The sequence below is a fragment of the Thalassospira permensis NBRC 106175 genome (genome assembly GCF_000714555.1).
GTDB lineage: Bacteria > Pseudomonadota > Alphaproteobacteria > Rhodospirillales > Thalassospiraceae > Thalassospira > Thalassospira xiamenensis.
Genome location: NZ_AUNC01000008.1, coordinates 1 through 57,671, shown reverse-complemented (window position 1 = coordinate 57,671; position 57,671 = coordinate 1). Strand labels below are relative to the sequence as shown.

50 protein-coding genes (1 of these 50 running past the window's edge) are annotated in these 57,671 nt (G+C 55.2%); 25 read left to right on the top strand and 25 right to left on the bottom strand.

Going from position 1 to position 57,671, the window contains the following annotated elements; genetic code table 11:
• The 3 genes from purH to SMB34_RS05725 form a co-directional block, all read right to left on the bottom strand.
• Positions 1–1,019: the 5' portion of a bifunctional phosphoribosylaminoimidazolecarboxamide formyltransferase/IMP cyclohydrolase gene (gene purH, locus SMB34_RS05735; RefSeq protein WP_051682148.1), read on the bottom strand. It extends 559 nt beyond the left edge of the window; the window shows 1,019 of its 1,578 coding nt (coding positions 1–1,019); the start codon lies at positions 1,017–1,019; its stop codon lies off the left edge, out of view.
• 279 nt (positions 1,020–1,298) lie between these two features.
• Complete coding sequence (locus tag SMB34_RS05730) at positions 1,299–3,257, bottom strand: polysaccharide biosynthesis protein (protein ID WP_037988358.1); 1,959 nt, start codon at positions 3,255–3,257, stop codon at positions 1,299–1,301.
• A gap of 117 nt (positions 3,258–3,374) precedes the next feature.
• Complete coding sequence (locus tag SMB34_RS05725) at positions 3,375–4,394, bottom strand: MraY family glycosyltransferase (protein ID WP_037988355.1); 1,020 nt, start codon at positions 4,392–4,394, stop codon at positions 3,375–3,377.
• A gap of 189 nt (positions 4,395–4,583) precedes the next feature.
• Between SMB34_RS05725 and SMB34_RS05720 the strand changes: the two genes are divergently transcribed.
• Both SMB34_RS05720 and rpe read left to right on the top strand, forming a co-directional pair.
• Positions 4,584–5,933, top strand: coding sequence for an RsmB/NOP family class I SAM-dependent RNA methyltransferase (locus SMB34_RS05720; protein WP_037988352.1), 1,350 nt, complete (start codon positions 4,584–4,586; stop codon positions 5,931–5,933).
• 126 nt (positions 5,934–6,059) lie between these two features.
• Positions 6,060–6,728 (top strand): ribulose-phosphate 3-epimerase, encoded by a 669-nt coding sequence (gene rpe / locus SMB34_RS05715; RefSeq protein ID WP_037988427.1) that lies wholly within the window; start codon positions 6,060–6,062, stop codon positions 6,726–6,728.
• Between the two features lie 113 nt (positions 6,729–6,841).
• Here the strand turns inward: rpe and SMB34_RS21440 are convergent, their stop codons facing one another.
• The gene (locus SMB34_RS21440) at positions 6,842–7,102 is read right to left on the bottom strand and encodes a DUF1674 domain-containing protein (protein WP_007088679.1); all 261 of its coding nucleotides are present in this window, start codon (positions 7,100–7,102) and stop codon (positions 6,842–6,844) included.
• A 76-nt stretch (positions 7,103–7,178) separates the two neighbouring features.
• Positions 7,179–7,352, bottom strand: coding sequence for a hypothetical protein (locus SMB34_RS21010; protein ID WP_156962645.1), 174 nt, complete (start codon positions 7,350–7,352; stop codon positions 7,179–7,181).
• Between SMB34_RS21010 and SMB34_RS05705 the strand changes: the two genes are divergently transcribed.
• The 4 genes from SMB34_RS05705 (at position 7,351) to SMB34_RS05685 (ending at position 12,166) form a co-directional block, all read left to right on the top strand.
• On the top strand, positions 7,351–9,729 hold the full coding sequence (locus tag SMB34_RS05705) for a Tex family protein (RefSeq protein WP_037988350.1): 2,379 nt from the start codon (positions 7,351–7,353) through the stop codon (positions 9,727–9,729). The two genes, SMB34_RS21010 and SMB34_RS05705, sit on opposite strands and share 2 nt — an antisense overlap.
• A 187-nt stretch (positions 9,730–9,916) precedes the next feature.
• Complete coding sequence (locus tag SMB34_RS05700) at positions 9,917–10,222, top strand: hypothetical protein (protein WP_051682147.1); 306 nt, start codon at positions 9,917–9,919, stop codon at positions 10,220–10,222.
• 383 nt (positions 10,223–10,605) lie between these two features.
• Entirely contained in the window at positions 10,606–11,211 is a 606-nt protein-coding gene (locus SMB34_RS05690; protein WP_007088675.1) for a superoxide dismutase, read from the top strand.
• A 121-nt stretch (positions 11,212–11,332) separates the two neighbouring features.
• The gene (locus SMB34_RS05685) at positions 11,333–12,166 is read left to right on the top strand and encodes a putative phage abortive infection protein (protein WP_167332737.1); all 834 of its coding nucleotides are present in this window, start codon (positions 11,333–11,335) and stop codon (positions 12,164–12,166) included.
• Between the two features lie 156 nt (positions 12,167–12,322).
• Here SMB34_RS05685 and SMB34_RS05680 read toward each other — a convergent pair whose 3' ends face one another.
• The 6 genes from SMB34_RS05680 to SMB34_RS05655 all read right to left on the bottom strand — a co-directional run bounded on the left by SMB34_RS05680 (position 12,323) and on the right by SMB34_RS05655 (position 18,242).
• On the bottom strand, positions 12,323–12,607 hold the full coding sequence (locus SMB34_RS05680) for a type II toxin-antitoxin system RelE/ParE family toxin (protein WP_037988345.1): 285 nt from the start codon (positions 12,605–12,607) through the stop codon (positions 12,323–12,325).
• The gene (locus SMB34_RS05675; RefSeq protein ID WP_156962644.1) at positions 12,604–12,861 is read right to left on the bottom strand and encodes a CopG family ribbon-helix-helix protein; all 258 of its coding nucleotides are present in this window, start codon (positions 12,859–12,861) and stop codon (positions 12,604–12,606) included. Before SMB34_RS05675 ends, SMB34_RS05680 begins: the two co-directional genes overlap by 4 nt.
• Positions 12,862–12,975: 114 nt before the next feature.
• The gene (gene amaB / locus SMB34_RS05670; RefSeq protein WP_037988340.1) at positions 12,976–14,475 is read right to left on the bottom strand and encodes an L-piperidine-6-carboxylate dehydrogenase; all 1,500 of its coding nucleotides are present in this window, start codon (positions 14,473–14,475) and stop codon (positions 12,976–12,978) included.
• 34 nt (positions 14,476–14,509) lie between these two features.
• Positions 14,510–15,853, bottom strand: a complete 1,344-nt coding sequence (locus SMB34_RS05665; protein ID WP_084716498.1) for an aspartate aminotransferase family protein — start codon at positions 15,851–15,853, stop codon at positions 14,510–14,512.
• A 62-nt stretch (positions 15,854–15,915) separates the two neighbouring features.
• Positions 15,916–17,103, bottom strand: a complete 1,188-nt coding sequence (locus tag SMB34_RS05660) for an NAD(P)/FAD-dependent oxidoreductase (protein WP_037988337.1) — start codon at positions 17,101–17,103, stop codon at positions 15,916–15,918.
• 77 nt (positions 17,104–17,180) lie between these two features.
• Entirely contained in the window at positions 17,181–18,242 is a 1,062-nt protein-coding gene (locus tag SMB34_RS05655; protein WP_037988419.1) for a DUF1338 domain-containing protein, read from the bottom strand.
• 179 nt (positions 18,243–18,421) lie between these two features.
• Here SMB34_RS05655 and gcvA point away from each other — a divergent pair, with 179 nt between their 5' ends.
• Together gcvA and SMB34_RS05645 are read left to right on the top strand one after the other, a co-directional pair.
• On the top strand, positions 18,422–19,339 hold the full coding sequence (gene gcvA / locus SMB34_RS05650; RefSeq protein ID WP_037988334.1) for a transcriptional regulator GcvA: 918 nt from the start codon (positions 18,422–18,424) through the stop codon (positions 19,337–19,339).
• A 179-nt stretch (positions 19,340–19,518) separates the two neighbouring features.
• The gene (locus tag SMB34_RS05645) at positions 19,519–21,234 is read left to right on the top strand and encodes a methyl-accepting chemotaxis protein (RefSeq protein WP_167332736.1); all 1,716 of its coding nucleotides are present in this window, start codon (positions 19,519–19,521) and stop codon (positions 21,232–21,234) included.
• A 35-nt stretch (positions 21,235–21,269) separates the two neighbouring features.
• On the opposite strand, the gene SMB34_RS05640 is transcribed toward SMB34_RS05645, so the two are convergent.
• Together SMB34_RS05640 and SMB34_RS05635 are read right to left on the bottom strand one after the other, a co-directional pair.
• Positions 21,270–22,544: a CynX/NimT family MFS transporter gene (locus tag SMB34_RS05640; RefSeq protein WP_037988332.1), complete on the bottom strand. Its 1,275-nt coding sequence runs from the start codon at positions 22,542–22,544 to the stop codon at positions 21,270–21,272.
• A 71-nt stretch (positions 22,545–22,615) separates the two neighbouring features.
• Positions 22,616–23,248, bottom strand: coding sequence for a LysE family translocator (locus SMB34_RS05635; RefSeq protein ID WP_037988330.1), 633 nt, complete (start codon positions 23,246–23,248; stop codon positions 22,616–22,618).
• 296 nt (positions 23,249–23,544) lie between these two features.
• Between SMB34_RS05635 and SMB34_RS05630 the strand changes: the two genes are divergently transcribed.
• From SMB34_RS05630 to SMB34_RS05570, 13 genes are all read left to right on the top strand, one after another.
• The gene (locus SMB34_RS05630; RefSeq protein ID WP_037988326.1) at positions 23,545–23,778 is read left to right on the top strand and encodes a glycine zipper domain-containing protein; all 234 of its coding nucleotides are present in this window, start codon (positions 23,545–23,547) and stop codon (positions 23,776–23,778) included.
• Positions 23,775–24,383 carry an RT0821/Lpp0805 family surface protein gene (locus SMB34_RS05625; protein ID WP_037988325.1) on the top strand — a complete coding sequence of 203 codons (609 nt, stop codon included), beginning with the start codon at positions 23,775–23,777 and terminating at the stop codon, positions 24,381–24,383. The genes SMB34_RS05630 and SMB34_RS05625 overlap by 4 nt, the downstream gene beginning before the upstream one ends.
• A gap of 232 nt (positions 24,384–24,615) precedes the next feature.
• Entirely contained in the window at positions 24,616–24,912 is a 297-nt protein-coding gene (locus tag SMB34_RS05620) for an SCP2 sterol-binding domain-containing protein (RefSeq protein WP_037988323.1), read from the top strand.
• Positions 24,913–24,935: 23 nt separating this feature from the next.
• Complete coding sequence (locus SMB34_RS05615) at positions 24,936–25,607, top strand: DUF6134 family protein (RefSeq protein ID WP_037988322.1); 672 nt, start codon at positions 24,936–24,938, stop codon at positions 25,605–25,607.
• 54 nt (positions 25,608–25,661) lie between these two features.
• On the top strand, positions 25,662–26,969 hold the full coding sequence (locus SMB34_RS05610; protein WP_037988320.1) for an OmpP1/FadL family transporter: 1,308 nt from the start codon (positions 25,662–25,664) through the stop codon (positions 26,967–26,969).
• A gap of 98 nt (positions 26,970–27,067) precedes the next feature.
• On the top strand, positions 27,068–28,759 hold the full coding sequence (locus SMB34_RS05605) for a long-chain-fatty-acid--CoA ligase (RefSeq protein ID WP_037988414.1): 1,692 nt from the start codon (positions 27,068–27,070) through the stop codon (positions 28,757–28,759).
• A gap of 104 nt (positions 28,760–28,863) precedes the next feature.
• Complete coding sequence (locus SMB34_RS05600; RefSeq protein WP_037988319.1) at positions 28,864–29,268, top strand: MerR family transcriptional regulator; 405 nt, start codon at positions 28,864–28,866, stop codon at positions 29,266–29,268.
• 47 nt (positions 29,269–29,315) lie between these two features.
• On the top strand, positions 29,316–30,452 hold the full coding sequence (locus SMB34_RS05595) for a thiolase family protein (protein ID WP_037988318.1): 1,137 nt from the start codon (positions 29,316–29,318) through the stop codon (positions 30,450–30,452).
• On the top strand, positions 30,452–32,776 hold the full coding sequence (locus tag SMB34_RS05590; protein ID WP_037988316.1) for a 3-hydroxyacyl-CoA dehydrogenase/enoyl-CoA hydratase family protein: 2,325 nt from the start codon (positions 30,452–30,454) through the stop codon (positions 32,774–32,776). Before SMB34_RS05595 ends, SMB34_RS05590 begins: the two co-directional genes overlap by 1 nt.
• Before the next feature lie 18 nt (positions 32,777–32,794).
• Positions 32,795–34,579 carry an acyl-CoA dehydrogenase C-terminal domain-containing protein gene (locus tag SMB34_RS05585; protein ID WP_037988314.1) on the top strand — a complete coding sequence of 595 codons (1,785 nt, stop codon included), beginning with the start codon at positions 32,795–32,797 and terminating at the stop codon, positions 34,577–34,579.
• Between the two features lie 55 nt (positions 34,580–34,634).
• A complete protein-coding gene (locus SMB34_RS05580; protein ID WP_007088653.1) occupies positions 34,635–35,165 on the top strand; it encodes a thioesterase family protein in 531 nt (176 codons plus the stop codon).
• Between the two features lie 38 nt (positions 35,166–35,203).
• Positions 35,204–36,010 carry an enoyl-CoA hydratase gene (locus SMB34_RS05575; RefSeq protein WP_037988311.1) on the top strand — a complete coding sequence of 269 codons (807 nt, stop codon included), beginning with the start codon at positions 35,204–35,206 and terminating at the stop codon, positions 36,008–36,010.
• Positions 36,011–36,035: 25 nt separating this feature from the next.
• Positions 36,036–36,929, top strand: coding sequence for an SDR family oxidoreductase (locus tag SMB34_RS05570; RefSeq protein WP_037988309.1), 894 nt, complete (start codon positions 36,036–36,038; stop codon positions 36,927–36,929).
• Between the two features lie 225 nt (positions 36,930–37,154).
• Here the strand turns inward: SMB34_RS05570 and SMB34_RS05565 are convergent, their stop codons facing one another.
• The 7 genes from SMB34_RS05565 to SMB34_RS05535 form a co-directional block, all read right to left on the bottom strand.
• Entirely contained in the window at positions 37,155–37,637 is a 483-nt protein-coding gene (locus SMB34_RS05565; protein ID WP_007088650.1) for a hypothetical protein, read from the bottom strand.
• A gap of 139 nt (positions 37,638–37,776) precedes the next feature.
• Entirely contained in the window at positions 37,777–39,870 is a 2,094-nt protein-coding gene (gene mdoH / locus SMB34_RS05560) for a glucans biosynthesis glucosyltransferase MdoH (protein WP_240478755.1), read from the bottom strand.
• A 112-nt stretch (positions 39,871–39,982) separates the two neighbouring features.
• Positions 39,983–41,749, bottom strand: a complete 1,767-nt coding sequence (locus tag SMB34_RS05555; RefSeq protein WP_240478754.1) for an OpgD/OpgG family glucan biosynthesis protein — start codon at positions 41,747–41,749, stop codon at positions 39,983–39,985.
• A gap of 340 nt (positions 41,750–42,089) precedes the next feature.
• The gene (locus tag SMB34_RS05550) at positions 42,090–43,688 is read right to left on the bottom strand and encodes a gamma-glutamyltransferase family protein (RefSeq protein ID WP_037988303.1); all 1,599 of its coding nucleotides are present in this window, start codon (positions 43,686–43,688) and stop codon (positions 42,090–42,092) included.
• An 18-nt stretch (positions 43,689–43,706) separates the two neighbouring features.
• The gene (locus tag SMB34_RS05545; RefSeq protein ID WP_007088644.1) at positions 43,707–45,227 is read right to left on the bottom strand and encodes a tripartite tricarboxylate transporter permease; all 1,521 of its coding nucleotides are present in this window, start codon (positions 45,225–45,227) and stop codon (positions 43,707–43,709) included.
• Between the two features lie 17 nt (positions 45,228–45,244).
• Complete coding sequence (locus SMB34_RS05540) at positions 45,245–45,784, bottom strand: tripartite tricarboxylate transporter TctB family protein (protein ID WP_240478753.1); 540 nt, start codon at positions 45,782–45,784, stop codon at positions 45,245–45,247.
• Between the two features lie 8 nt (positions 45,785–45,792).
• Positions 45,793–46,737 carry a tripartite tricarboxylate transporter substrate binding protein gene (locus SMB34_RS05535; RefSeq protein ID WP_051682140.1) on the bottom strand — a complete coding sequence of 315 codons (945 nt, stop codon included), beginning with the start codon at positions 46,735–46,737 and terminating at the stop codon, positions 45,793–45,795.
• Between the two features lie 238 nt (positions 46,738–46,975).
• Here SMB34_RS05535 and SMB34_RS05530 point away from each other — a divergent pair, with 238 nt between their 5' ends.
• Positions 46,976–47,809 carry a sulfite exporter TauE/SafE family protein gene (locus tag SMB34_RS05530; protein WP_037988410.1) on the top strand — a complete coding sequence of 278 codons (834 nt, stop codon included), beginning with the start codon at positions 46,976–46,978 and terminating at the stop codon, positions 47,807–47,809.
• A gap of 113 nt (positions 47,810–47,922) precedes the next feature.
• Positions 47,923–48,594 carry a FadR/GntR family transcriptional regulator gene (locus tag SMB34_RS05525; RefSeq protein ID WP_007088640.1) on the top strand — a complete coding sequence of 224 codons (672 nt, stop codon included), beginning with the start codon at positions 47,923–47,925 and terminating at the stop codon, positions 48,592–48,594.
• A 19-nt stretch (positions 48,595–48,613) separates the two neighbouring features.
• On the opposite strand, the gene SMB34_RS05520 is transcribed toward SMB34_RS05525, so the two are convergent.
• The 5 genes from SMB34_RS05520 to SMB34_RS05500 form a co-directional block, all read right to left on the bottom strand.
• Positions 48,614–49,369 carry an aspartate/glutamate racemase family protein gene (locus SMB34_RS05520; RefSeq protein WP_037988300.1) on the bottom strand — a complete coding sequence of 252 codons (756 nt, stop codon included), beginning with the start codon at positions 49,367–49,369 and terminating at the stop codon, positions 48,614–48,616.
• A complete protein-coding gene (locus tag SMB34_RS05515) occupies positions 49,366–50,193 on the bottom strand; it encodes an ABC transporter permease (protein ID WP_037988298.1) in 828 nt (275 codons plus the stop codon). The genes SMB34_RS05520 and SMB34_RS05515 overlap by 4 nt, the downstream gene beginning before the upstream one ends.
• 1 nt (position 50,194) lies before the next feature.
• Positions 50,195–51,040, bottom strand: coding sequence for an ABC transporter permease (locus SMB34_RS05510; RefSeq protein WP_223304904.1), 846 nt, complete (start codon positions 51,038–51,040; stop codon positions 50,195–50,197).
• 98 nt (positions 51,041–51,138) lie between these two features.
• Entirely contained in the window at positions 51,139–52,455 is a 1,317-nt protein-coding gene (locus SMB34_RS05505) for an ABC transporter substrate-binding protein (RefSeq protein ID WP_037988295.1), read from the bottom strand.
• Positions 52,456–52,482: 27 nt separating this feature from the next.
• Positions 52,483–53,568, bottom strand: a complete 1,086-nt coding sequence (locus tag SMB34_RS05500; protein ID WP_037988293.1) for an ABC transporter ATP-binding protein — start codon at positions 53,566–53,568, stop codon at positions 52,483–52,485.
• A gap of 315 nt (positions 53,569–53,883) precedes the next feature.
• On the opposite strand from SMB34_RS05500, the gene SMB34_RS05490 reads away from it, so the two are divergent.
• Both SMB34_RS05490 and SMB34_RS05485 read left to right on the top strand, forming a co-directional pair.
• Positions 53,884–54,615: a GntR family transcriptional regulator gene (locus SMB34_RS05490; RefSeq protein WP_037988289.1), complete on the top strand. Its 732-nt coding sequence runs from the start codon at positions 53,884–53,886 to the stop codon at positions 54,613–54,615.
• Between the two features lie 609 nt (positions 54,616–55,224).
• Complete coding sequence (locus tag SMB34_RS05485; RefSeq protein WP_037988288.1) at positions 55,225–56,802, top strand: aldehyde dehydrogenase (NADP(+)); 1,578 nt, start codon at positions 55,225–55,227, stop codon at positions 56,800–56,802.
• Positions 56,803–57,671: the final 869 nt, after the last annotated feature.

Genomic DNA, 57,671 nt, shown 5'->3' with positions numbered 1-57,671 from the left:
GCCGCGTCATCGGCATCCGGGCAGATCACGACTTCGGCAAACAGTTTGGCAATTTCTTCGGCAGTGGCTTTATCAAGGGTGCGGTTAACCGCGATGATGCCGCCAAAGGCCGAAACCGGATCACAAGACAGGGCCTTGTTATAGGCTTCAATCAGAGTTGCCCCCTCGGCAACGCCACACGGATTGGCGTGCTTGATGATGGCAACAGCCGGTTTTTCATCAAACTCGGACACCAGTTCGAACGCCGCATCCGTGTCATTCAGGTTATTGAATGACAATTCCTTACCCTGAAGCTGGGTCGCGGTGGCAACGCCCGGACGGTTTTTACCGTTGGTATAGAATGCTGCCTGCTGATGCGGGTTTTCGCCGTAACGCAGGGTCTGTTTCAGTTCGGCAGAAACATTCAGGCGCTGCGGGAACGTTTCGCCAAGCTCGCCAGCAAACCAGCTTGAAATGGCCGAGTCATAAGCACCCGTGCGGGCAAAAGCCTTGGCCGCCAGAACACGACGGGTTTCTGCCGTCGTGGCACCGGCATTGTCTTTCATCTCGGCAACAATGCGGTCGTAGTCAGAAGGATCGACAACCACAGTCACCGACTCATGGTTCTTCGCCGCCGAGCGGATCATGCTGGGCCCACCAATATCGATATTTTCGATGCAGGTGTCGAAATCGGCACCTTTGGCAACGGTTTCTTCGAACGGATAAAGGTTCACACAGACCAGATCGATCGGCGAAATGTCGTTATCCTTCATCGCCTGCATATGGCTGGAAAGAGAACGGCGGCCAAGAAGGCCGCCGTGAATCTTCGGATGAAGAGTCTTGACGCGACCGTCCATGATTTCGGGAAAACCGGTATGATCGGCAACTTCCTTCACAGGGATACCGGCCGCTTCGATGGCCTTGGCAGAACCACCAGTCGACAGGATTTCAACACCCTGTTCATGAAGGGATTTGGCAAATTCGACCAGACCGGTCTTGTCGGAAACAGAGATCAGCGCGCGCGCAATACGAGCAGTCATCGGGTTCGCTTTCAAAAGATCGTCAGTGATGAAGGCACCGGACCCATTGATGATATATCGGCCCACAAAAGAAACCGTTCCGTATGGCTGCGCGTGGGCAAGACTGGCCTTCTGATGAATGAAAACCGATGGTTTTCATTCTGGCCGACACATGATCAATGAGTCCGAACCATGTTTCGCGCGGAGCTTTATCACGCAGACGATAAAATGTGGACCCCGAAATGTTGCATGGCCGCAGACCAGACTGCGCAGACGTACCGTCTTTAAACAGATATCAGGTTATTGACCACTAACCGCCTGATCGAGTTTTCCCGGATCGCTATCTGCAAAGAAGGATTTAACCCCAATCTCGGGCGGCTGAAATTCGGGGACAAGACGCCCCATCAGTTCCAGCGTTTTGTGGGTATCACGATTGACTGCGCTCTGCCCAAGTTCATCAAACACCTGCTTGATCAACGCATAATCAACGACCCGCGGTGCGGCCAGCATGACACCATCCGTTTCAGTCGGCTCTGGCGGCTCACCATCGTGGAACAATTCTTCGTAAAGCTTCTCGCCGGGACGTAATCCCGTTACCTTGATATCGATATCCTTGCCCGGACGCAGGCCCGACAGCAGGATCATCTGACGCGCCAGATCGATGATCTTGACCGGGCGCCCCATATCAAGAACGAATATCTTGCCACCATCGGTGACACCATGTTTGCCAAGTTCGGCGGCCTGCAAAACAAGTTCCACCGCTTCGGCAATCGTCATGAAGTACCGCGTGATGCCTTCGTGCGTCACCGTCAACGGACCACCGGCCTCCAGCTGGCGGCGGAACAGGGGCACGACGGATCCGGTTGAGCCCAGCACATTGCCAAACCGAACCGTCACAAACCGCGTCGGGCCACGCTGATCCGCGGGCAGCGTCTCAAGCGCCTGACAATAACATTCCGCCAAACGTTTTGACGCCCCCATGACATTCGCCGGATTTACGGCCTTGTCCGTTGAAATCAGAACCATGGTGCCAACCCCGGCCGCACGACATGCCTCGGCAACGTTGCGGGTGCCCAACGTATTGGTCAGAATACCTTCATTGGGATTGTGTTCAACCAGCGGCACATGTTTATAAGCTGCGGCATGAAAAACAATCTCCGGCTTTTGCTTTGCAAAAACCTGATCGATCCGGGTTCGATCACGAACATCGCCTAAAATACTCTCACGCGGAAGATCTGGATATTTTTCCGCCATCTCCATATCGATGGCATAAAGATTGTATTCCCCCGCATCCAGCAAGGTCAGACTTTCCGGACCATAAGCAGCAATCTGCCGCACCAGTTCCGACCCGATTGATCCACCGGCACCGGTCACAAGCACCCGATGCCCGGCAATCATTTGACGAACCTTGTCTCGATCAAGGCGCGCCTGCGGACGGCCCAGCAAATCCTCGATCGCTACGGGGCGGATTTGCAGTGGGTCGGCAAGACCTTCCCGCAGATCATTCAACTTTGGCAGGCGCGCAAGGGTAATGCCCCTTTGATCAGCAACCTCGACCCATTTCGTTATATCTTCGTGACGCAGTGCGTCACCGGTCAGAACCAACCGGCGCGGCAGCCCACGCTTGCTATTGGCGAGCTTGCCAAGGATCTCCTCAAGACGGTCTACGGTCGCAAGAACGTTAACGCCGTGCATGTTTCGCCCAACGCGGCTATCGGTCAGCGAAACAATCCCGACAACATCAAACGGTGTATTTGCTGAACGACGCGTTTCACGAATGAAGGCTTCCGCCTCGTCGCCTGCACCAATCAACAGAACCGGCAAACGATGCGTCCCCTGCCGCAGCATTTCACGGGCAGAGGTTTTGTCCTTGGTGATCCGATAAATCAGCCGGGATCCCCCCAGCAGCGCCATTAAAAGGAACCACTGAATAATCGGTGTTGATCGCGGCAACCAGTCAAGCCGCGCGGTCAGGAACAACACAAGAAACAATACGCCAATGGCAACTGTTACCGCCTTGGCAATTCGCGTCAGATCGTTCAAAGACGCATAACGCCAAATCCCGCGATAAAGGCCAAAAAACCAGAAAGAGACTGCGGCGATAACGGTAAAGACTGATGCTGAAAACAGAATGTTCTGCGGATTATAAAAAACCACACCATCGCCCACGCGCAGATAAAGTGCTGCGGGCAATGAAACAGCTGCCATTGTCACATCATGGACAAAGGCAATCTGGCTACGTTGGAATAAACGCGACATTCGGTTCCTTACCGGAATACTGGTGTGGTTCATACTAGCCGCAAGCCTTTGGCAGGGACACGGTTTTTCTTTTCGCGTTCGGCCTGTGACAAGTCAAGCTATCCGAACGAGCGGCAATCAGGGCGAATGCGTTTTGACAGTCTTAACCGGCAAAAATTTCATTCCCGCAATCAGCAACACGACAATTATCGCAGCTATTGCCAACCGCTCAGATACGTCCGCATCTGTCGGCAAAAACACCACAACGATCAGTGCCAGATTGGCAAGCATTATCAGCAATGAAACCCCAGCGTGGCTCATCCCACGCTGGGTCGCCTGCTGATAAAAATGCTCACGATGGGCATGCCAGACCTTTTCCCCCCGAAGCCCGCGCTTCATCAATGTAAAGGTTGCATCGACCAGATAGTATAATGGCAGGATCAAAGCTGGCATCCACGCACCACGTGCCGCCAGTTCAAGCAGCAACCAACCCAGAACAAACCCCAGCGGCACCGATCCGACATCCCCCAGAAACAGCTTCGCCGGATGCCAGTTCCAGATCAGAAATCCGGCCATGATCGCCAGAATACCAAGCCCGATATAACCAAGATCAATGAATTCAGGCAACGGCATCAAAAGCGCCAAAACAAAAACGCCCGCGCCAATGGATCCCGCTTCGACGCCGGTAATGCCGTCAATCCCATCCATGAAATTGAAAAGATTAAGGAACCAGACCCAGGCAAGAACCACCAGAACACGATCCAGCCACATTGGCACCAGCCCTTGCAGGACAGGACTGTCAATCGCGAACACACCGACGATCACGGCAACGAACTGACAGGCAAAACGAATAGCAGGCGACAGATCATGTCGATCATCAAACCAGCTTAACATGCCAAGCGCCGCAGCCGCGGCGAGCATGACCCATTGAGGCAGATCAGCATTCCCCGACCATAAAAAAACCGCTCCGACCATGAACACCAAAAGCGGCGTCACGGCCAATCCGCCACCGCGCGGGGTTGGCACCGCGTGACTGGAACGATGATTGGGCATATCAAGAATCGCCTTGCGCCGCAGATAAAGCAACACCGCCCAGGTCAGCAGCATAGAGCCGATCAGAAAGCAGCCGGAAAAAATCGCAAGTGCGGCAAAAGACATCTGTATCGCCCGTTCCGTTCAAATCATCCGTCTGGATTACCGGGCACTCGTCCCCATCGCAAGGCTTTTAAGTAGCCGACAAACCATATCCAGCAGGCCAGCCATGCCAGAAATCGCGCGGCTAAGTGCTTTACAGCCCCCCAAAGGGCGCTTACTTACAAGCCACAACCCGAAACCGGAGATATTCCTTTGACAGAACGCCGCGCCCGTCCGGACAACCGCCACGCGCCACACCATAGCCAACCGGCCGATCTTCCCGATCCCCGGATGCTGGCGCTCAAAACCCTGCAGGAACTGCGCGGGGGGGAAGTCACACTGGACGAGCTTCTGTCAAAACATGGGTATGGTCTGCCATCACTGGATCGCAATTTTTTGCGTCAATTGCTTGGCACCACATTGCGCCATCTGGGTGAAATTGATGCCATGCTCGCCCCGCGCTATCACCCGCCACAAGATCGCACCGCCGCACGACTGACCAATATCCTGCGTCTGGGTGTCGCCCAGCTGTTTTTCATGGATACAGCCGATCACGGTGCAGTTGACAGCACGGTTAATCTGGCGCGCGATGCAGGACTTCATCGGTACACCAAACTGATCAATGCCGTCTTGCGCGGTTTGCAGCGCGACGGCTTTGAATGGCCTGAAAATGTCGAAGACTGGCAATTGAACGTTCCGGCATGGCTGCGCGGATCATGGAAAAAGGCCTATGGCGCGGACGTGGCCCAGGGCATTGCCCAGGCAAGCCTTGGCTATGCCATGCTTGATCTTTCGATCAAAGACCCGGCCGAGGCCGCCGAATGGGCGGAAAAAATGGACGGTATTGTCCTTCCAACCGGCACGGTCCGGCTTGAAGGCGGGCGTCGCATCCGCAACCTGCCGGGCTATAAAGACGGCAAATGGTGGGTGCAGGACGCGGCGGCATCCATCCCGGCCAAACTGTTTTCGGCTCACAAGGGCAAAACCATTTATGATCTCTGCGCTGCACCGGGCGGAAAAACCATGCAGCTTGCGGCTTTCGGCGCACAGGCCATTGCCGTCGATAAATCCGAGGGCCGCCTGAAACGCGTCTATGAAAACCTTGAACGGGTTGAACTCGGTGCCGCTGTTGTTATCGGGGACGCCACCGATCTGGCCCCTGATACGCCACGTGCCGATGCGGTTTTGCTTGATGCGCCTTGTTCGGCAACCGGCACCATTCGCCGCCATCCCGATATTTTGCTGCGTCAGAACGACAAACTGATGCGGTCGCTTTTGCCGATCCAGACCAAGCTGCTTAATCAGGCTGACAAGCTTCTGAATGTTGGTGGCGAGCTGATCTATTGCACCTGTTCGCTTCAGCCTGAAGAGGGCGAGCATCAGGTCAAATCGTTCCTGGCCGACCACCCGAATTATGAACGCAAGCCGATTACCGCCGACGAACTGGGCGGTTGGAGTGAGGCCATCAACGATGCCGGTGAATTGCGCATCCTGCCGCTACATATGCAGGAATATGGCGGGATCGATGGTTTCTTCTGCGCACGGCTGGTCAAGAAATCCTGATTGGTATCTTAAACGATACAGATCAAGACAGCCATTCGCCCCGCTTGGGTGACAGGACCGCGTTTTTGGGGTATGAGAACCGCGAAATTCCCATATCCCAACCCGCTTCAGGACCTTTGCCGCGCCATGACCGCATCAAACGCCATTAAAATCGCACCTTCGATCCTTTCCGCCGATTTCGCACAGCTGGGTGTTGACGTCCGCGCGGTTGATGCCGCTGGCGCAGACTACATCCATATCGATGTCATGGACGGTCATTACGTGCCCAACATCACCATCGGCCCGGATGTGGTCAAGGCACTGCGCCCGCATAGCGACAAGGTGTTTGACGTTCATCTGATGATCGCACCGGTCGATCCCTATATCGAAGCCTTCGCCAATGCCGGTTCCGATATCATCACCATCCATGCCGAAGCAGGTCCGCACCTGCATCGTTCGCTGCAGCTGATCAAGTCGCTGGGCAAAAAAGCCGGGGTGTCGCTGAACCCGTCAACGCCGGAAAGCGCGATCGAATATGTCATGGACATGGTTGACCTTGTTCTGGTCATGACCGTGAACCCGGGCTTTGGCGGCCAGAAATTCATTCCAAGCCAGCTTGAAAAAATCAAACGCATCCGCAAGATGATCGACGCGACCGGACGCGATATCGACCTTGAAGTCGATGGTGGCGTAAACCCGGAAATCGCGCCCAAGGTGATCGAAGCCGGTGCGAACGTTCTGGTCGCCGGTTCCGCGACCTTCAAAGGCGGCCCATCCGAATACGCCAACAACATCAAAGCCATTCGCGGCAACTGAGCCCGGCGGACTGCTTTATCTGGCAATTCAGAAATGAATAGGGTCGGCGCAAAAATGCCCGACCCTATTCATATATGGATCACCTGAAGTCACTTCCGGGAATGGCTGCAACATCAAAAATCGATGCAGCGACCCTTGTTTTCCCAATCGCCAAAACGGGTCGGCTCGGGGCCTTTGGGCCCGCCGATTTCGCGCTGTTTTGCAGCAGCTTCCTTGGCGGCCTTGGCTTCGGCCAGCGCATTGATTGCATCCTGTGACAGAACAGGTGCCATGTCTGCACCGGCAATGGCTTCATTCTTTTCTTCCGAGGTTTTCGGTTCGGCCTTTTCTTTTGGCACCTCGTGAATGACGGTTTCGCGGAACTTTCCGGCCATCCTTATTCTCCGGTTGTCGGGACTGCCCGATGGAACTGTTATCCCAGAAATAGCCCGCCTGCACCGTCGGGGCAAGTTATAGGGCAGCAATATCTGGCAGGATTTCCAAAATCCGTTCGATTTCAGCAGCTTGTGATTTCAACGACAAAATCCACCAAATATGCAGACAGCCATTTATCCGAAACTGGCTCTTTCCCCCCTGCCCGAAAGCCGCTATTTCAGGCAGACGAGCAAACCAAGGAGAAACCATGCGTCCAATTCCCCAGCGTATCGCCGAAGAACTTTCATGCCGGCCGGAACAGGTCATTGCCACCATCGAGATGCTCAATGAGGGCTCCACCGTTCCATTCATTGCGCGCTACCGCAAAGAAAAAACCGGCGGTCTTGATGATACCCAACTTCGTACGCTGGAAGAACGCCTGCGCTATCTGACCGAACTGGAAGAACGCCGTTCAAGCGTGCTTGAAAGCATCCGCGAACAGGAAAAACTGACGCCGGAACTTGAAAAGGCCATCAACGAGGCCGACACCAAAACCCGCCTTGAAGATTTGTACCTGCCCTACAAGAAAAAGCGCCGCACCAAGGCCCAGATCGCCCGCGAAGCCGGGCTGGAGCCGCTGGCAGATGATCTGTACGGCAATCCGAACCTTGATCCGGAAACCGAAGCCGCCAAATATGTCGATGCTGAAAAAGGCGTCGAAGATACCAAGGCCGCCCTTGATGGTGCGCGTCAGATCCTGATGGAACGCTTTGCCGAGGATGCCGATCTGGTCGCCAAGCTGCGCGACCTTTTGTGGAATGATGGCGAAATCAGTGCCAGCGTGATCGATGGCAAACAGGCTGAAGGTGCCAAGTTTTCCGACTATTTCGAACATTCCGAAAAAATCAAAACCTGCCCGTCACATCGCGCTCTGGCCCTGTTCAGGGGGCGCAACGAAAACATCCTGCAACTTAAACTGACACTCGGTGCCGCCGACGAAGACCGCCCGCGGACCGAGCAGGGCCGGGCCGAGATTATGATTTCCGCCCATGTCGGTATTGCCGACCGTGGTCGCCCTGCTGATAAATGGCTGGTCGATACGGTTCGCTGGACCTGGCGGGTCAAACTGTCGCTATCCATCGAACTTGACCTGTTCGGCACCCTTCGTGACAGCGCCGAAGAAGACGCGATCAAGGTGTTTGCCGATAACCTCAAGGACCTGCTGCTTGCCGCACCGGCCGGGCAGAAGGCCACCATGGGTCTTGATCCGGGGGTGCGTACCGGTGTCAAGGTTGCCGTGATCGATGCCACCGGCAAGATGGTTGATACCGCAACCGTTTACCCGTTCCAGCCCCGCAATGACGTCGAAGGCGCGCTGAATACACTGGCGGCCCTTGCCGCCCGCCACAAGATCGAACTGATCGCGATTGGCAATGGCACCTATTCGCGTGAAACCGATGAGCTTGCCGGTCAGTTACTCAAACGCTTCCCGGCCCTTAAGGCGACCAAGGTCATCGTCAACGAATCCGGTGCATCGATCTATTCCGCGTCACAATTTGCCGCCGAAGAATTCCCGGATCTGGATGTGTCGCTGCGTGGGGCGGTATCCATCGCCCGACGCCTGCAGGACCCGCTGGCGGAACTGGTGAAGATCGAACCAAAATCCATTGGTGTTGGGCAGTATCAGCACGACGTATCGGAAACCAAGCTTGCCAAATCACTTGATGCCGTGGTCGAGGATTGCGTGAACGGGGTGGGTGTTGACCTCAATACCGCGTCTATTCCGCTTCTGACCCGTGTTGCCGGACTTTCGGAAACACTGGCGCGCAATATTGTCGGCTATCGCGATATCAATGGTGCGTTCCGGTCGCGTGCGGACTTGCGCAAGGTAGAACGCCTCGGCCCCAAAGCGTTCGAACAATGCGCCGGTTTCCTGCGCATTCGTGGCGGTGAAAACCCGCTTGATGCATCGGCTGTTCACCCGGAGGCCTATAAACTGGTGGAACGTATCAGCACGCGTTCCAACAAACCGCTGGCAGAGCTGATTGGCGACTCGCCCTTCATCAAAACCCTGCGCCCGGATGACTATGCCGATGATGTGTTCGGCGTTCCGACCATCCGCGACATTCTGGCCGAGCTTGATAAACCCGGCCGCGATCCGCGCCCGGAATTCAAAACCGCAAAATTCACCGACGGCGTGAACGAGATCAAGGACCTTAAAACCGGTATGAAGCTTGAAGGTACCGTCACCAACGTCACCAATTTCGGGGCGTTCGTGGATATCGGTGTCCATCAGGACGGTTTGGTGCATATTTCACAACTGGCCGACAAATTCGTTTCCGACCCGCGTGAAGTCGTCAAGGCAGGCCAGATCGTGTCGGTTACCGTCATGGAAGTCGATGCGCCGCGCAAACGCATCGGCCTGTCGATGAAATCAGCACCGGACTATGAAGGCACCCGTGAAAAGCGTACCGAGTCCCGTGGCAATCAAAGCAATACCGGCCATCAGGCCCGCACAAACACCGGGCGAAACAACCAGCACGGCGGAAATTATCAAAGCAGTCCGCGTAACAATCAAGGCAGTGCCGGAAATGACGGTGGTGCGATGGCCGCAGCACTCAAGGCCGCAATGGAACGCCGGAAATAGCGATTTCATAAAAATTTCGCGCACGATCTGATTGTAGAAAGCCCCCTAACCTTTTGTTCAGGGGGCTTTTTACCTGTGACAGATGGAAAATCGAAACATTCGGCACGGAAATGCCGCATTTGCGCCGCCATTTTCCCGTCTTCACCGCGCATCTTTACTTCACCAAAAAGAAGCGCGAGGAAACAACATGTTTAGATCTTTGCGCAGCAAGCCGGTTGTAATCGCCCTCGTCGGAGTTTTGACAGTGACGACAGCCGCACTGGCTGCAATCCGCGTCGCACCGAAAGCGACCACCGACAGTGTCACCATCCATGCAGATCAGCCGAAAGGCGAAGTCATCCTGTCCTTTCAGGACGGATCGATTGCGCTGAACAAAGATTGCGGCTCTTTTCCGTGCCGTATCGATATTTCCCGCCTGCAAAAGGGGGAATATGACGTGATGATCCGCAATGGCACCGATATTCAGAACATGGTCAGCCTTTATAAGGAATAGCAGGCTGACCGGTTATCCGGCTCGGGGTACATGACGCCCGATAGCAGAAGCCTGTCGGGCAGACATTCGCAGAATTCAAAATATTTTCGCATCCATGGAACGATGCGCGCCTCAGCTTGTTTAAAGGGTATGGAATATCGCAAAGCCGTCCAAGGCATTGCGCGCTGCTTCCTTTGACCTAGATAAAGGCCGAGGATTAAGACCACGAGGTTTTCCATCATGCCCGTTTCCGAACCAGCCAAAAGGCAATGATCATCCATAGCAACAAGTTTTCCAACAGGTTGCATGGGATTTTCACTTTTACGGCAGGTGGTAATGGGGATATGTTGCGGAAGCCCTGTGCTGACCGCACAAACCAATAACGAAAGTCGAGGATCTGTATCATGGCTCTTGAACTCCCTGCACTCCCTTATGCTTATGACGCGCTTGCACCGGTCATGTCGGCTGAAACCCTTGAGTTTCACCATGACAAACACCACAACGCCTATGTTGTGAACGGCAACAAGCTGCTCGAAGGTTCCGGCCTTGAAGGCAAGTCGCTCGAAGAAATCGTTGTTGCATCCTATGGCGATGCATCCAAAGCCGGCCTGTTCAACAACGCTGCCCAGCACTGGAACCATATCGAGTTCTGGCAGATGATGAAGAAAAATGGCGGCGGCAACATTCCGGGCGAACTGGAAAAGAAAATCGTTGAAGATTTCGGCTCTGTCGATGCCTTCAAGGAAGCCTTCATTCAGGCTGGCGTGACCCAGTTCGGTTCGGGCTGGTGCTGGCTGGCACTCGATAAATCCGGCAAGCTGGTCGTAACCAAAACCCCGAATGCGGAAAACCCGCTGGTCCACGGTCAGACCCCGCTGCTCGGTTGCGATGTCTGGGAACACTCCTACTACATCGATTACCGCAACGCGCGCCCGGACTATGTCAAAGCGTTCATCAACGACCTGGTTAACTGGGAATATGTTGCAGAGCGTTTCTCCAAAGCTGGCTGATCAAACCACGCTTAGAGACAGAATTTAAGAAAAAGCGGTCCCTTCGGGGGCCGTTTTTTATTTAATTAAACAGGGCGACATGCAACCATTGAGGTCATGAAACCGTTGCAGGAAGTCAATGATGAGTGAAAATGCCAAAGATAACCACTTGGCTTCTATTACGTTTGTAGTTGCAGTAGTTCTTGCTGCGTTTGCAGGGCTAGGATTGCTCTGGTTTGGCATAAAAGATCCAGATAGTTTTTCAAATCTCGGACCATGGGGTGATTTTTTTGGTGGAACTTTGAATCCAATCTTCACCTTCGTGACCGTGCTTGGGCTTCTACTTACCATCGCTCTCCAACGCAAAGAGCTGACGCTAACTAGAAAAGAACTTGAAAGATCAGCCAACGCTTTAGAAATCCAATCAGACCAGATTAATGCCCAAAAATTTGAGAATACATTTTTTCAAATGCTATCAATTTTCAATGAAATTGTTGATTCAATTGAAATTGGGCATACCAATATAAAGAAGAGCTTCAAAGGGCGTGATGCTATCAGTTATATTTGTAATTTAATGGATGAAAAATACAAAGAATATATAATTTCGAAGTACAATGAATTGGAAAACAGGCCATACACTGAAACGGAGATGGTATTTAAATTCTCCACTTTCTTTATTAAATCACACTCAATTAACATGTCTCATTATTTTATATTTTTATACAATATTTTCAAATTTATCGAAATAAATGAATATTCAAAAAAATATCATTCGAGAATGGTTCGATCCATGCTATCCGAGCAAGAGTTGAAGTTATTATTTTACAACAGCCTCTCAGAACAAGGTCGAAAATTTAAAGACTTCGCAGAAAAACATGCTCTGTTTGACAACCTCCCAATAACTGATCTTCTTGAAAATAACCACAAGTTGTATTTTTCAGAGAAGGCATTTGGAAACGATGATGCCGCCGAATAAATCGGCGGTATCTTATTGTCTAGAACTCGTGATCAAATATAGAACTTGATGCCCTGCGCCAGCGGCAACTCGCGGCAATGTTGATCGTGTTGGTCGCACGGCGCGTATAGCTTTTCCATGCGTTCGAACCGGGCAAAGGCCATCACTTCTCGATGATCAGAATTCATCCGGCCAGCGGCGTGCGGCATGCAAGACGGCAATGACTGTGACCGTGTCGTCGCCAAGGCAATAGGCCACAAGATACGGTGTGCCGTTCACAATCATCTCGCGGGTTCGCGCCACGCGGCCAACCCGTCCGATAAACGGGTGAGTCGCAAGCTGGGAAACCGACCCGGCAATCAATTGGTATGTCTTTAGTGCTGCGACTGGATTGCGTTCATCAATATAGTCAACAATATCGCGTAAATCCTCGACCGCCCGGCTGTCCCATTCGATCTTCATCCAGCTTCTTTATCGGCAAAGCGTTGATCAAACGTGGCAAGCACATCCTCATGCGATATCAGGACGGCTTTGTCTGCTTCGAGACTTTCGGCACGCTCGGCAATCAGGTTCACCTGCCATTCCTGATGATCGGCATATTGCCGAAGGGCATCGTTGATGATGCTTGAGCGCGTCTGACCAAAGGCATCTGCAAGCTTGTCCAACCGTTGGCGCAAATCGGAATCGACACGAATGGCCACTGTATCCTTGCTCATAACCGGTTTCCTGTTTGCATTGTCATACAACGTATTCTATCGCATTTTCACCCAAACAAAAACACCGCCGGTTTCCCGACGGTGCTTCATGATCAAAACCGATCAAACGCGTGATCAGATATCGAACTTGATCCCCTGCGCCAGCGGCAGTTCGCGGGAATAGTTGATCGTGTTGGTCGCACGACGCATATAGCCTTTCCATGCGTCCGAACCCGATTCACGTCCGCCACCGGTTTCTTTTTCACCGCCAAACGCACCGCCGATTTCCGCACCCGACGGGCCGATATTGACGTTGGCGATACCGCAATCCGAACCAACAGCCGACAGGAACAGTTCGGTTTCACGCAGATCGGTCGAGAAGATGCAGGATGACAGGCCCTGTGGCACACCATTCTGAAGCGCAATGGCTTCTTCAAGCGTTTCATAGGTCATGACATACAGGATCGGCGCAAAGGTCTCGTGGCGCACGGTTTCGGTCTGGGACGGCATTTCGACAACCGCCGGGGTGACGTAATAGGCATTCGGATACTGATCAGCCAACACGCGTTCACCACCATGGACCGTCCCGCCGTCTTTCTTGGCATTGGAAAGCGCGGTCTGCATGTTGTTAAAGCTGTCCTCGTCAATCAGCGGGCCAACAAGCGTGCCATCGGCAAGCGGATCACCGATTTTGACAGACTTGTAGGCAGCAACGATTTTCGGCAGCAATTCGTCTTTGACGTCCTTATGGACAATTACGCGACGCAAGGATGTGCAACGCTGACCACAGGTCCCAACCGCCGAGAAGACAACCGCGCGCACGGTCATATCAAGGTCGGCAGACGGGGTCACGATCATCGCATTGTTGCCACCCAGTTCCAGGATGGTCCGGCCAAAACGTTCCGCCACACGCGGTGCAACTTCGCGGCCCATACGGGTTGAACCGGTTGCCGAAACAAGTGCGACATCATGGCTGTCGGTAAGGGCCTCACCAATGCGGCGATCACCGATCACCACCTGATGCAGGCCTTCCGGCGCATCGCCGAATTTCGCCAATGCCTTTTCAAAGATTTTCTGGCAGGCAAGCGCCACAACCGGGGTTTTTTCCGACGGTTTCCAGATCACCGAGTTGCCGCAAACCAATGCAAGGGCTGTGTTCCATGACCAGACGGCAACCGGGAAGTTAAACGCGGAAATGACGCCAACAACACCCAACGGATGCCAGTTTTCCATCATTTTATGGCCCGGACGTTCGGACGCGATGGTCAAACCGTAAAGCTGACGGGACAGGCCGACGGCGAAATCGCAGATATCGATCATTTCCTGAACTTCGCCAAGACCTTCCTGATAGATCTTGCCGCATTCAAGCGACACCAGACGCCCCAGCGGTTCCTTGGCCGCGCGCAGTTCTTCGCCCAGAAGACGGGCCAGTTCACCGCGACGCGGGCCGGGCACCTGACGCCACTGGGTAAATGCCTTTTTAGAACGTGCAATGATGTCGTTCATTTCCGACGGATCGGTTTCGGCAACAGCCGCAATTTCAGAACCATCAACCGGGGTCTGAACCTTAAGCGTACCATTGGAAATCTCGGCCTCGGAAAGGCCCAGTTCGGTCAGAATGTTTTTGAAACTCACGGTTAAGCTCCCTTCTTTTTGAGTTTTACGGCAATCACGACCGGTCATCCGCATCCGACACCGCTGCCAGTTTTGGCAACACCTTGCCGATGATGGCAAAGGCTTCATCGACCTGTTCGAACGGAATGGTCAGCGGGGCCAGAAGGCGCACCACATTGGCGTATTCACCACTTGGCATCAACAATAGCCCGCTCGCACGGGCCAGTTGCAATAATGTTTGCAGTCGTTTTGGCGACGGCATCCCGTCATCTGCAATCAGTTCAAAGGCACGCATCGCACCAATACCGCGCATCGCACCGATCACATGCCCACCGGGCAAATCACGCAACCAGGCGATATGGGTGGCATATTTTTCGCCAAGCTGCCTGGAACGGTGCAAAATATCGTCTTTTTCCAGGACTTCAAACACACCGGTCGCCGCAGCACAGGCCACCGGATTACCGGAATAAGTCCCACCCAGGCCACCGGGCATAAGGGCATTCATCACATCCTCCGCCCCCGTAATCGCAGCCAGCGGGAAACCACCGCCAATGCCCTTGCCCATCACGATGATGTCGGGGCAGACATTGGCATGCTCGATGGCAAACATCTTACCCGTCCGGCCAAAGCCCGACTGGATTTCATCAGCAATCAGAACCATGCCATTGGCATCGCAAAGACGGCGCAGTTCGACAAGAAAGGCCGCGTCGCACGCCCGAAAACCGCCCTCGCCCTGTACGGGTTCGATCACCACGGCACCGATGCTTCCGGGGTCAACTGATACGGCAAACAATCTGGCGATGGCATCCATTGCATCGGCCACCGATACACCGGTTTCACGGCAGGGATATGGCAAATGGTAAACCGGCCCCGGAAGCGGCCCCAATCCGGTCTTGTAGGGCTTGGTTTTACCCGTCAGCGCAAGGGTCGCAAGCGTTCGGCCATGAAACGCCCCTTCAAAGGCCAGAACACCCGTCCGGCCGGTAAAGGCACGGGCAAGTTTCAGGGCATTTTCCATCGCCTCCGCCCCGGAATTGGTCAGCATCGATTTTGCCGGACCTTCAATCGGGCAGTTTTGCGCCAGCCAATCGGTTACCGCGACATAAGGTTCATGAGGCAACGCGTTAAAGCACGAATGGGTAAAACGTTCGCATTGCTCGGCCACACGGGCCATGACGACCGGATTGCGATGGCCGGTATTCAATACCCCGATCCCGCCGATGAAATCGATATAACGATTGCCATCAATATCCCAGGCTTCGGCATTAAGCGCCCGGTCGAGATAAATCGGGTGCAGAGTACGAATACCATTTGAAACACTGTGTTTCTGGCGTGCCGTGACGGTGGCAGCGTCCATCACGGCATCAGATGTCTGGTTGGTCATATCGTCACGGGGCATGTGGGGTTGCTCCGGCTTTCATCGTTAAGATAGTGATCTCGAATATTCGTTTCGAAACCGATTTAAATCACGTTCAGTTCCAGAACCGGGGCATTGTCGCGGATACGCTCATATCCGAACACCGACATATCAAGTGTCTGGTAATGGCCTGCGACGATCAGTTCCGAAAGACCACGGCCAACTGCCGGGCTTTGCTGCAATCCATGGCCCGAAAATCCATTGGCAAAGAAGAAGTTCTTTACCTCTGGATGCGGACCGATGATCGCGTTCTGATCAAGCAGGTTATAGGAATAATGCCCGGCCCAGGCATTGACCATCTTGATCGCCTCGAACCGTTCGCACCGCTCGTAAAGCCCCGGCCAGATGATATCGTCAAACAGGCTGTAATCGACTTCGAAGTCCCAGCATTCCGGATCACGATCCGCAGGCGGCGCAATTCCGGTGATGAAAAGATCACCTTCGGGACGGACATAAAGGCCACTTGGATCAATCAGCATCGGACAGGCCGCGTTAATGTCGGCCGCATCCCGGCAATCAAACACAAAAATACAGCGTTTGCGCGGCTCCACCGGGATTTCAAGCCCCGCCATTCGGGCAACTTTTGATCCACCGGTTCCCGCTGCATTAATCAGCGCCCCGCAGCCAAACCGCCGTCCGTCTTTCAGGACCACACCCGTGATCTGATCGCCATCGCGCAAAACTTCGACGACTTCGCCGTCGATATAATCAGCCCCTTGGCGGCGGGCCTGTTTACGGAAGGACTGCATCAGGGAATAGGCATCAAACCAGCCTTCCCCGGTGCGGCCCCAGCAGGCCGCCGCCAGATCGGATGTGTTCATCCACGGATATTTGGCGGCCAGTTCATCGGGCTCCATCCAGACGATATCAGCCCCCAGCTTGGTCTGGGTTGCGTGATTCTGTCGCAGGATATCGCGACCGGACTCGGTCGCCAGAACCAGATAGCCCTTTTCATGGAAGGAAATATCAACTTCGGGATCAAGATCACGTTTCAGATTGCGCAGGAATTCAATGCCAAAACCCGACATTTCAATATTGATCGGGGTCGAAAACTGCTGACGGATCGATGCCGCCGACAGGGTTGTCGAACAGAATTCATAATTCGGGTCTTTTTCAATGACCAGAACCCGGCCCTTGAAATCATCCCGGTCGGTCAAAAACCACGCGGCGGAGCTTCCGATAACCGCCCCGCCAACAATGATGACATCATAATTTTCGTCCACTGAACCCATGATCGCCTGCCACCCGATAGAATGTTTTGAAACCGGAACGGTATAACCCGTTCCGGCATTCCGGTCTTTTTGCTTCCTTATGCCGCCTTGCTTCCGGCGGTCATTTTAAAGATGCCCTGTGCATTGCTGCTGTCAAATCGAAGATCAAGTTTTTGTTCCCCGGTCGTCTCGTCACGCACGTGATCACGGCTGATGAATTCATAGAAGGAACCGGGCACATCGCGGGTCACCAGATCGCCATTGGCATCGCGCATCTGACGCAGGACACGGGTTGCCTTGAACGCGGTCTGACGCACCGATCCGGTGCTGGAAATTTCGACCTTTTCCTTCATCGGGCGGCCTTTGGCGCGCTGTTCGCTGGCGACCGCCTCGATATCGTCAACCCGGTCCGTTGCATGGTTGAACGCATTGCCTTCGGTTGAAATCCACGCCATTTCGGCGGATTCGGCCAACAGGACCTCATAATCGGCCTCGGCTACCGGGCCGTGCTGCGCGCCGAAACATTTGACCAGAACCGGCAGAAGCTTGGTCGCATCGGCAAAGCCGATATTGCCGTTAGCAGCCAGTTGATCCAGCAGGACCTTGGCACCGGGCGACAGCGGATCAACCGATTTGCCAACCGTATTGGCAACCGCCTGCTGAAAGGCGGGGCTGAATTCTTCGACATGAAGCTCGGACACAAAGAACTGCGCGATCAGTTCCGGTTCATCTGCATGGCAAAACGCCCGACCCGTCATTTTCAGACGCGACAGCGGATAAACACCGGCAACATCGAACCCAAGCGGGGCCAGGATGCGTGCCATGGCAACATGACCGCGCGGCAATGCGCCGGTTGCCGGGCCATCGACGGTACGAATGGCACCATGATCGAAAATGATCGGCTCGCCCGCCGCCAGCTTATCCTCGGAATAGGCTTTGCCTTCGGGAACGGCTTCCAGCAGACCATCAAACAGGATCATGTTAAGCGCCTGCGCCATCGTCAGGCGGCTGACTTTTCCGGCATCATTCGCAGGATCGGCCAAAAGCCGGTCATTCACATCAATCATCCGAAACAGATAATCGGCCTTTGTCTCGCCAATAACGGCCTTAAGCACCGCGCCAAGCTGGCTGTTCAAGGGGGATTTAACTGGCTGGGGCATTTCTGACTCTCCTTCCGTAATATTATCAATTACCCGATCAATTTTACTGTCCGGAAGGATCATGTGGTGGCACGAGGGGTTCCGAACCATTGAAATGCTAAGACTTGGCAGGAAATCTAACAAACGATATATTCGCACCATATCATTCCATTTGGTAATGAACTTGGGGATCAAAACATATGCGTCGCGTCCTGCCGTCCCTCACTGCCCTGCAATTTTTCGAAAGCTCTGCCCGGCATCTGAGCTTTACCCGTGCGGCAGAGGAACTGAACGTGACGCAAAGTGCTATCAGCCGCCAGATCCGCGCACTTGAGGAATATCTGGGCCGGGATCTTTTTCGTCGGATAAAAAAACGCCTGAAACTGACGGCGGCGGGCGAAGCCTATGCCGCACAGGTGCGCGACCTTCTGGACCGGGCAGAGGCCGCAACCTTGCAGGTCATGGCTTATTCCGATGCCGGCGGGATGCTGAATGTCGGGACATTGCCGACCTTTGGCGCGCGCTGGCTGGTGCCGCGACTGGGTGATTTCAAAACCACATGGCCCGATATCCAGCTTAACCTGATCACCCAGACCCGCGAATTCAACTTCACCCGCGAAGGCATCGATATCGCCATCCATTTTGGCGAAGACAACATGCCCGGCTGCGTGTTTCACCGCCTGATGGGCGAAACCCTGATTGCGGTTTGCGCGCCCAAAATCCTTAAGGAAAATGACGATCTGCCGATTGCACGTGAACGGGTCCGCAATTGCACCCTGTTGCAACATTCCACCCGTCCCCGCGCCTGGCAGGACTGGCTGGCCGCAACCGGTGTTGCGGTTGTCGATGAACTGGCCGGCCCCAGGTTTGAACATTTCCATATGGTCATCCAGGCCGCCGTCGCAGGGTTGGGATTGGCCCTTCTGCCGGAATTTCTGGTGCGCGAAGAACTTGATAACGGGCGGCTTGTCGCCCCGTTTGACGTATCGATCCCCAACCGGCACGCCTATTACGTTGTTTATCCCGAAGAAAAGGAAAACAACTTTGCGGTTCGCGCCTTCCGCGACTGGATCATCGCGACATGCAGGGCGGAATCAGCACAAGCAAACGCCGCATGACATCCTTCAACGGATATATCCCGACAACGAATTTTATTGCCGATTGAATCCACGCCCCCTAAAGTTCCCATCCATATGTATAAGAACCGCCATTCAGGCGGTCAGGCCGGGGCATCCGTTGCAGGATGTTCAGACAGGGGTGGCCCTTCGGGGAATGACTGGGGTATAGGGAAATGGTTGTGTCACAACTGGAAAACCGTCTGGCGATTTACAACATCCTGCCGGAAACATTTGGTGCCCTTCGCAAGGCATCAGGACTGATCCACGATAAATCGGCCCAACGCGCCGAGACATTTTACCGAACCATCAGCCAAAGCGAAGATCTGAAATCCGATCCCCTTTCAGACGCCACCATTACATCCCTGATAAAAACGCTTCAAAACCACTGGACCCAATTGTTTGACGGCAAGATCAACGAAGATTTCGTCAAGCAGGCCAACCGGATCGGCCAGACCCACGAAACCCACGGCATTACCCCAAAACTTTACATCGCGACCTACAATGCGATCACCGATGCCCTGATCGAGGCCATCATAACCCGCTTTCGATGGAACGCCGGTCAGGCGGCAAACATCGTCACCTCGCTCACCTCGGTCATGCTGCTCGATATCGAACTGACGCTGACCGCCTATTGCGATGCCAGTGCTGTCAAACGCCACAACGCATCGGAAAATGCCTTCGCCGATCAGCAGCTTGATCGCACGATGGAACTGTCGGTTGCCATCAATCAAAGTGCCGTATCCAATGCCCGCATGATGAATGTCATTGAGGATGTCGACCGCAAGGCGCAATCGATTTCGGCCGCCATCGATCAGATGGTTTCCGGCATCAGTCACATCGCCGAAAATGGCCGCGCTGCTGCCGATAACGCAACCGATGCCATCACCGCCACCCGCAACGGCCAGCAAACCGTCAAGGAAGCTGTCGGCAGCATGGATGACATCGCACATGCGGTGTCGGACGCATCTGGCCGGGTCGATGCCCTGGCCGAGGCATCGGAAAAAATCGGCGAGATTGTCGCCTCGATCGAAGCAATTGCCGCCGAAACCAACCTTCTGGCGCTCAACGCTACAATCGAGGCCGCCCGCGCGGGCGAAGCGGGCAAGGGTTTTGCCGTCGTCGCGGGCGAGGTCAAGGCCCTTAGCCAGCAGACCGCACGCGCGACCGAGGAAATCCGCAGCCGCATCGTCAATCTGCAAGGCGAGACACAGGGCATCGTCGATGCCATGGCACGCGGCAATGATGCCGTATCACGCGGCCAGAATGTGATGAATGATGTTGCCCGCGAAATGGGGGATATCGGCACCAAGATGGAAGACACGACCCGCCGCATTGCCGATATCTCAACCATCCTTGATGAACAGAACAAGGCAACCGATGCCGTCCGCGATGGCATTACCGGTATCGCCGGGCAAACCGGCGGGCAGGTTGCGGCAATCCGCTCGGCCATTGGTGTTATCGGTCAGGTCGAAGGCCTGATCGAAACACAGGTTTCCGAACTGGTTCAGTATGAAATTCCGAACCGCACCATACGAAGTGCCCGCGCCGAACATGCCGTGTTCTTCAAATCCGTTGCCGAATTGCTCGCCGGGCTTGGCAGCAGTGCCGATATCCAGATGGGGGATGCGAAAACCTGCCGGTTTGGTAAATGGTATGACAGCCCGGCATCAAAACCGTTCCGCCATCTGCCGTCTTTCGACGCGATCCGGGCACCGCATCTGGCACAACACGAAGCCGGTCATGCGGCAATCACGGCCTTCAGGAACCGCGATATTGCGGCTGCAGAAACAGCCTTCGCCCGTATGGAAATCGCGACCCGTGAAGTCCTGCAGAAACTCGATCAACTGGCAAACGAAGCGCGCAATATCACCCCACTCGCCGAAGCCGCCGAATAGCCGGCCATGTAAAAAGACCCGAACAGCTTGAAACCTTATCCACCGATCTTGCTGGCAGATCCCGCACGAAGGGCTGCAATCATCTGAATGCACACAATCACGAACAGGAAGGACAAGGCCGCCTCCCAGTTGCCAAGCAGGTCATGCAGGGCGCCAAACAGAACCGGGCCAACCGCGGCCAGCAAATAACCAACCGACTGACACATCCCCGACAATCGCGCCGAAGTTTGCGGGTCCGCCCCGCGGATACCCACCAGCGTCAATGCGATGCTGATCATCGCCCCCTGCCCAAGCCCCATGCAGAACGCCCAAAGATAGGGAAGCTCGGTCGTGGCAAAAACAAACCCCGGAATGCCGATCATCAACGGAACATGCAAAATGACCATCGCCAGTTTCTTGTTGGCGATTTTTGAATAGATCAGGGGTGCGGCAAACGCCGCCGGGATGCCAAACACATTAAAGATCGTCAGAAGGGTTGCGGCCTCCCCCTCGGAAATGCCGCTATCGATGAAGACCTTCGCGACCCAGGCCGTGCCGGTATAAAACATCAGGGACTGGCACCCGAAAAACAGCGCAAGCCACCATGCTTCGGCATTTTTCCACAGTGAAACCTGCGTGACAGAAACGGGTGCCAGGCCCTTATGTCGATAACGCAACATTGGCAACCACAACAGGAAGGCAAGGGCGGCGAATACCGCCCAGATCCCCAATGAATAGCGCCAATCACCATCCGCCGCATTTCGTATCGGAATTGCAACGAATGCCGCAACAGTCGCACCCGTTGACATCGTAAAGGTGTAAAGCGCTGTAATCAAAGCAACACGGGTCGGGAAACTGCGCCGCACCAGCGACGGGGTCAGCACGTTTAAAACGGCAATCGCCGACCCAAGAATGATCGTGCCAACAATCATGATGCCATAACTGCCGGTCGCGCGAAGTCCCTGCCCCACCGCAATGAACAGCAACATGGTCAGAAGGGTTGCCTCCAACCCGAACCGCTGCCCAAGGCGCGGCGCAAAGATCGATAACACACCGAAACTAAGAACCGGGATGGTCGTCAACAGCCCAAGCTGCACGCCCGAAAGCTGCAGATCAAGACCGACAATCTCGGCAAGCGGCCCCATGGCAACGATGCTGCCGCGCATGTTCGCTGCCAAAAGCAAAAGCGCCAACAAAAAGCCGATATGCGGACCAAGATGGCGAAATCCGCGTGCCGCAGGATCGGCTGATCGCGTGTTTCCATCCTGCTGCGTTGGGGACACAGCGGGCGAAGCTTCAGACGGTGCAACACCGCCCTGATTTTGGGTCATCGGAATACTCCGGCAGTGTGGTGGCGGGGAAAGCCTGAGTAACTTTGTTATTCATGCAGAAGAAAGATCGATCAAACCGGCAGAATGCCAATCAGAACACGCATCGCAATCACGACAAACAATATCGCGATGATGCGTTCGATCCACATCGAATGTGCGCGCAGCCATGGCAAAACCGCGCCATGCGACAAGCCGACAGCAACAAGGCAGTACCAGGCGGCATCAATCCCCGCCGCGGTGAAAGCCAGCAGGAATTTACCGCCCCATTCAAATTCCGGGGACACGAACTGACTGAAAAGAGCCAGGAAAAACAGCGCAATCTTCGGGTTCAGAAACGCGATCATGAAACCGTCGCGTGCCGCCTGCATCATTGTATCTGCAACCTGCCCACTCTGATCAGATTCGAACCGTGCGCCTGACCCTGCCGCACGCCAGGCCTTGATCGCCAGATAGATCAGATAAAGCGCGCCAAGAACGCTGACGATATTGCGAAATGCCGGAACCGTCTGGAAAAGTATGCCAAGGCCGGTCATGGTGATGACGGCATAAAAACCGACGCCCAATCCATGGGCCACCGCACAGGCAAACCCCGCCTGACGTGATTGCCCGACGGAATATCGCAAAACAACGGCCAGACTGGGGCCGGGCGTCATCGCGCCAAGGATGCAGATTGTCGCAACGGACAACCAGGCCGCAAATGTCATGACGTTTCCCTTGGTCTTTCTGAGTTTTTTTTATCGCGCCTAATGCCGCGCCATCAAGCTAGCGGGATGTCTGAACCGTTTCAACGCAAATGATGTTTCAAAATCGCATCAATCACAGGTGAAAACGCGTTCTGAATCAAGGCATTCCCCGATGCCTTTTTCTTACCTTATCTGCCGCACTCTCTCCTTAAAGCCGCCCGATGCCTTCCTTATTGCCCGATCAGACTGTCTGATCGGCGGCGTATCCATTTCCCGGAATGCCACCACGATAAAACAAAATGGGAAGGACACGAGAGATGCGAAACGTAGCTATTACATTGGCCGTTGCCAGCACACTGGGATTGTCGGCCTGTAGCGGTTTGGGTGACAGGGATCAGAAAATGCTGAGCGGTGCCGCCATTGGTGCCGGTGTTGGCGTTGTGGGCACAGCCGTCACGGGCGGATGTATTTCCTGCGGGGCTGTCATTGGCGGGGTCGTGGGCACCGGTGCCGGTTATATCCTTCATGAGAATGAGGAACGCCGGAAGTGACAGGCTTGAAATGGTCCCGACGCATTATGGCCGCTGCGGTCTCTGTTGGCATCGTCGCACCGGTTGCCATTCCGGCGACGGCCTTTGCCGACCCGCCACCCTGGGCACCGGCGCACGGTCATCGTGCGAAGCATAAGGATAAACACCACCACAGGGATTATGACCGCGGATATCGACCCGACATGTTCGTATCAGACGGGAATTTCCTGCGATGCAACCGCGATGTGATTGGCGCATTGATTGGTGGCGGTGCGGGAACGGCAATCGGATCGACAATCGGCAAAGGCAGCGGACGTGACGTTGCCATGATTGGCGGTGCGATCCTTGGCCTACTGGGTGGGTACTCTGTCGGGCAAAGCCTGGATCAGGCCGATGTCGCCTGCACGGGATATGCCCTTCAACAAATTCCGGACGGACAGACCGCCCGATGGATCAACCCGGAGTCGCAACGCCAGTTTGATATGACGCCAACCCGGACATGGCAAAATACGGCGGGACGTTACTGTCGGGAATATACGGCAACAACTGTCATTGGCGGAAATCATCAGCAAAGCTATGGCACAGCCTGCATGCAACCGGATGGAAGCTGGCAGATCGTATCCTGATATCGCCTGCCGGAAATACGACCTATACGCGTAGTTGTATATTGAAGGACCCGAAATTTTCGGGTCCTTTTTGCTGTCTGAAACCGCAATCCTGCGGTTGATTATTTATCCAGATCAGTGACTTAATAGGAGCTTAACTATCCATATCGTAATTTGTTTTACGTTAACGTCACTTTGCGTTACAGTGCTGACATAAACAGAAAAACAACATCAGCTTCACAGGGAGGCGTTCGTGGAGGATATCCTCGAATCCGTAAGACAGAAACTTCCGCAATTGCGCGGTCTTAATGCCGTGGTTGCCTTTGATTGCGGCGATGACGGGCATATTGTCATTGATGCGACCGGCCCCGAGCCGGAAATCAGTGATGACGATATGAGTGACGCGGACTGCATCCTGAAAATCAAGAAAGCCAATCTGGAAAAGATGATTGCCGGCAAACTTGATCCCATGCTCGCCTTTACAATGGGCAAGCTCAAGATCAAGGGCTCCATGGGAGTCGCGGCAAAACTTTCATCCATGCTGGATTGATTTCTATCGTCAGGGGAACAGGGATGCGGCACAGCTTTATCAAAAGCACCGTTCTTTGCACTTTGGCCGCCGGATTGATCGGAAGCCTTGGTGCAATTTCATCGTCACATGCCGACGAAACACTGAATTATCAGGTCTTGAAGGATGGTGAACCCATCGGCTTTGAAACGGTCGAAATCACCGATACGCCAGATGGTTATACCGCCACCATCACCACGCGTACGGATGTAAAGGTCCTTTTCCTTCAATTCCAGTATGGCCATTCACGCCTTGAAAAATGGCGGAACGATCAGCTTGTGTCCGTTGATACCGACACAAATGATGACGGCACCCCCTATGTCTACAAGGCTGAATATGACGGCGACTGCTATGAAGTCGCTGGCAAACGGATCGCGAAACGTGATGCCTGCGACGGTGCATGGCCCCTCACGCTTTGGCGCGAGGATATCACTGCGAAAACAAGTCTTTACAGCGTCATCAATGCCGAACCTTACGCTGTGACAACCCGGAAAACCGGGACAGAAACACTTGTCATCAAGAACCGGGAAATACCGGCCACACACTATGCCATGACCGGGGATGTTCAACGCGACCTTTGGTATGGCGATGACGGCAGGCTTCTGAAAACAAGCTTCAAAAGAAAGGGTTACGACATCGACTTTATCCGGGTCGATGCCAAAGACCTTCAAAAATAAAAGCGGGCGCAAAAAGCGCATTCTTCAAAACCGTTATGATTCAGGGAGATACCCATGACGTCCAAATTCAAGAAAAGCTGCCTGTGGGGGGCAGCTTCCGGAACGGCACTTATCTGCGCACTTGCGGCAAGCGGCAGCGCCCATGCATCAGGCTTTCAGGTCCGTGAGACCAGCGGCACATTACAGGGTTCCAGCTTTGCAGGCATGTCGACGCTCTCAACTGATGCATCAACCATGTTCTACAATCCCGGAACCGTCGGACAATATAAGGAAACGAGCTACAGTGTTGGTGGCTCACTGATCATGCCCGTCGCGAAAGCAAAGAACATTGTGGCCTCTGGCGGAGCTGTAACGAATACTCAAACCTTCAATAACGGCAGCTATAAAGATATGGCACAGGACGCGTTTGTGCCTAACGCCCATGCCGTCTGGAAACTAAATGACCAGTTAAATATGGGTATTTCAATTACATCCCCTTGGGGACTGGTAACTGACTATGAACCTGATTTTGCGGGGCGCTTCTATGGTACAACCTCCAAAATCAAGACCATCAATATCAAGCCTGTTCTTGCCTACAGATTTGATAACGGGTTGTCGGTCGGTGCTGGACCTCAAATTCAGCAGATGGATGCGTCGCTCGCTAGGTCAGTTCCAAACCTTGCTGGTGCTGGCGAAGGAAACAGTGAAGTAAGTGGTGATTCAGTAGACGCTGGTTGGGCCGCAGGCATCAACTGGGAAGTGATTGATGGTACGAAAATCGGTCTTTCCTACAACTCTGAAATCAAGCACGAACTTGACGGTAAAATTGACTTTGATACGGCCGCCAACGCACTTGGTTATACCGACCGGAATGCGACGGCAAAGGTTGCCACGCCAGAATCAATCACCTTTGGCGTCTCCCAGGAACTGAACAGTCAGTGGACCGTTATGGCGGACGCACAGTGGACCAACTGGAACTCCATCGACACGCTCACCTTCAATTATGATGGTGACATCAGCCCGCAAGCCGGAACGCAGAGCTCAACCTCGGACGAATACAAGTGGGGCAGCGCCTGGTTTGCATCACTTGGCGCAAGGTACCAGTATGACGATAACTGGTCCTTTACGGGTGGCGTCGCCTTTGATGAATCGCCAATAAAAACCAAATATCGCAACGTTCGGCTGCCTGACTCCGACCGTTATTGGGTCTCTCTTGGTGCGGCATACAAGGTTGCAGACTGGGCGGCCGTAAGCCTTGGATATACGCATGTTTTCGCAAACTCGGCACGCGTTGACGAGACGGATACCTTCCTTGGCAGCTACGCAGCGGATTACGACGCACAGGTAGACATCATCGCTCTACAGGCGAATTTCAAGTTCTGATCGGTTATACTGTTCGATGCGGGATGGCGGTTGACCATTCCGCGTCGGGCGGTTTTTTTTGCCCGCAAAGTGACGTTAACGTAATGGAGTTAACGCGTATGAACCAAATAAACGTCCAAGACGCGCCTGTCCTGCAAAACGGTGTCGATGTCAGCTCGCCGGTGCGCATGCGCCCGGTTCACGAGATTTTTGATGATGCCGCAAAACGTTTTGCCAAGCGCCCCTGTCTTGATTTTCTGGGTCGTATTTACGACTACGAAGACATTTCCAGACAAATTGATCGCGCCGCCGAAGGTTTTCATCAGCTTGGCGTGCGTAAGGGGGACAAGGTCGGGCTTTGCCTGCCCAACACCCCTTATTACGTGATCTGCTACTATGCCGTGCTGAAATGCGGCGGTGTCGTTGTCAATTTCAACCCGCTTTATGCCAAGCGCGAGATCGCCTACCAGATCGAGGATTCCGGTTGCCGCCTGATGGTAACGCTTAATCTGAAACAGATTTATTCCAAGGTGGCAGATTGCCTGGATGTAACCTGCCTGAAGCGGATCGTCATCTGCGAGATGAGCGATATCCTGCCCCCGGTCAAAAGCGTTCTTTTCAGCCTGTTCAAGCGCAGCGAACTTGCCGAAATCCCCAAAGATCTGCGTCATATCCCTTTCTCCCGGCTGATCGACTGCAAACCCATAAATTTCGTCGCAGACGTAACAAACGACGATTTGGCCGTGCTGCAATATACCGGTGGCACCACCGGTCGCCCGAAAGGCGCGATGCTGACGCATGGCAATCTCAGCGCCAATGTCGATCAATTGACCCGCTGGATGCCCGATGCAAATCCGGGGCACGAAGTTACGCTTTGCGTTCTGCCGTTTTTCCACGTCTTTGCCATGACGGTGGCGCTTAACACGTCGATCAATCTCGGGGCGGAACTTGTTTTGCAACCGCGCTTCGAACTTGATGCCTTGCTAAAGGCACTGGATAAAAAAAACGTCACGATCTTCCCGGGCGTGCCCACGATCTATACCGCGATCAACAACTCGCCCGAGACATTGAAGCATGACCTGTCAACGATCCGATGCTGCATTTCCGGCGGCGCGCCCCTGCCGGTCGAAGTCAAACACCGGTTCGAGGAAATTACGGGCGCAAAAGTGGTCGAGGGATACGGCCTGACAGAGGCAAGCCCCGTCTGCACATGCAATCCGGTAAAAGGTGTCAACAAGGAAGGATCAATCGGTATCCCGATGCCGGGTACCGAAATCCAGATCAGGTCGCTTGACCGACCGGATCAGATCATGCCGACCGGCGAGAAAGGCGAGGTTTGCGTCCGCGGCCCGCAGGTAATGCCCGGCTACTGGCAGAACGATGCCGCAACCAAAGAAACCTTTGTCGATGGCTGGCTGAAAACCGGCGATGTCGGTTATGCCGATGAGGACGGATATATCTTTCTGGTTGATCGGCTTAAAGACGTCATCCTGTGCAGCGGTTATAATGTCTATCCGCGCGCCATCGAAGAAGCGCTTTATCTGCACGAACAGATCGCCGAAGTCACCGTGATCGGCGTGCCCGATCAATATCGCGGTCAGGCACCCAAGGCCTTTGTCCGGCTGAAAGACGACGCCGCAGGCGTGACCGCCGAAGATTTACGGGCTTTCCTTGATGATAAAATCTCGAGAATCGAGATGCCGCGCGAAATCGAAATACGCGAAGAGCTTCCCAAGACCATGGTCGGCAAATTGTCGAAGAAGGAACTGGTCGAAGAAGAACGCCTGAAACGCGAGGGAAAAGCACAATAATTCAATGCGTTAACGTCATGTCACACAGAATGGAAAAAATCCAAGTGACGTTAACGTAAACTAATTGACGTAAAGATAAAAATATATACCATAAGGGCGATCAAATGACGAAAATTGACGACCGGTTTTATACCGTTCCCGAACTGGCTGAAAATCTGGGGGTCACACCACGCACCATCCGGTTTTACGAACAAAAGGGTCTCGTAGCACCACAGCGTGCTGGAACTACCCGGATTTATACCCGTCAGGACAGGGCAAGAATGCTGATCATCCTGCGGGGCAAGAGGCTGGGTTTCACGCTGAAAGAGATTGCAGATTATCTGGATCTTTATGGCGCAGACCCCACCCAGGCCGAGCAGATCAAAATGCTGCTGACCCGGGTTCGGGATCGAATAGAAGCCCTGGAGGATCAACGCCAGGCACTGGACGTCACGTTGGATGAATTGCGCGAAATCGAACAACAATCGATTGATGCGCTGAAAGAAAAAGGACTCGATCCGGTATCGTAACAATTGCTTTCCGGAATCGCTGACAGCTCAGGAAGGAATACTTCGCCATGACCAATGCCGTTATTGCCGGATACGTCCGGTCGCCTTTCACCCCGGCACGCAAAGGTGCCCTTGCCAAGGTCCGTCCTGACGATCTTGCTGCACAGGTTGTCAAAGGTCTGGTGGATAAAACCGGGATTGATCCCAACACGATAGAGGATCTGGTTCTGGGTTGTGCCTTCCCCGAAGGCGAACAGGGGCTTAACGTCGCCCGACTGGTTACTTTCCTTGCCGGTCTGCCGCGTTCGGTCGGCGGTGTTACGGTCAACCGTTTCTGCGGATCATCCATGCAATCGATCCATCAGGCAGCAGGCGCCATCGCGATTGGTGCCGGTGATGCCTTCATCTGTGCCGGTATCGAAAGCATGTCGCGCGTGCCGATGATGGGCTTCAACCCGATGCCCAACCCGGCCCTGTATAAGGAAATGCCCGAGGCATATATGGGCATGGGCGACACCGCAGAAAACGTCGCAGCCAAATACAATCTTTCGCGCGCCGATCAGGAAGCCTTTGCCGTAGAAAGCCACAAAAAGGCCGCCGCAGCACAGGCCGCAGGAAAATTTGTCGATGAAATCATCCCGATTGAGGGCCCGGACGGCACAATCGCCGAAGATGGCTGCATTCGCGGCGACACCACAGCCGAAGGTCTGGCCGATCTGAAACCGGCTTTCAAGGCAGATGGCGTTGTCACCGCCGGAACATCCTCGCCACTGACCGATGGCGCATCTGCCGTTCTGGTCTGCTCCGAAGAATATGCCAAGAAACACGGCCTGACCCCGCTGGCACGGATCAAATCCGTCGCGGTTGATGGCTGCCTGCCGGAAATCATGGGGATCGGCCCGGTTGGTGCCTCGAAAAAGGCGCTGGCACGTGCTGGTATCACGGCTTCCGACCTTAATGTCGTTGAACTGAACGAAGCATTCTCGTCGCAGGCAATCGCCAGCATTTCCGACCTTGGTCTGGATATCAAAACCGTCAATATCGACGGTGGTGCGCTGGCCATCGGGCATCCGCTGGGCGCAACGGGTGCGCGTATCGTTGGCAAGGCCGCCGCCCTTCTGAAACGTGAAGGCGGCAAATACGCACTTGCCTCGCAATGTATTGGCGGGGGTCAGGGGATCGCGACCATTCTGGAGGCGATGTAATGACCAACATCAAACAGGTCGCCGTTATCGGCGCCGGTGTTATGGGGGCCGGGATTGCCGCCCATATCGCCAATTCGGGCACGCCCGTTCTGTTGCTTGATATCGTTCCCGAAGGATCAAAAAACCGCAACGCGGTTGCCGAAGGTGCGGTTGCCAAGATGCTGAAAACCGATCCGGCCCCGTTCATGTCCAAACGCGTGGCAAAGCTGATCACGTGCGGCAATATCGAGGACGACCTTGATAAGCTGGCAAAATGCGACTGGATCGTCGAGGCCGTCATCGAACGCCTTGATATCAAGCAGGATCTGTATCGCAAAATTGACGCCGTTCGCGCCAAGGGATCGGTTGTCTCGTCAAACACCTCGACCATTCCGCTTGCCACACTGATCGATGGCATGGGCGACGGGTTTGCGCAGGACTTCATCATCACGCATTTCTTCAACCCGCCGCGCTATATGCGTCTGCTGGAACTGGTCGGATCAGAGGTCACCCGAAGCGGCGTCATCGATATGGTCGCGGAATTTGCCGATCACAAACTGGGCAAGACCTGTGTCATCTGCCATGACAAGCCGGGCTTTATAGCCAACCGCCTTGGTGTCTACTGGATTCAGGCCGCCATGGTCGAAGCGATGGATCGGGGATTGACTGTCGAAGAAGCCGACAGCGTCATTGGTCGCCCGTTCGGCATTCCCAAAACCGGTGTCTTTGGTCTGATGGATCTGGTGGGTCTGGATCTGATGCCCCATGTGCAATCAAGCATGGCAGGTGCCCTTGATAAATCCGATCCGTTCCACGCCATTTACCGCGAAAGCGATCTGGTCGGAAAACTGATCGCCGATGGCTATACCGGTCGCAAGGGCAAGGGCGGTTTTTACCGTCTGAACCGCGAAGGTGGCGAAAAGGTCAAGGAATCCGTCAATCTTCAGACCGGCAAATTTGCCAGATCGGAAAAAGCCCGCCTTGAAAGCGTTCGTTCTGCCGGCAAAGACCCGCGCAAAATGATGGAAGCAAATGACAAGGGGGGTCTTTATGGCCGTGCCGTGATGGCCAAAACCCTTGCCTATGCCGCCTTCATTGCCGAAGAAGCCGCCAATTCGATTGTCGATGTCGATGACGCGATGAAACTTGGCTATGCGTGGAAAACCGGCCCGTTCGAACTGATGGATGCCATCGGGGTCGATACCCTGATTGCCATGCTTGAAGCGGACGGTATCGAAGTCCCCGCATTACTCAAAAAGGCCGCCGGGAAATCGTTTTACAAGGTCGAAGACGGCACGCTGTTCTTCCTTGGTTTTGATGGCACATACGCCAAAGTCACGCGCCCGGACGGTGTTCTTCTGCTCGAAGACATCAAACGCAAAGCTGAACCGGTTGCTGGCAACCGCGCCGCATCGCTTTGGGATATCGGGGATGGCGTCGCCTGCCTTGAATTCCATACCAAAATGAATGCGCTTGATGCTGACGTTCTTGGCATGGTCAAGACATCCATCCGGACTGTCAAAAAGCAGTTCAAGGCAATGGTGATCTATAACGAAGGCAGCAATTTCTCCGCCGGGGCGAACCTTGGTCTGGCGCTGTTTGCCGCCAATATCGCCGCATGGCCGGAAATTGAAAACCTCGTTGAAACCGGTCAGGAAACCTACAAGGTCCTGAAATATTCGCCCTTCCCGGTCGTTGGCGCACCCAGCGGCATGGCACTGGGCGGGGGCTGCGAGGTCCTGCTGCATTGTGATGCCGTGCAGGCCCATGGGGAAACCTATATCGGTCTGGTCGAACCCGGTGTTGGTCTGATCCCGGCCTGGGGCGGGTGCAAGGAAATGATCCGTCGCTGGTCCGAAAACCCGAAATTCCCCAAGGGCCCGATGGCCCCAAGTGCCAAGGCGTTTGAAATCATTTCGGTGGCAACCGTTGCCAAATCGGCAATGGAAGCCAAGGAAAACCTGTTCTTCCGCGAGGGTGACGGCATCACCATGAACCGCAATCGCCTACTGGCCGATGCCAAGGCGCGCGCGCTTTCAATGGTCGATGGTTACGAAGCCCCCGAAGAATTCACCTATCGCCTGCCCGGCGAAAGTGCGCGGGTTGCCTTCGAGATGGCGGTTGATGGTTTCTATCGCCTCGGCAAAGCCACCGATTACGACCGTGTCGTCGCAGGTGAACTTGCCAAAGTTCTCGCCGGTGGTGACACCGATATCACCGAAGAACTTTCCGAAGATGACATTCTGGAACTGGAGCGCGAAGGCTTCATGCGTCTGGTCCGCAACGAAGGCACCATGGCCCGGGTCGAACATATGCTTCTGACCGGCAAGCCGTTGCGAAACTAGGACGAGGAGGACAGAAAAATGGCCCAATATAAAGCACCGCTGCGCGACATGCGCTTCGTCCTGACCGAACTGTTTGACTATAACGACATCAACCAGATGCCCGGATGCGAGGATTTCACCCCGGACGTCGTCGATGCCGTTCTCGAAGAAGCCGCAAAAGTCTGCGAGGAAATCCTGTACCCGATCAACCGTTCGGGGGACGAGGAAGGCTGTCATTGGGATGATGGTGTTGTCACCACGCCCAAGGGCTTCAAGGAAGCCTATCAGACCTTTGCCGAAGGCGGATGGACGGGCATTGCCTGCGATCCCGTCTATGGCGGTCAGGGTGCGCCGAAAACAATCAATGCCCTTGTCGAAGAAATGATCTGTTCGACCAACCTGTCATTCGGGATGTATCCGGGTCTGTCTTTTGGGGCCTATGCCGCCCTTCACAGCCACGCCTCGGACGAACTGAAGGATAAATATCTTCCGAAAATGGTCGACGGCACGTGGGCCGGCACCATGTGCCTGACCGAACCGCATTGCGGTACCGATCTTGGCATTATCAAGACCAAGGCTGAACCGCGTGAAGACGGATCCTATGCCATTTCCGGCACCAAGATTTTCATTTCCGCCGGGGAACATGATCTGACGGAAAACATCATCCATCTGGTTCTGGCAAAACTGCCCGATGCCCCCAAGGGGACCAAGGGTATTTCCCTGTTCCTTGTGCCGAAATTCATGGTTGGCGACGACGGGTCCCTTGGCGATCGCAACGCGGTCAAATGCGGGTCGATCGAACACAAGATGGGTATCAAGGCATCCGCCACCTGTGTCATGAACTTTGACGGCGCAATCGGCTATCTGGTCGGTGAACCGCATCAGGGCATGCCCGCCATGTTCACCATGATGAACCAGGAACGGCTTTCGGTTGGCATTCAGGGTCTTGGCCTTGGCGAAGCCGCCTATCAGGGGGCGGCTGCCTATGCCCGTGACCGCCTGCAAGGCCGGGCATTGACCGGCCCCAAAAGCCCCGAAAAACCTGCCGATTCCCTGCTGGTTCATCCCGATGTGCGCCGGATGCTTCTGACCGCACGCGCAACCAACGAAGGATGCCGGGCGATGGGCATATGGGTGGCGCGTGCGCTTGATACCGCCAAACACCATGCCGATCCGGTCAAACGCGAAGAAGCCGACGAATTCGTGCAACTGATGACCCCAATCGTCAAGGCCCTGTTCACCGATTGGGGTTTTGATAACGCCAATCTTGGCGTGCAGGTCTTTGGCGGCCACGGTTACATCCGTGAATGGGGGATGGAACAATATGTTCGTGATGCCCGCATCGCCCAGATTTACGAAGGCACCAACGGCATTCAGGCCCTTGACCTTGTCGGGCGTAAAATGCCGGCAAAGGCTGGGCGTTACCTTCGGCGCTTCTTCCATCCGGTGCAGCAATATATCGAAGCCAACGTATCGAAGGACGGGCTTGGCGATTTCATTCAGCCACTGGCAAAGGCCTTCATGCGTTTGCAGCAGGCAACCGGTGAACTGGCCCAACGCGGGATGAAAAACCCCAACGAAGCCGGGGCCGCCGCCACCGAATTCCTGCGCCTGTTTGGTCTGGTCGCAGTTGGCTATATGTGGGCCCGCATGGCCGAAGTCGCCCTTACGAAACAGGACGACGACCCGGACGGTTTCTACAAGGCGAAACTGATCACCGCCAAATTCTATATGGAACGCATCCTGCCGCAGTCCGGCGCGCTGTTCAGCGCGATGATGGCGGGGCCTGGCACCATGATGGAACTGGACGAGGATCTGTTCTGATCATGCAAACGGGCCGCATCCCTCACCCGGCATATATCGGCACAAGGAGCCTGTCGTGAATCTGATTTTCCGACTGATCCGTGTGCTGGTCTTGTCCTGGTTGCGGCCCGGTCTGCATCCGCTTGATCCGTCTGTCTTGTCATTCCGTGCATGGCCACTGGATCTGGATATCAATGTCCATATGACCAATTCGCGCTACTTCGCCCTGATGGATCTGGGACGCACCGAACTGATCCTGCGTAACGGCATTGCCAGACAGATGTTCAAACGCAAATGGCAGCCCGTCGTGTCCGGCTCGACCATGCGGTTCAAGCGCGCAATCAAACCGTTTCAGCACTTCAAACTCGAAACCCAAGCCCTTTATTGGGATGACAAGGGTTTCTATCTGGAACAGCGTTTCATCGCGGAAAACAAGACACTGGCACTTGGCATCGTAAAGGCCGTGTTTGTCGGCCCCGATGGCATCGTCCCGCCCGAACAGATTTGCCGTCTGGTGGGTGCGGATGAAACATCACCGGTCATGCCCGACTGGCTTTCGGGCTGGCCGGACATGGAAACCGCCATCGAAGCACGGCTTGCCGCCTGACAAGAATAACCGGGCACAAACCCGCGGGAGGAATTCTTATGACTTCAACTGATGCCGTCTTGCTTTCGATCACCGATCAGATCGCAACGATCACCCTGAACCGGCCCGACCGGATGAATGCGCTTGATCAGTCCATGATCGAAGGGCTTGGCACCGCGCTTGACCGGATCGAGGCGGACATTGCCCATATCGGTGCAATCATTATCGAGGGATCAGGCGGCACTTTCATGGCCGGTGGTGATGTGAAGTTCTTTTATGAGCTATCAAAAAACCCGGCCGAAGAATCCCGCCCCCAGATCGAAACCATGATCAACCGGGTCCATGACATCATCATCCGCCTCACCGCCCTGCCCCGTCCTGTTATCGCAAAGCTTGACGGCGCGGTTGCCGGATTTGGCATCAGCCTGATGAATGCATGCGACCTTGCGGTTGCCGCCGAGGAAACCGTTTTCACACTGGCTTATATCCATATCGGTACGTCGCCGGATGGCGGATCAACCCATTCGCTGCCCCGTCTTGTCGGCATGAAGAAAGCCAAGGAAATCGCCCTTCTCGGGGACCGGTTCACCGCGACCGACGCCTACGAATGCGGCATGGTCAACAAGGTCGTGCCCGCCGATCAACTGGCATCGGCGACGGCCAAATATGCAACCCGCCTTGCCGCGGGTCCGCGCGATGCCCTTGCCCGAACCAAGGCATTACTCAATACCGCGCTTGAACATGATCTGGCCGAACAATTGGCCCGCGAAGCCACCGCCTTCGCCGACTGCGCCGGAAGCCACGACTTCCGCGAAGGTGTCAGCGCCTTTGTCGAAAAACGCAGCCCGCAATTTGGCAAATCATAAATAAGAAAATTCAGGGAAGAAAATCATGGCAAGTTTAGCAGGCAAAACACTGTTCATTACCGGCGCATCACGCGGCATCGGCAAGGCAATCGCACTGCGTGCTGCACGCGACGGGGCAAATGTCGCGATCATCGCCAAAACCGATGAACCCCATCCCAAACTGCCCGGCACCATTCATACTGCCGCCGCCGAGATCGAGGAAGCCGGTGGTAAGGCGCTTGCCCTTAAAACCGACATTCGCGAAGAAGACCAGATCGCCGATGCCGTCGCCAGAACCGTTGATGCCTTTGGCGGGATCGACATCCTGATCAACAATGCCAGCGCGATCAATCTGACCCCGACCCTGCAAACGCCGATGAAGCGGTTTGACCTGATGTATCAGGTCAACACCCGGGCCAGTTTCGCCTGTGCGCAGGCCTGCCTGCCGCACCTGATGAAATCCGATAACCCGCATATCCTGACCATGTCACCCCCGCCCAACCTGTCGGCACAATGGTTTGCCAATCACACCGCCTATACGATTTCGAAATACGGTATGAGCTTGGTGACGCTGGGCCTTGCTGCGGAATTCGCCGATGAAGGTGTTGCCGTTAACTCGCTTTGGCCGGTCACCGTGATCGAAACCGCCGCCCTTAACATGATCCCCGGCCTTGAACAGGGTCGTGCGCGTAGCCCCGAAATCCTTGCCGATGCCGCGCACGCCATCCTGACATCCCCCGCACGCGACGTTACCGGTGGTTTCTTCACCGATGAAAGCGTGCTCGAAGCCATCGGGATCACGGATTTCGAACCCTACAACCTGACACCGGGCAAGGCCCCCTATCCGGACTTCTTCCTTGAACTGGACCGGAACGGCAAAAACGATCCGACCGTCGCCCGGCTTCTTGAAAAACTGTCCGCCGCACGCAAAGCCGCCTGAACCTTTTTTCGTCGGCGTTGGGGAGTGTGTGCCCTGACGTCATCGGGATCTGATTTCATTCGGGATCAGGTCCCACTCGCCCGCTGAACTCGACCCGCCCTTTTGGGCGGGTTCTTTTTTGCATGCCCCCAAAACCAACAAAGCACCGCCTGTGTGGCAGTGCTTCATTGGGAATGCGCAAATGACGTTGAGGGTAAAACAAGTCAGCGCAAATCTTTAAATTATTCAGGACGCGGCGCGACGATCCAGCGACTGGCGCGGCATCACACAGCTTTTCACCGCCGGGGTCGGGCACATCATCTGTACCGACAGGGCAAGGGCAAGGTCATTGTTGCTGTGTTCGCGATCCAGAAAACGCTCGGACCATGCGTTGTCGCAGTTTGCCGACAGAAACGCACAGCGCATCATGGCAAAGCCGGAAGACCCGAAACAATTGTTCTGGCCGCTCAGATCAGCAAACCAGCTTGCGATGGCATCATGGGCCGCCTGATCAAGAATGTCCTGCATGCTTTCTTTTTCCGTTGTCGCAACGGAGTCCTGCTGCAACGCAGTACGCAGCTCGTTCACCAGACGCTGATGAGCCTGCGGATTATCCACACTGAACGAACGCAACCACGCACGCGCGGTCTCGTCAATCAGGCGAGTCACAGCAGCAGATTCAAAAGCAGCGTAGGAAAAGCCTTTTGATGCGATGGTCAGATCAGTCATGTTTGCGGCCCCTTCGGGCTAAATGGCGACAATCGGTGATTAACTCTTTGGTAAGGATTATGATCACCTAAAAACCGCGGCATATTTTGATTAAATCAGGGCGTTTTTGTGGCGCGACCTATGCAAGAAAATCAATGCACTATGACGAATTAGCGGGCATTTTTGCGTTTTCGTCCTTTTTACCAGCCATAATCTGATCAAGCGGTTTGACCGGCCACGATAGAATCTTGAGTTTCTCGTCTTTTGTCAGGCTTTCGACCCCCAACCGGGCCAGCTTTTCATAGATGATCCCGATCTCGATCTGGGTCCGACGGTCGGGTTTGCGCGCGGGCAAAAGGGCCGAATGCAATGCGTTGGCAAACGGATCCTCGATCAGGCGCAGCAACCCGTCTTTGACATCCTCGTCCGGAGCTTCCGCCGTCAGGCGCGCCAATGTCGCAAGTTCTTCGGGGGATTCGGTTTCTTCCGGTGTCACAAAAAGCTTCATCCGGCGCGCCGCACGCCCGATGGCAAGGCTGCTTGACCAATGCGTCAGCCACGGTGCCAGAACAAGCCCCGCCAGAATAGGCGACAGCCACCAGAAGAACGCCGTATCCACAAACAGCGCCACCGCCCCCCAGATAAGGCCAATCACGATGATCGTCCGATGGGTTTTCAACGCCGCCTTAAACGGTACCCCCGTATCGTCACGTTCCTGTGCATCCCAACCCACCTGATTGCCGGTCAGAACCGAAAACACGAACTGCGCATGCAGCATCATCATGATCGGTGCCTGCAATGCGGAATAAAGCGTTTCAAGAATACCGCTCGCCAGCACCATGACCCCACCGTATTTCTTGCGATCACGGCCAAGGCAAACCATCAGGATCGAGATGATTTTGGGCACCACCAGCATACCGATGGTAAAGACCAGCAACACCAGCATCTCGAACGACCGGTCGACCGGCCATTGCGGGAACATCGTGAACTGGCTGGGGAAGAAGCTATAGGTCAGTTGCGTATTCTGCAGCGTCGCAATCGTCGAAGACAGCAACAGCAGAAGCCACAGCGGCGAGGAGCCAAAGCTCATGACCCCCATAAAGAAATGCAAACGGCTAAGCGGCCGGAATCCCGGCGCAAACAGAAGCCGCGCATGCTGCATATTGCCCTGGCACCAGCGGCGATCACGGATCGCATAATCAATCAGGTTCGGCGGCAATTCTTCCCAGCTACCTTCAAGCTGCGGGATCAGCCAGCAACGCCAGCCTGCCTTGCGCATAAAGGCGGCCTCGACGAAATCATGGCTCAGGATATGCCCGCCCATCGGCGGCTTGCCCGACAGAACCGGCAACCCGCAGCAATCAATGAACGCCTGCACGCGAATGATCGCGTTGTGCCCCCAATAGTTGGAACTGCCCATGCACCAGAATGACAGACCCGCCGACATGGTCGGGCCATGAACGCGCGAAATGAACTGAAGGATACGGGCAAACAGGGTCTGGCGGCCGGTCGGCTGCGGCGGGCTCTGGATGATCCCGGCATCGGGATTGTTTTCCATCAGATAGGCCATATTCACCATGGCCTCGCCCGACATCACACTATCGGCGTCAAAAACGATCATGTGATCGTAATGCGTCGCATAGGTCTCGCAGAATTCCTTGAGGTTCCCCGATTTGCGTTCGGTGTTTTCCGCACGACGGCGGAAGAATATCTTGCCGCGCGCTTTCAGATCCGCACAGGCCTTGGCCCATGCAACTTCCTCGGCGATCCAGATATCCGGGTCGCGGGTATCGGACAGAACGAAGAAATCAAACGCATCAATTTCGCCCGTCGCGGCAAGGCTTTCATAACTCGCACGCAGTCCGGCAAACACCCGGTCCGGGTCTTCGTTATAGACCGGGATGACAATCACGTTCTTGGATTTCAGCGACCCTTTGCGCGTAATCGGCTTTAACCGTTTCAGCGTGATGGCATCCAACCCGAATCCACGCAGAAAAATCCCGACAATCCCCGTAAAGAAGGACAGCGAAATCCATGCAAAGTTGATCGTGAAGAACGCAATAACCACCATTTCCATGACGGTAAGCTGATCCGCACCCAATACGTCCGCCATCAGCCACGCGGCATAGGCGGTTGCAAAAATCGACGCGCCAAACAGGAAAATGCGCCGCGATCCGACACCGGGACCGCGCAGCTTTACTGTCGGATCAAGGTTCTCATCATCAACGCCATTTTTGGCCGCACTATCGGACATGGGATCGGAAATCCGGTTCATAAGGTTCTAGTTTTCCCTGAATGCAACTTGCGATATTCCAAGCGAAACGCAATACGCGGCCAAATGTGCCCAACCGGAATTGCCGCAGGCATCAAAATACCCACGGCATGGTCCATGTCTCGCTCAGCACCCTGTCATCATATTGCAGGAAGGCGCGCAGATTTGAACTTTGGGCTTCGCCAGTTCCAATCAGGTCAAACATCACGCGAACACCACCGTTCTCCGGGTCTTTCATAAGGCGGATATTACGGATTTCAGCATTCGATGCACTGATATTGGCCTGGAGGTTATCAAGATCGGACAGATAATATTCAAGCTCTTCACCCGCAAAATTCAGGATGAAACGGGTTGCCGCCTGCGCATCATCACCACCGGACGGAATATGCATGATACGCGTGTCTGTTGCCTGTGAAAGCTTGTGCAGATCGCTGCCATCCTGTGTTGCCGCAATCTGATATTCAACGGTCAACTCGCTTCCGGCTTCGGGCTTGTTCTGCGGCACCCAGAACGCAACGATATTGTCATTGCTTTCGCTCGGGCTTGGAATTTCGACCAGTTCGACATGGCCTTTGCCCCAATCGCCCTTTGGCGTCACCCAATAGCCGGGCTGCTGGTCAAAACGGGTATCAAGGTCCTGATAATGATCGAAGTTCCGGTCACGTTGCAGAAGCCCGAAACCACGCGGATTTTCATCAAGGAACGAACTGATCTGCAAGTTGGCCGGGTTATCAAGCGGCCGCCAAAGCCATTCGTTTTTGCCGTTATTGATCAAAAGACCATCACTTGAATGCACTTCGCCACGGTAATCGTCATAGCGACGGCGCTTCTGCTCTCCATAAAGGAACATGCTGTTCAAGGGTGCAAGACCGATCTTTTCAACGCGATCGCGGAAAAACAGGGTGCTGCTGACATCGACTTTGCTGTTGTCGCCCGGGCGAATGTCGAACCGATAGGCACCGGTTACGCGCACACTATCAAGAAGCGCAAATACCGTGATCGTACGCTCGCCTTCTTTGGGCGCAACGATCCAGAATTCACGAAATACAGGGATTTCTTCGCCGGACGGACCGGCAAGATCAATGGTCAGGCCGCGCGCCATCTGCCCGGCAACCTGATCACGTCCCTGAATGCGGAAATAGGAAGCGCCAAGGAAGGTCGCCAGTTCATCGCTGCCTGCAACATTACCCAGCGGATAACGCAGACGGAAACCGGCATATCCCTGTGTGGAGAAATCATTACCCGAAAGGCCGGTCTCGCCAAAATCAAACAGCCCCGCCGAATACGGCACAGCCTGCACCTGACCTTCACGAATAAGGTTTATGGCAACCGGCACGTCATACATGTTGCCCGGATGATAAAGGTCCAGTGCGAAACCCGAATTCGCCTGACTGAAAAATGCTTTCTCGGATTTAAAGCGGATCTTCGCGTAATTATCGGAGCTAAGATTTGCCAGTGCTTCGGGCAGCTCACGATGCGGGTTCTCGAACGGTTGCTTTGCAAGATTGCGCGCCCGCTCGATCACCTGTGCGGGATCAAAGGCCACTGGCACGGAAACCGCCGGTTTTTCAGCCGTCTCTGGTGCCGCCGCACCCTCAGCAGGTTGCACAGGATTTTCAGCAGAATTATCAGCAGGGGTTTGGGCACCATCCGCCGCCGGCTCTGTGCTTTCTGCTGCCGGGCTGGCCGTCTCGGCCTGCACGGGTACAGCAGGCTGCTCGCCTGACGAAGTTTCGGTCGTGGTGCTGCTATCCTGCGCGTGTACCGGGCCACTCGCCCCAAACGTTAAAAACCCCGCCAGCGCAACCGCAAGCAGAGCATGAACCGAGACACTGGTGACACGCTTTTGAAATCTGTACATATTTCCCGTCTGAGTTTTCCAACTGATCGGCGATTTTCCCGCCAAAGATGTTTTGCTTAAAGAACGGGGCAGCAATGTGACAGCATATTGATAAGAATCCGGTGCTGCCAGCATTTCAAATTCCGCATCTTGCGTCTTTACGCTTTTCCGGCCCAGACTCAAAGCAGCATTTTTGCATGGGCTATCCCCCTGAATTGCGGTGATTTCCATCTTGACGAACCGAAAAACATTAGCAGATCAAAATATCGGATTTTCATAAGAATTAAGGCCGGTCAAATTAATGACCGGCCTTTGCACCAGATGAATTAAGGGGAGCTCATCTGAATTGAGGATGGGAAGATTAATATCCGACGGCACAACCATCTTTTCGCGGATCAGAACCGGCAACATAACCGGCATCGGTTTTCGCGATAAGCTGCGCACCACCAAAACCGAAATTGGTGCTGTCGGGGGCCTCAACCTTGATATCATGCCCCTTGGCTTTCAGGGCCTCGATCACATCCGCCCCGACCGAGGCCTCAACGGCAACTTCAAGCCCCGAAAGCGCCTGCCAGCGCGGCGCATCTGCCGCCGTTTGCGGGTCCTGCCCCCAAAGCTGGGTGCGAAGCGTCATCTGCAAATGGCCCTGTGACTGCATCGGGCCGCCCATCACGCCAAAACTCATGACCGGGTTGCCGTCGTCCCCCATCAGGAAACCCGGAATGATCGTCTGGAACGGGCGTTTTCCGCCTGCCACCTGATTGGGATGACCGTCTTTCAGGGTGAAACCGAAACCACGGTTTTGCAGGCTGATTGATGTGCCCGGCACGACAACACCGGATCCGAAACCCATATAGTTCGACTGGATGAACGACACCATCATGCCGCTTTCATCCGCCGCCGTGACATAGACCGTGCCACCATGCTTGGGCGCACCCGCCTTGAAATCCTGCGCCTTGTTGGCATCAATCAATGCCGCACGCGATTTCAGATAATCATCGGACAGCAGATGTTCGACCGTCACGTCACGCATGTGATCCAGATCGGCGACATATTCATGCATATCCGCAAAGGCGAGCTTCATCGCCTCGATCTCAAGATGCAGGGCCTCGACCGAGTCCGGTGCATGATCGGCAATGTTGGTATGACGCAAAATACCCAGCGCAATCAGGGCCGAAATCCCCTGTCCGTTTGGCGGGATTTCATGCAGCTTGACCTTGCCAAAGCTTTGCGAAATCGTTCCGACCCAGTCGGTTTTATGATTTCCAAGGTCCTCTTCGGTCAGGACCGCACCATTTTCCTTGGCAAAAGCCGCAATTTTGGCCGCCAGCCGCCCGCGATAGAAACTCTCGCCACCGGTCTCTGCGATATCTGTCAGGCTTTCCGCAATCGCACGGTTGATGAACAATTCACCCGCCTTCGGTGCCTTGCCACCGGGCAGAAACGCCTCGGCAAAGCCCGGTTGCTTGCCCAAAAGATTGCCGCCCTTTTCCCAAAGGGTTGCAATGATCGGGGAGACGGCAAAACCACGGCTGGCATATTCGATGGCTGGCTCGAACAGTTTTTCAAACGGCAGTTTGCCAAACTTGTCGGAAATTTCGCGCCAGGCCGAAACGGCCCCCGGTACGGTCACAGATTCCCAGCCGCGCTGCGGCATGGCATCCGCCCCGGCAAAGCGTTCCGGCGACCATGCCGCGGGCGCACGACCCGATGCATTAAGCCCATGCAGCTCCTTGCCATCCCAGATGATCGCATAGGCATCCGAACCAAGCCCATTGCCCGTCGGCTCAAGCACCGTCAATGCGATGGCAGATGCCAGCGCAGCATCGGCGGCATTCCCGCCCGCCAGCAACATGCGCAAACCGGCCTGTGCGGCCAATGGCTGGGATGTCGATACAACATTGCGCGCAAGCACCGGCGAGCGGCGTGAGGCATAAAGCGCGTCATGACGAAGTTTCATTGGAGTCTCCTGATCGGCTTAATCGCCGTCCTGTTCATCGGTGGCGGGACGGTTCTTTTTGCGCATTTTAAGGATGGAACGGACACTGAAGATAACCGACAGCAACGCCGCCGCCAGAAGGACGGCTGAAATCGGTCGGGTAAAGAAAGTCATCCAGTCCGGATCACTCATCAATGCGCGGCGTAAATTGGTTTCGGCAATCGGCCCCAGGATCACACCCAGCACCAGCGGTGCCAGCGGATAATCAAGGCATTTAAGGCCATAACCAACCAGACCGATAATCCCCAGAAGATACAGGTCCGTCACACGGTTATTAAGCGCAAACGCCCCAATAACGCAGCAAATGATGACGGTCGGCACGATGAACTGTTTGGGAATGTCGGTCACCCGCAGGAACAGGCGCATGGAAGCAACACACACCACCAGCATCATCAGGCTTGAAACGATCATGGCAATGAACATGCCATAGGCCAGATCGGCATGATCCATGATCAGGCGCGGACCAACCGAAATCCCATGCACCATAAGCGACGCCATCAGAATAGCATCAACCGCAGACCCCGGAATGCCAAGCGCAATCATCGGGATCAGACCACCACCCGCCGTGGCAGAATTCCCTGCCTCGGACGCAACCACACCATCGGCACAGCCTTCACCGAATTTTTCCGGATTTTTGGAACTGCGTTTGGCCTGATCATAGGCCAGCAGGTTGGCGATGGATCCACCCGCACCGGGCAGGGCCCCAATCAGCACCCCGATCATCGATGACCGGAACAGATTGACCGGTGCCATCAGGACTTCGCGCATGACTTTCCATGTCTTGAAGTCGATCACATCGGGGATCAGCGCCTGATTGGCCTTCTTGCCATGAATTTCGACTTCGCTCAGAAGCTGGCTGATCGCGAAAATACCAATCAGCACGACAAGGAACGGCAAGCCGGGCATCAGAAGATCGGTATCAAAGGTCAGGCGCGATTTGCCCATCATCGGGTCCGGGCCGATGGTCGCAATACCAAGGCCAATGACGCCCGCGATCAAACCACGGATTAACGAATTCCCGACAAGGCTTGCGACAATCGTCAGTGCAAAGACGATCAGCGCGAAATATTCCCACGGGCCAAGCTTGACCGCAATCAGCGCCAGCGGCGGAGCGGCAACGATCAGAACGATGGTCGAAATCACCGTCCCAAAAAACGATGCCCATACACCCAGTGAAAGGGCCCGGCCCGGTTCCCCCTTGCGCGCCATCGGAAAGGCATCAAAGGTTGTCGCAACCGAACTTGGTGTTCCGGGAATCCCCAGAAGGGCAGCACTGATCAGGCCACCGGTATACCCACCAACATAAACCGACAGCATCACCGAAACACCCTGCAACGGTTCCATCGCAAAGGTCAGCGGCAGCGTCAGAATGATTGCCATTGTCACGGTAAAACCGGGGATGGCCGCGGCAACAATCCCGGCAACCGACCCGATCAGCATGTATGTCAGGGTATCAAAGGCAAATACCTGATGGGCCCCGGCAAGAAACGCATCCAGCATAATTTAAACTTTCCCGCCTAACCCGCGAACAGAACGCCGCGCGGTAAGAACACATTGAAAACTTCTGCAAACAGCAGGTTCAACCCGACCGAAAAAATCAGGGCGGCGATGATGGACTGCATGACCGTGCGTCGCGAAACATCCGCAATCATCAATTGCGCAATCAGCAGAAAGACAAAACTTGCAAGCGAGAACCCGGTCCACGGCAGAACACCAAGATAAACCGCGAACAGGACAAACAGACCGATGGCGACCCGACGCACATAAAGCCACTGGGTAAAGGCAGCCCCCACACCCGCAAGACCACCCGCACGCACGATTTCAATGATCGAACGAACAGCCGCAATCAGGCAAAGCACCGCCAGCAGCGCAAAAACAAGTTTCGGAAACGTGCCCGCCCCCAGCGGTTCCCAGCGTGACGTCGGCAAACCGGCCGCCATCGAGGACAGAACAACAGAAACGCCACCAAAAACGATATAGGAGATCAGCCGCGCCAATTCGGTGCGGGCGCGCGAAGCAGCGGATACACCTGTATCCGCTGCTGCTGCCTCCGTCACCTTGACGGTCATCCTTCGAGCTTGCCGACAAGCTTCGCGATGGTCGCATTAAGCTTTTCAAGATAGGCGCTGTATTTTTCCTGACCATAGAACACCGGATCGGCACCGGCATTTTTCATCAGCTTGATCACGTCTTCGCGCTGCATGACCTTTTCGATATGGGCTTCAAGCGCATCAACGGTTTCCTGCGGCGTGCCTTTCGGCAGAACCACACCACGCGTGATCACCAGCTCCGCATCCATGCCAAGTTCCTTAAGCGTCGGAACATCGGGTGCATCGTCGGTACGTTCTGCGGTGCCAACGGCGGCATAAACCAGATCACCATTGTCGACGAACTGCTTGGCCGACGAAATATCACCAATGGCGATATCGATGTTGCCACCCATCAGGGCACGGATACGCTCACCGGTATCGGTATAACCGACATAGGAAAACTGAAGCCCCATGGCTTCTTCGATCATCGCGATATGAACATGCGGAATCCCGCCCAGCGTCACACCGGCGCGAACGGCACCCGGATGGGCCTTGGCATAGGCGACCATTTCTTCGAAGTTCGAAAAATTATCGTTCTTCGAAAGCGTCAGATACTGCGGCGATGACGCCACCAGCGCGACGGGGATGAAGCTGTCCCAGTTAAGCTCGGTAATCCCGGTCTGGTTCGATACCAGAAGACCTTCGTGAATCTGCGAAATCGTATAGCCATCTGCCGGACGCTTGGCGAATTCGGCAAGGCCGACATTGCCACCCACGCCGGGCATATTGATGACAGGAATGGCCTGACCGGTTTCTTCGGTAAGGCCCTGTGCAACGATACGCATCAACGTGTCACTGCCGCCACCCGGCCCCCACGGCACAATGAATTCAATCGGTTTTTCGGGATAGCTCTGCGCCTGCGCGGGTGCGGCAAAGGCAGCAGCCATCAAACCGGCGGCTACGGCAATCTTGCGGAACATATGTTCTGCCTCCTGATGAGATTTGATACCTGAGTCTGAACCAATTTATATTTGGTTTGTTCATTTTGTCGCCATATTGTTGGCATTCTTGCATTTGGTTCGCAACTATTAAATCTGGTTAATCGTGATTAATTGCCAGATTAAGCTGCTTAATGGCGCAAAACATTTGCCAACTACGACCAATCAGAGTTAGTACCAATACATTCATATAGTCATTATTGGTTTGGATTGGTTCATCATGATTGAAATCGAAGGCACCATGAGCCTGTATCTGCTGTGGGGTGCAGCAATGCTGTTTGCCGGCATCGTCGGCGGCATCATGGCCGGGCTTCTGGGCGTCGGCGGCGGCATCGTCATTGTCCCGGTGCTGTATCATTTCCTGACCACCATGGGTGTCGATGAAAGCCTGCGCATGCAGGTTGCCGTTGCCACGTCGTTAACGACGATTATCGCCACCGCGATTTCATCCACCCGAAGCCACTACAAAAAGGGTTCGGTTGATATCGCCCTGCTCAAACACTGGGGCCCGGCAATTGTCGTCGGTGTTCTGATTGGCACCGCGATTGGTGGCTTTGCCGATGGCCGGGTTCTGACCATCGTGTTTGCCGTCGTGGCCCTGCTGGTTGCGGCCAATATGATTCTGGTCCGGGATCGCGAAACCGATACCCAGAAAAACCCGCCCAAATCCGTCTGGGCGATACTGGGTGTGATCGCAGGCAGCCTGTCGGCCATGATGGGCATCGGCGGCGGCACGATCTGCGTACCGGTGCTCAGCTTCCTTGGATATGACATCCGCCGTGCGGTGGGCACATCGGCCGCAATCGGCCTGATCATCGCCCTGCCCGGCACGATTGGTTATGCGATGTCCGGCATCGGTGTGGACGGGCGGCCGCCCTTCTCGCTGGGATATGTGAATGTGCTGGCCGCGGCCCTTCTGATCCCGATGACGGTTCTTTTCGCACCGGTTGGCGCGCGCATCGCGCATTCCATCCCAAGACGCGCACTTCGCATCTGTTTTGGCCTGTTTCTGGCCATCACATCATTGCGCATGTTCTATGATCTGATTTCCTGATATCTGATTGGGATTGATGCTGTTCCGGGCTGATGAAACCGCAAGGGTGCAAAACGCGGGAAGCGACCCGGAACAGATAAGCTTTAAACGTCCAGATAACGATAAAAAACGCCATGAATGACATAGCAACCCAGGACTTGGCAGAAAAGCTGAGAACAAGCTTTGCCGCGGGAGAATTCGTCAAGGACGGGCGCGTCATCGCCGAACGCGAACTGGCCGAACAGCTTGATGTCGGGCGTCGCGCGCTGCGCAAGGCACTCGATCAGCTTGAATCCGACGGCCTGATCTGGCGCCGTCAGGGTCAGGGCACCTTTGTCGGCACCCCACCCACACCACGCCTGCGCAAACTCGAAGGACTGGCCACCCGAACAAGCCCGTTTGAAATCATGGAAGTCAGGCAGGAGATCGAACCCTCCATGGCCCGGTTTGCCGCCCTTCGCGCCTCACAGGCTGATATCGACACCATGCGCACCATGGTCGAAAACGCCGCCAAGGCCCAGAATCAGGGCGAATATGAAAAATGGGATGCGGCATTTCATCAGAAACTGGCCGAAAGTGTCCGCAACACGCTGTTTCTGGCAGTGTTCGAAGCCGTCAGTGCCGTCCGCCGCGAAGCCGCATGGGCGCGTATGCGCGAAAGCAGCCATTCGGATCGCCTGATCAATGACCTAAGCACCCAGCATCGCGAAATCGTCGATGCCATAGAACAGCGCGACCCCAAACGCGCAGAAGACGCCATGCGCCGTCATCTGGTTCAGGTCGAACAGGCGTTAAAGCAAATCTGACCGGAAATTTGATCTTTGATCACGCCACCGGGGCAAACGCGGCAAATATCCCGTCATAGGTTTTGACCGGCGGGCTGGCATAGGCCCCCGCCTTGCTGGTCTGAAGCCCAAGCATCCCCATCGCTTCAATCAGCTTGACCGCCGCACTGACCCCGTCAATCACCGGCACGCCAAGCTCGGCCCGTAAACGGTCGGCAATATCGGTCATCCCGGCACAGCCCAGAACAATCGCCTCGGCACCATCTTCGGCAAGGCAGTTTTCCGCCGAAATTTTCAGCGCCAGATAGGCCATATCCGCATTCTCGCCCTCGAAATCGAGTGTCCGGACACCCGCCGCCCGCACCACACATTGCGAAGATGCCCCATATTTCGACACCAGATGTTCAAGCGGCCGCACCGATACCGCCATCGGGGTGACGATGGCAAAGCGCGATGCAACGATGGCCGCAAACCGAAGGGCCGCCTCGCACAAGCCCATCACCGGTGCCTTGGTCAGGCAGCGCGCAGCATCAACACCGGTATCATCAAAACACGCCACGACATATCCGCTGACCTTCCCGCCCGATGCCCCGTCTGCCTCAAGCCCGCGCATCGCCGCAAGCAACCCGACACTGGCAAACGCCTCGTCATAGTAACCTTCGATACTGGCCGGGCCGAATTGCGGATTAAGCGCCATAACCTCGGTCCCCGGTGCGACAATACGGCGCGCCTGCAAACCAACCTTTTCGGTAAACCCGACCGACATATTGGGATTGATAACCGCGATCCGGGTCATGCCTTTTGCCCCTTGCGATGCCGCAGGATCAGGACCGAACCGAGCGCAATGGCGATCACCACAAACGAAAAGCCCGTCGTCACCGTGCCCAGCGCATAAAGTACTGGCGTCGTCACATTTGTCGTCATCCCGTAAATCTCAAGCGGCAGCGTATTAAGTGCGCCCGCCGTCATCAGGGTCCGGGCAAACTCGTCATAGGACAGGGTAAAGGAAAACATCGCCACACCAATCAGGCTGGGGGCCACCATCGGCAGAACAATATGCCAGATGGTCTGCCAACTGCTCGCACCCAGATCGCGCGCCGCTTCCTCAAAGGACGGATCAAACCGGTTAAACACGGCAAACATGATCAGAAGCCCGAACGGGAAGGTCCATGTCAGATGCGCGCCAAGGGCTGATGTAAACCATTGCGGTTGCCAGCTCACGATATTGAACAGCAATCCGATGCCAAGCGAAATCAGGATCGAGGGCACGATCAGGCTGGCAATCGCCAGATAGAAAATCACGCTGTCCCCCTTGAACCGCTTGCGAAACGCCAACCCCGCCATGAAGGACACCAGAACCGTCACCAACATGACAATCAGGCCAAGCTTGAGAGATCGCAGGAACGATCCGCCAAAATCCCCGACCGCCTGCTGTTCAAACAGGTTGCCGAACCAATGGGCCGAAAACCCATTCATCGGGAAGGTCAGACCACCATTCTCACCCTGAAATGACAGGATAAAGATCGTCAGCATCGGCCCATACAGAAACAGCACAAACAGCGCAAAGAAAGCCGCCAGAAAATAGAAACTTGTCGGACGCTTTTCACGGGTCTTCGCCATCTCAAAGCTCCTTCCTGATATCGACCATGCGCAGCAACGCCGTCACGATCAAAAGCACGGTCACCAGAAGAACCACCGCACTGGCCGCCGCCGCCGGATATTGCAGCAACCCGATTTCATTGGAAATCTGAAGCCCGACCGACGCACTCTGCCCGCCGCTCATCAAACGCACCGTGATGAAATCGCCCATCACGACCGTGATGACAAAGATCGAACCGATTGCAATACCGGGCTTTGATAGCGGCACAATCACGTGGCGCAGGGTTTCAAACCCCGATGCCCCGGCATCACGCGCGGCTTCAATCAGGGAACGGTCAATGCGCATCATCGAATTGAAAATCGGCACCACCATAAACAGGGTGTAAAGATGCACATCCGCCAGAACGACCGCAAAATCCGAAAACAGCAGGAATTCAAGTGGCTCATCAACAATCCCAAGCCCCATCAGGGCCGAATTCAAAAGCCCGTTGCGCCCCAGAAACGGAATCCACGAAATCATGCGAATGATGTTCGATGTCCAGAACGGGATCGTGCACAACATGAACAGGACAATCTGCCATGTCAGGCTGCGCACATGAAACGCCAGGAAATAGGCAACCGTGAACCCGATCAGAAGGGTAAAGCCCCAGGTCAGGGCAGCATATTTGAAGGTATTAAGGTAAATCTGCCAGGTCACCGATGACCCCAGCAGATATTTGTAATTTTCAAAAATGAAGTCGGGCAGAATGCGGTATTCGTCATAATCCCAGAAACTGACGACAATAATCGTCAGCAACGGCACGACCAGAAAGATCGCAAAGATCAGCGCCATCGGCGAGATCAGGAAATACGACGATCGTTTGGACATATCAAACGCCATTGTCTGCCCTTTGAACCGGAAAAATCACCAGGGAAATCAGGATATCGGGCGCAACCGAAGCTGCGCCCGATCAAATTCAGATGCCCTTAGGCAGCGATGAATTCGTTCCACTTGCGGACCATGTGCTTGTTCTCGTCCATGACAGAGTTCCAGCACGCAACCGATCCCATGCGTTCCTCGTACGAACCGCCATCGCGAACCGCACCGGCCTTTTCCATGACCTTGCCATCTGGGCTAAGGATATCGCCCTGGGCTTCCTTGCCTTCCATCCAGAAGCCCCATTCATCTTCGGACATGAATTTCTTGGCGGTTTCCGGGGCTGCGCTGTAATAACCCTGACGGTTAAGATACGCCCCGACCCAGCCCGACAGGTACCAGTCGATATATTCATACGCCGCCTCAAGTTCGAGGCCGGTCAGGTGCTTGGCAAGACCAATGCCACCACCCCATGCACGATACCCTTCCTTAAGCGGCTGGTATTTGCACGCAATGCCTTTGGAACGAACGGCCGCAACCGCTGGCGACCACATCGACTGGATCACGACTTCGCCCGATGCCATCAGGTTGACCGACTCATCGAAGCTCTTCCAGAAGGCGCGGAACTGACCGGCTTTCTTGGCATCGATCATGATCGCAATCGTCTTGTCGATTTCTTCCTGGGTCATGTTGCCCTTGTCACCATAGGTGATTTCGCCCATGGCTTCGCAAACCATGGCCGCATCCATGATCCCGATGGACGGAATGTTCAGGATCGACGCCTTGCCCTTGAAGGCCGGATCAAGCAGATCGGCCCAGCTATTGATCGGACGTTCGATCAGGTCCGGGCGAATGCCCAGCGTATCGGCATTGTAAATCGTCGGAACAAGGGTCATCCACTGGGTCGGTGCAGATGCAAATTCGACACTATCAGCACCTTCAACGAAGCCAACCGTGTGCGGTGCCGTGCCCTGTGCGATCTCGGAATCCGGGGTCAGTTTGCCGTCGATGAACAGCTTGGAGATATACTGATAGTTTTTAAGCTTGGTGGTATCCATCGGCTGCATGGTGCCCGCCGGGAAGACCTTCTTACAGATCCAGTATTCGATATCGGCAATATCAAACGATTTCGGCTGGGTGACCGCACGCTGCGCAACCGCATCGGAATCAAGGGCCGTCATCTGAAGCGTGAAACCAAGGTCTTCCTTAACCTTGTCGGCAACCGCGTTGATGTTTGAAACACCTGTGCCGAACTGGCGCAATGTCACATCCTTGATGTTCTGCGCCCAGATGGTCGGGAAACCGGTGATCGCACCTGAACCAATCGCGACACCGGCAGTCGCAGCCGCCCCTTTAACAAAACCGCGGCGGGTGACTTCCTTGGTCGAAAGCAGGCTTTTCGTCGGTTTGGAATTGTCGGTCGTCATGTGAAGCTCCTGATAAATGATGTTTTTTTAGGCCAGAACATGCGCGTGTTCGGGTTTCCAATAGGCGATGAACTTTTCCTTCCGGCGCACAGGCGCCTGCCGAAATTCGCTTTCGGTCTTCATCAGGGTGATTTCCTTGCCGTCATTGGTCGTCGCCACAATCCGCACCCAAAGGCCGAGATACTCGACCGTTGTGATTTCGACGGGAATCTGACCGTTTTCGGCATCACCGGGCGCTGTTTCACCCAGCCCGATCAGGTCGGTACGAATTGTGAATTCAAGATCCTCGCCCGTAGCTCCATCACCATATCCGGGCAGGAAGAAACTATCGGGACCCCGGGTCAGAAGCGTGCCCGCCGGGCTGCTTTCCGAAACCGTCCCCTTAAAGATATTCTGACCGCCCATGAAATTGGCGATGAAGCGCGAACGCGGCTTGTTGAATATTTCCTCCGGTGTGCCTTTCTGGCGAATGACACCGTCTTCCATCACAACAACCATGTCCGAAAGCGCAAGCGCCTCGTCCTGGGCATGGGTGACATGGACAAACGTGATGCCAAGCTCCTGCTGAAGGCGGCGCAATTCATCGCGCATCCGCGCCCGCAGGAACGGATCAAGGGCCGAAAGCGGCTCGTCAAGCAACAGGACGGAGGGCTGCGTGATCAAGGCACGCGCAAGCGCGATACGCTGTTGCTGACCACCCGAAAGCTGATCGGGCTTGCGATCCGCAAACTTTTCCATATGAACGCGGGCCAGCATTTCCTTGGCCCGTTCATTGCGCTCTGCCGGGGAAATGCCCTGCATCCGCAGGCCGAACGCGACATTTTCCATGCAGGTCATGTGCGGGAACAATGCATAATTCTGGAACATCATGGCCGTGCCGCGCTTGACCGGCGGAAGCTCGGTCACATTGCGATCCCCGATCAGAAGATCACCTTCGCTGATCACCTCATGCCCGGCGATCATGCGCAATGTCGTGGTTTTGCCGCAGCCGGATGGACCAATCAGGCAGCAATAGGCCCCTGCCGGTATTTTGAGGTCGATCGATTTGACTGCGATGGTACTGCCGTAATGCTTACTGACAGCGATCAACTCAATGGCCCCGTTACCCTTCATGCGCCCACCCGTTACTGCATGCAAAATTGTTAACAATCCATATTTTTGATTGTAGGCAAATTGCATGCCACTTTCAGGATCGGCAGTTTTGCGCGACGTTCACCCGAAACCATAGGGCGATGAAACCGGCCAATGCCCGATTCATGCGCAACTTGTGCGCAATTTTTGCACAGCAGCATTCTTTTGATTAAACCGAAGGCAAAGCCGTCGCGACTCATCTAAAAAGACAGTCGCATTTTTTTGTTTTGCAGATCGTCAACAATTTTGTAGAAAAGAATTGACCCCTCGAATGAACAACCGGAAAGATGCGCCGCGATGGCCAACCCCGCACAGCCCACACCCTATAAAGGCAGCGGTAAACTTCGCCCGGAAGAATTGATCTATCAGGAAATGCTTGGCGCCATTCTTGACCGGCGGCTGGAACCGGGCATGAAACTGATCGAAGAAGATCTTGCCAAAACCTTCTCGGTCAGCCGTGCGCGCATCCGGGCCACATTTTTACAGCTCGCACACGACAAACTGATCAATCTGGTGCCCAATCGTGGTGCCTTTATCGCCGAACCGACCATTGACGAGGCCATCGAAGTCTTTTCAGCCCGCCGCATGATCGAGGACGGCGTGGTCCGAAAAATCGCCGCCAACATGACGCCCGACCGCGCAAGTCAGATCCGCGAACATCTGGAACGCGAACATCAGGCCCATCACGATGGCGACCACCGCGCCGCCATCATCCTGTCGGGGGAATTCCACCTGTTGCTGGCCCGCCTTGCCGGCAACCTGGTGATCGAGGAATTTCTGGAACGCCTGATCCTGCGAAGCTCGCTGATCATTGCGATGTATGAAAGCCCGCAACCGGTTGATTGCTCTCACTCGGAACATGAAAGCCTTTTGAACGCCCTTCTGGGCGGCGAACCGGATGTGGCGGCCGCTGAAATGGCCAAACACCTTGATGCCATTCGCGACCGGTTGCAGCTTCAACGCCCCAAACCGGCCAAAACCGATTTCGCCAGCATCTTTGGCCGAAATCCCAAATCGGTTGCCAGCTAATCCGGCCAGTGATGGGTCGGGATTTTCAAATATCAGCACCCGTTATCGGCTTCCGTGAAGTCATGGGGCGGACCACGCAGCTTCCGCCCGAACACGCCAGAAATCCTTGGCCAGAAATCCCTAGCCAGTAATCCTTGGCCGTAATGCGCGGCACAACACAGCGCAGCACTATACGGCACGGGCATACACGCCCGCAGACTACTGACACAGCATTCCCAACCAGATCATCATTCCCACGACGGCGGGAATCCAGTCTGTTTCAATGGGATATGGATTCCGGGTCTGCGCGCCGCTTTGCCCGAAATGACGATTTTGATCCATTCCGGGCTTTGTCAGTAATCTGAATTCTGACGGGCACACACGCCCGTCGCTTTCTCTGACCAAATATAATTGTATAAATTATCCAATAATGCTTAACTGTTTGAATCTCTACTTGCGGCTGCCGATGTCAATTTTGTCATATAATATGATATTTACATCGCCGCCCCGATTTCCTAAGCTGCGCCGAAGAAAACCGCGCAAATCGGGCGTTTGCAGATTACCGCAATCCACGGCCCAACCCTTTGCGCGGTATCATCATACAAACACGCCAACCCCACAGGAGGCTCCATGCTGAATGGACAGCACTATATTGCAGGCGAATGGCTGAACGGTCCGGATGTGTTTCAGGCCGACAATCCGTCGACGGGTGAAAAACTGCCAACAAAGTTCCAGCACGGCACCGAGGAACTGGTGGATCAGGCGGTTCAGGCGGCAAATGCCTGTGCCGAAGAATTTGCGGCGATGCTGCCGGCCAAACGCGCGGCCTTCCTGCGCGCGATTGCCGATGAAATTGATGCACGCGGCGATGAAATCACCGAAATCGGCAATCTTGAATCAGCCCTGCCCGCGGCACGCCTGACCGGCGAGCGCGGCCGCACCGTGGGCCAGTTGCGCTTCTTTGCCGACTGGATCGAAGAAGGATCATGGTTCGAAGCCCGTATCGAAACCGCCCAGCCGGATCGTCAACCCCTGCCAAAGCCCGACATCCGCGTGATGCACAAGGCACTTGGCCCGGTCGGTGTTTTCGGTGCGTCAAACTTCCCGCTGGCATTCTCGACTGCGGGCGGTGACACCGCATCGGCACTGGCTGCGGGTTGCCCGGTCGTGTTCAAGGGCCACGCCGCCCACCCCGGCACGTCCGAAGTCGTTGCCAAGGCCATCGAAGCCGCAATTAAAAAAACCGGCATGCCCAAAGGCGTATTCAGCCTGATCCATGGCGGCACCCGCAAGGTCGGTCAGGCGCTGGTCGCCCATCCGCTGATCAAGGCGGTTGGCTTTACCGGTTCGACCGGTGGCGGTCGTGCGCTGTTTGATATTGCCGTTTCCCGCCCGGAACCGATCCCGTTTTACGGCGAACTGGGCAGCAACAACCCGGTCTTCCTGATGCCCCATGCCATGGGTGCCAAGGCCGTTGAAATCGCCAAGGGCTGGGTCGGCTCGCTCACCATGGGTGTTGGTCAGTTCTGCACCAATCCGGGTCTTTTGATCGCGCTTAAAGGTGCTGATCTTGATGCCTTTGTCGAAACCGCCGCGGCCGAACTGGGTCAGGTTGGCGGTGCCGCCATGCTGACCGACCGCGTTTCAAGCGCCTATCATCATGTCACCGATGCGATGGCCGGTCACGCCAAGGTAACCTGCGCGCTTAAACGCCGCGACAACGACGGCCCGTTCGAAGGCAGCCCGGCGATCTTCCGCACCACGGCTGCCGACTGGCAGGCCAACCCGGAACTGGCCGAAGAAATGTTTGGCCCGGCCGGCATCATTGTCGAATGCGACACACCCGAAGAAATGGTTGCCCTGTCGGCCACCCTGATCGGGCAGTTGACCGCGACCATCCACATGATTGACGCCGATGCCGAACTGGCCGGGAAACTGCGCCCCGCCCTTGAAAAATGTGCTGGCCGCATCCTGATCAATGGCTGGCCAACCGGGGTCGAGGTCTGCCACTCCATGGTGCATGGCGGACCCTATCCGGCCAGCACGGATTCCCGTGCAACATCGGTCGGGTCGCTTGCGATCAAGCGTTTCATCCGCCCGGTCTCCTATCAGGCCTTCCCGGATGCATTGCTGCCCGAAGCCCTCAAGGACGCAAACCCGCTTAACATCCCGCGCCTTGTAAACGGCAAATGGCAGATGCCGAAATAATCCCGGCCACATCAAACAATCTGCAAAGGGCGCGTCACAAAGGCGCGCCCTTCTGCCTTATGAGGCGGTCAAGGACACCCGGATCATCCTGACGGCAATGGCAGGATAGAACGCCAGACTCCGAAAGCACGGCAACAGGCCGGTTTTCCCGTAAGCTGGCTCAATGCCCTGCCCGGCCAAAACACGGGCCTCCAACAGCCCCACCAACGAAAGATCCACTGACAGCCACAGGCTTACCGCCCGCTCCAGTCCCATCCGCCAATGGCATGACCACCGAGCCCCGACAAACCTCGGACCTCCACCATCCTCGCCAGCAGACGGTCCACAACCTCGCTGCCCGCTACGGCCCGTTCCGGCAAATCCATGACCACGAAGCCCGGAAAAACCTCGGCTTCCATCAACGTCGCAACAGACGACCATCAGGCTCAAGGCCTGCTCCACGGCGACTTCCGGCGATGCAGGACTTCCGGCAACTCTGGACAAATCCCGGACTTTCGCCACCCTCGCCGACAGACGGCCTTCTGACGAATGCCCCACCTGTCAACCGCTGACGGATCACGACCCAATGCTGCCCCTGCTGTCTCTTCCGGTAAATCCTCCACAACGAATGGCGATGCGGAACTTCCGGCAACCCTCGACAAATCTCGGGCCTCCAGCAACCACGCCAACTGACGACCCACCGACGGCCAACGACCTCGCTGCCCACTCCGGCCATTTTCGCCAATGCCATGACCACCGACGCCGGACAAACCTCGGGCCTCCAGCAACCGTCGCCGACGGACCACCACCGGCTCGCTGCCCACTTCGGTCACTTTCCGACCACGGCGGTAACCTGCCACCCCGACATCCAGACACACCTCGGGCGTTCG

Excerpts from the sequence above, each read along its gene's own strand:
- SMB34_RS05630 (WP_037988326.1), top strand. The coding sequence starts at position 23,545 with ATGCGAAACGTAGCTATTACATTGGCCGTTGCCAGCACACTGGGATTG.
- SMB34_RS05510 (WP_223304904.1), bottom strand. The coding sequence starts at position 51,040 with ATGTCCAAACGATCGTCGTATTTCCTGATCTCGCCGATGGCGCTGATC.
- SMB34_RS05675 (WP_156962644.1), bottom strand. The coding sequence starts at position 12,861 with ATGAGCAAGGATACAGTGGCCATTCGTGTCGATTCCGATTTGCGCCAA.
- SMB34_RS05565 (WP_007088650.1), bottom strand. The coding sequence starts at position 37,637 with ATGACTGATCTGACCATCGCATCAAAAGGCTTTTCCTACGCTGCTTTT.
- SMB34_RS05515 (WP_037988298.1), bottom strand. The coding sequence starts at position 50,193 with ATGGCGAAGACCCGTGAAAAGCGTCCGACAAGTTTCTATTTTCTGGCG.
- SMB34_RS05640 (WP_037988332.1), bottom strand. The coding sequence starts at position 22,544 with ATGACCCAAAATCAGGGCGGTGTTGCACCGTCTGAAGCTTCGCCCGCT.
- rpe (WP_037988427.1), top strand. The coding sequence starts at position 6,060 with ATGACCGCATCAAACGCCATTAAAATCGCACCTTCGATCCTTTCCGCC.
- SMB34_RS05685 (WP_167332737.1), top strand. The coding sequence starts at position 11,333 with ATGAGTGAAAATGCCAAAGATAACCACTTGGCTTCTATTACGTTTGTA.
- SMB34_RS05730 (WP_037988358.1), bottom strand. The coding sequence starts at position 3,257 with ATGTCGCGTTTATTCCAACGTAGCCAGATTGCCTTTGTCCATGATGTG.
- SMB34_RS05570 (WP_037988309.1), top strand. The coding sequence starts at position 36,036 with ATGGCAAGTTTAGCAGGCAAAACACTGTTCATTACCGGCGCATCACGC.
- SMB34_RS05525 (WP_007088640.1), top strand. The coding sequence starts at position 47,923 with ATGAATGACATAGCAACCCAGGACTTGGCAGAAAAGCTGAGAACAAGC.
- SMB34_RS05505 (WP_037988295.1), bottom strand. The coding sequence starts at position 52,455 with ATGACGACCGACAATTCCAAACCGACGAAAAGCCTGCTTTCGACCAAG.
- SMB34_RS05545 (WP_007088644.1), bottom strand. The coding sequence starts at position 45,227 with ATGCTGGATGCGTTTCTTGCCGGGGCCCATCAGGTATTTGCCTTTGAT.
- SMB34_RS05555 (WP_240478754.1), bottom strand. The coding sequence starts at position 41,749 with ATGTACAGATTTCAAAAGCGTGTCACCAGTGTCTCGGTTCATGCTCTG.
- SMB34_RS05530 (WP_037988410.1), top strand. The coding sequence starts at position 46,976 with ATGATTGAAATCGAAGGCACCATGAGCCTGTATCTGCTGTGGGGTGCA.
- SMB34_RS05535 (WP_051682140.1), bottom strand. The coding sequence starts at position 46,737 with ATGTTCCGCAAGATTGCCGTAGCCGCCGGTTTGATGGCTGCTGCCTTT.
- SMB34_RS21010 (WP_156962645.1), bottom strand. The coding sequence starts at position 7,352 with ATGGTTTCTCCTTGGTTTGCTCGTCTGCCTGAAATAGCGGCTTTCGGG.
- SMB34_RS05700 (WP_051682147.1), top strand. The coding sequence starts at position 9,917 with ATGTTTAGATCTTTGCGCAGCAAGCCGGTTGTAATCGCCCTCGTCGGA.
- SMB34_RS05595 (WP_037988318.1), top strand. The coding sequence starts at position 29,316 with ATGACCAATGCCGTTATTGCCGGATACGTCCGGTCGCCTTTCACCCCG.
- SMB34_RS05550 (WP_037988303.1), bottom strand. The coding sequence starts at position 43,688 with ATGAAACTTCGTCATGACGCGCTTTATGCCTCACGCCGCTCGCCGGTG.
- SMB34_RS05660 (WP_037988337.1), bottom strand. The coding sequence starts at position 17,103 with ATGGGTTCAGTGGACGAAAATTATGATGTCATCATTGTTGGCGGGGCG.
- gcvA (WP_037988334.1), top strand. The coding sequence starts at position 18,422 with ATGCGTCGCGTCCTGCCGTCCCTCACTGCCCTGCAATTTTTCGAAAGC.
- SMB34_RS05725 (WP_037988355.1), bottom strand. The coding sequence starts at position 4,394 with ATGTCTTTTGCCGCACTTGCGATTTTTTCCGGCTGCTTTCTGATCGGC.
- mdoH (WP_240478755.1), bottom strand. The coding sequence starts at position 39,870 with ATGTCCGATAGTGCGGCCAAAAATGGCGTTGATGATGAGAACCTTGAT.
- SMB34_RS05705 (WP_037988350.1), top strand. The coding sequence starts at position 7,351 with ATGCGTCCAATTCCCCAGCGTATCGCCGAAGAACTTTCATGCCGGCCG.
- SMB34_RS05605 (WP_037988414.1), top strand. The coding sequence starts at position 27,068 with ATGAACCAAATAAACGTCCAAGACGCGCCTGTCCTGCAAAACGGTGTC.
- SMB34_RS05590 (WP_037988316.1), top strand. The coding sequence starts at position 30,452 with ATGACCAACATCAAACAGGTCGCCGTTATCGGCGCCGGTGTTATGGGG.
- SMB34_RS05520 (WP_037988300.1), bottom strand. The coding sequence starts at position 49,369 with ATGACCCGGATCGCGGTTATCAATCCCAATATGTCGGTCGGGTTTACC.
- SMB34_RS05635 (WP_037988330.1), bottom strand. The coding sequence starts at position 23,248 with ATGACATTTGCGGCCTGGTTGTCCGTTGCGACAATCTGCATCCTTGGC.
- SMB34_RS05485 (WP_037988288.1), top strand. The coding sequence starts at position 55,225 with ATGCTGAATGGACAGCACTATATTGCAGGCGAATGGCTGAACGGTCCG.
- SMB34_RS05690 (WP_007088675.1), top strand. The coding sequence starts at position 10,606 with ATGGCTCTTGAACTCCCTGCACTCCCTTATGCTTATGACGCGCTTGCA.
- SMB34_RS05500 (WP_037988293.1), bottom strand. The coding sequence starts at position 53,568 with ATGAAGGGTAACGGGGCCATTGAGTTGATCGCTGTCAGTAAGCATTAC.
- SMB34_RS05575 (WP_037988311.1), top strand. The coding sequence starts at position 35,204 with ATGACTTCAACTGATGCCGTCTTGCTTTCGATCACCGATCAGATCGCA.
- SMB34_RS05665 (WP_084716498.1), bottom strand. The coding sequence starts at position 15,853 with ATGCCCCGTGACGATATGACCAACCAGACATCTGATGCCGTGATGGAC.
- SMB34_RS05490 (WP_037988289.1), top strand. The coding sequence starts at position 53,884 with ATGGCCAACCCCGCACAGCCCACACCCTATAAAGGCAGCGGTAAACTT.
- SMB34_RS05600 (WP_037988319.1), top strand. The coding sequence starts at position 28,864 with ATGACGAAAATTGACGACCGGTTTTATACCGTTCCCGAACTGGCTGAA.
- SMB34_RS05615 (WP_037988322.1), top strand. The coding sequence starts at position 24,936 with ATGCGGCACAGCTTTATCAAAAGCACCGTTCTTTGCACTTTGGCCGCC.
- SMB34_RS05585 (WP_037988314.1), top strand. The coding sequence starts at position 32,795 with ATGGCCCAATATAAAGCACCGCTGCGCGACATGCGCTTCGTCCTGACC.
- SMB34_RS05655 (WP_037988419.1), bottom strand. The coding sequence starts at position 18,242 with ATGCCCCAGCCAGTTAAATCCCCCTTGAACAGCCAGCTTGGCGCGGTG.
- SMB34_RS05610 (WP_037988320.1), top strand. The coding sequence starts at position 25,662 with ATGACGTCCAAATTCAAGAAAAGCTGCCTGTGGGGGGCAGCTTCCGGA.
- SMB34_RS21440 (WP_007088679.1), bottom strand. The coding sequence starts at position 7,102 with ATGGCCGGAAAGTTCCGCGAAACCGTCATTCACGAGGTGCCAAAAGAA.
- SMB34_RS05680 (WP_037988345.1), bottom strand. The coding sequence starts at position 12,607 with ATGAAGATCGAATGGGACAGCCGGGCGGTCGAGGATTTACGCGATATT.